The organism is Ruegeria sp. HKCCD4884, assembly GCF_013110855.1.
In the GTDB taxonomy this organism is placed as follows: domain Bacteria; phylum Pseudomonadota; class Alphaproteobacteria; order Rhodobacterales; family Rhodobacteraceae; genus Ruegeria.
In genome coordinates, this window is the sequence record NZ_WVRJ01000016.1 from 55,139 (window position 1) to 109,147 (window position 54,009).

General features: G+C 57.0%; 68 protein-coding genes (1 of these 68 running past the window's edge). 36 read left to right on the plus strand and 32 right to left on the minus strand.

The window, feature by feature from the left end:
• The first annotated feature begins 100 nt into the window (after nt 1-100).
• Nucleotides 101-871 carry a FadR/GntR family transcriptional regulator gene (locus GS636_RS19590; RefSeq protein ID WP_171671812.1) on the plus strand — a complete coding sequence of 257 codons (771 nt, stop codon included), beginning with the start codon at nt 101-103 and terminating at the stop codon, nt 869-871.
• 42 nt (nt 872-913) lie between these two features.
• On the opposite strand, the gene GS636_RS19595 is transcribed toward GS636_RS19590, so the two are convergent.
• The 7 genes from GS636_RS19595 to GS636_RS19625 all read right to left on the minus strand — a co-directional run bounded on the left by GS636_RS19595 (nt 914) and on the right by GS636_RS19625 (nt 5,615).
• Nucleotides 914-1,768, minus strand: a complete 855-nt coding sequence (locus tag GS636_RS19595) for a hypothetical protein (protein WP_171671813.1) — start codon at nt 1,766-1,768, stop codon at nt 914-916.
• 176 nt (nt 1,769-1,944) lie between these two features.
• Nucleotides 1,945-2,505: a F0F1 ATP synthase subunit B gene (locus GS636_RS19600; RefSeq protein ID WP_171671814.1), complete on the minus strand. Its 561-nt coding sequence runs from the start codon at nt 2,503-2,505 to the stop codon at nt 1,945-1,947.
• Between the two features lie 5 nt (nt 2,506-2,510).
• Nucleotides 2,511-3,062, minus strand: a complete 552-nt coding sequence (locus GS636_RS19605; protein ID WP_171096175.1) for a F0F1 ATP synthase subunit B' — start codon at nt 3,060-3,062, stop codon at nt 2,511-2,513.
• An 86-nt stretch (nt 3,063-3,148) separates the two neighbouring features.
• Entirely contained in the window at nt 3,149-3,373 is a 225-nt protein-coding gene (locus GS636_RS19610) for a F0F1 ATP synthase subunit C (protein WP_005981269.1), read from the minus strand.
• 48 nt (nt 3,374-3,421) lie between these two features.
• Nucleotides 3,422-4,180, minus strand: a complete 759-nt coding sequence (locus tag GS636_RS19615) for a F0F1 ATP synthase subunit A (protein ID WP_171096177.1) — start codon at nt 4,178-4,180, stop codon at nt 3,422-3,424.
• Between the two features lie 2 nt (nt 4,181-4,182).
• Nucleotides 4,183-4,515 (minus strand): AtpZ/AtpI family protein, encoded by a 333-nt coding sequence (locus GS636_RS19620; protein ID WP_152457046.1) that lies wholly within the window; start codon nt 4,513-4,515, stop codon nt 4,183-4,185.
• Between the two features lie 200 nt (nt 4,516-4,715).
• Entirely contained in the window at nt 4,716-5,615 is a 900-nt protein-coding gene (locus GS636_RS19625; protein ID WP_171671815.1) for a LysR substrate-binding domain-containing protein, read from the minus strand.
• Nucleotides 5,616-5,972: 357 nt separating this feature from the next.
• Between GS636_RS19625 and GS636_RS19630 the strand changes: the two genes are divergently transcribed.
• Nucleotides 5,973-6,308: a metalloregulator ArsR/SmtB family transcription factor gene (locus GS636_RS19630; protein ID WP_171188883.1), complete on the plus strand. Its 336-nt coding sequence runs from the start codon at nt 5,973-5,975 to the stop codon at nt 6,306-6,308.
• On the opposite strand, the gene GS636_RS19635 is transcribed toward GS636_RS19630, so the two are convergent.
• The 3 genes from GS636_RS19635 to GS636_RS19645 all read right to left on the minus strand — a co-directional run bounded on the left by GS636_RS19635 (nt 6,305) and on the right by GS636_RS19645 (nt 8,634).
• The gene (locus GS636_RS19635; protein ID WP_171096183.1) at nt 6,305-6,718 is read right to left on the minus strand and encodes a universal stress protein; all 414 of its coding nucleotides are present in this window, start codon (nt 6,716-6,718) and stop codon (nt 6,305-6,307) included. The two genes, GS636_RS19630 and GS636_RS19635, sit on opposite strands and share 4 nt — an antisense overlap.
• A gap of 126 nt (nt 6,719-6,844) precedes the next feature.
• Nucleotides 6,845-7,759: a DMT family transporter gene (locus GS636_RS19640; protein WP_171096185.1), complete on the minus strand. Its 915-nt coding sequence runs from the start codon at nt 7,757-7,759 to the stop codon at nt 6,845-6,847.
• Complete coding sequence (locus tag GS636_RS19645) at nt 7,756-8,634, minus strand: LysR family transcriptional regulator (protein ID WP_171671816.1); 879 nt, start codon at nt 8,632-8,634, stop codon at nt 7,756-7,758. Before GS636_RS19645 ends, GS636_RS19640 begins: the two co-directional genes overlap by 4 nt.
• 120 nt (nt 8,635-8,754) lie before the next feature.
• On the opposite strand from GS636_RS19645, the gene GS636_RS19650 reads away from it, so the two are divergent.
• Both GS636_RS19650 and GS636_RS19655 read left to right on the plus strand, forming a co-directional pair.
• Nucleotides 8,755-9,336 (plus strand): FMN-dependent NADH-azoreductase, encoded by a 582-nt coding sequence (locus tag GS636_RS19650; protein ID WP_171671817.1) that lies wholly within the window; start codon nt 8,755-8,757, stop codon nt 9,334-9,336.
• 71 nt (nt 9,337-9,407) lie between these two features.
• Nucleotides 9,408-10,145: an aspartate/glutamate racemase family protein gene (locus tag GS636_RS19655; protein WP_171671818.1), complete on the plus strand. Its 738-nt coding sequence runs from the start codon at nt 9,408-9,410 to the stop codon at nt 10,143-10,145.
• Here the strand turns inward: GS636_RS19655 and GS636_RS19660 are convergent, their stop codons facing one another.
• Nucleotides 10,146-10,676 carry a prolyl-tRNA synthetase associated domain-containing protein gene (locus tag GS636_RS19660; protein WP_171671820.1) on the minus strand — a complete coding sequence of 177 codons (531 nt, stop codon included), beginning with the start codon at nt 10,674-10,676 and terminating at the stop codon, nt 10,146-10,148.
• A 185-nt stretch (nt 10,677-10,861) separates the two neighbouring features.
• Here GS636_RS19660 and GS636_RS19665 point away from each other — a divergent pair, with 185 nt between their 5' ends.
• The gene (locus GS636_RS19665) at nt 10,862-11,383 is read left to right on the plus strand and encodes a hypothetical protein (RefSeq protein WP_171671823.1); all 522 of its coding nucleotides are present in this window, start codon (nt 10,862-10,864) and stop codon (nt 11,381-11,383) included.
• Here the strand turns inward: GS636_RS19665 and GS636_RS19670 are convergent.
• The gene (locus GS636_RS19670) at nt 11,370-12,266 is read right to left on the minus strand and encodes a sulfotransferase domain-containing protein (protein WP_171671825.1); all 897 of its coding nucleotides are present in this window, start codon (nt 12,264-12,266) and stop codon (nt 11,370-11,372) included. The genes GS636_RS19665 and GS636_RS19670 overlap by 14 nt on opposite strands.
• A gap of 252 nt (nt 12,267-12,518) precedes the next feature.
• Here GS636_RS19670 and ffh point away from each other — a divergent pair, with 252 nt between their 5' ends.
• The 11 genes from ffh (at nt 12,519) to GS636_RS19725 (ending at nt 19,336) form a co-directional block, all read left to right on the plus strand.
• Entirely contained in the window at nt 12,519-14,027 is a 1,509-nt protein-coding gene (gene ffh, locus GS636_RS19675) for a signal recognition particle protein (protein WP_171671827.1), read from the plus strand.
• Entirely contained in the window at nt 14,028-14,564 is a 537-nt protein-coding gene (locus GS636_RS19680; RefSeq protein WP_171188868.1) for a GNAT family N-acetyltransferase, read from the plus strand.
• Nucleotides 14,561-15,100: a GNAT family N-acetyltransferase gene (locus GS636_RS19685; RefSeq protein WP_171671830.1), complete on the plus strand. Its 540-nt coding sequence runs from the start codon at nt 14,561-14,563 to the stop codon at nt 15,098-15,100. Before GS636_RS19680 ends, GS636_RS19685 begins: the two co-directional genes overlap by 4 nt.
• A complete protein-coding gene (locus tag GS636_RS19690; protein WP_050605269.1) occupies nt 15,097-15,393 on the plus strand; it encodes a chorismate mutase in 297 nt (98 codons plus the stop codon). The genes GS636_RS19685 and GS636_RS19690 overlap by 4 nt, the downstream gene beginning before the upstream one ends.
• A 67-nt stretch (nt 15,394-15,460) precedes the next feature.
• Complete coding sequence (gene rpsP / locus GS636_RS19695; protein ID WP_170388164.1) at nt 15,461-15,850, plus strand: 30S ribosomal protein S16; 390 nt, start codon at nt 15,461-15,463, stop codon at nt 15,848-15,850.
• A gap of 12 nt (nt 15,851-15,862) precedes the next feature.
• A complete protein-coding gene (gene bluB, locus GS636_RS19700; RefSeq protein ID WP_171671832.1) occupies nt 15,863-16,498 on the plus strand; it encodes a 5,6-dimethylbenzimidazole synthase in 636 nt (211 codons plus the stop codon).
• A gap of 6 nt (nt 16,499-16,504) precedes the next feature.
• Nucleotides 16,505-16,654: a hypothetical protein gene (locus tag GS636_RS19705; protein ID WP_171096206.1), complete on the plus strand. Its 150-nt coding sequence runs from the start codon at nt 16,505-16,507 to the stop codon at nt 16,652-16,654.
• Nucleotides 16,647-17,150 carry a ribosome maturation factor RimM gene (gene rimM, locus GS636_RS19710; protein WP_171671835.1) on the plus strand — a complete coding sequence of 168 codons (504 nt, stop codon included), beginning with the start codon at nt 16,647-16,649 and terminating at the stop codon, nt 17,148-17,150. The genes GS636_RS19705 and rimM overlap by 8 nt, the downstream gene beginning before the upstream one ends.
• Nucleotides 17,150-17,965 (plus strand): hypothetical protein, encoded by an 816-nt coding sequence (locus GS636_RS19715; RefSeq protein ID WP_171671838.1) that lies wholly within the window; start codon nt 17,150-17,152, stop codon nt 17,963-17,965. The genes rimM and GS636_RS19715 overlap by 1 nt, the downstream gene beginning before the upstream one ends.
• Nucleotides 17,962-18,771 (plus strand): tRNA (guanosine(37)-N1)-methyltransferase TrmD, encoded by an 810-nt coding sequence (gene trmD / locus GS636_RS19720; RefSeq protein ID WP_171671840.1) that lies wholly within the window; start codon nt 17,962-17,964, stop codon nt 18,769-18,771. The genes GS636_RS19715 and trmD overlap by 4 nt, the downstream gene beginning before the upstream one ends.
• A 139-nt stretch (nt 18,772-18,910) precedes the next feature.
• A complete protein-coding gene (locus GS636_RS19725; RefSeq protein WP_171671843.1) occupies nt 18,911-19,336 on the plus strand; it encodes a hypothetical protein in 426 nt (141 codons plus the stop codon).
• Here the strand turns inward: GS636_RS19725 and GS636_RS19730 are convergent.
• Nucleotides 19,333-20,133 carry a GH25 family lysozyme gene (locus tag GS636_RS19730; protein WP_171671845.1) on the minus strand — a complete coding sequence of 267 codons (801 nt, stop codon included), beginning with the start codon at nt 20,131-20,133 and terminating at the stop codon, nt 19,333-19,335. The two genes, GS636_RS19725 and GS636_RS19730, sit on opposite strands and share 4 nt — an antisense overlap.
• A 381-nt stretch (nt 20,134-20,514) precedes the next feature.
• Here GS636_RS19730 and rplS point away from each other — a divergent pair, with 381 nt between their 5' ends.
• Complete coding sequence (rplS, locus tag GS636_RS19735) at nt 20,515-20,898, plus strand: 50S ribosomal protein L19 (RefSeq protein WP_152457026.1); 384 nt, start codon at nt 20,515-20,517, stop codon at nt 20,896-20,898.
• Between the two features lie 11 nt (nt 20,899-20,909).
• The gene (gene rpmE, locus GS636_RS19740) at nt 20,910-21,131 is read left to right on the plus strand and encodes a 50S ribosomal protein L31 (protein ID WP_170428949.1); all 222 of its coding nucleotides are present in this window, start codon (nt 20,910-20,912) and stop codon (nt 21,129-21,131) included.
• Between the two features lie 72 nt (nt 21,132-21,203).
• Here the strand turns inward: rpmE and GS636_RS19745 are convergent, their stop codons facing one another.
• Both GS636_RS19745 and GS636_RS19750 read right to left on the minus strand, forming a co-directional pair.
• The gene (locus GS636_RS19745; protein ID WP_171671847.1) at nt 21,204-21,575 is read right to left on the minus strand and encodes a VOC family protein; all 372 of its coding nucleotides are present in this window, start codon (nt 21,573-21,575) and stop codon (nt 21,204-21,206) included.
• Nucleotides 21,576-21,667: 92 nt separating this feature from the next.
• Entirely contained in the window at nt 21,668-22,555 is an 888-nt protein-coding gene (locus GS636_RS19750; protein WP_171671849.1) for an AEC family transporter, read from the minus strand.
• Between the two features lie 218 nt (nt 22,556-22,773).
• On the opposite strand from GS636_RS19750, the gene GS636_RS19755 reads away from it, so the two are divergent.
• Both GS636_RS19755 and GS636_RS19760 read left to right on the plus strand, forming a co-directional pair.
• A complete protein-coding gene (locus tag GS636_RS19755; RefSeq protein ID WP_171096222.1) occupies nt 22,774-23,583 on the plus strand; it encodes a division plane positioning ATPase MipZ in 810 nt (269 codons plus the stop codon).
• Between the two features lie 173 nt (nt 23,584-23,756).
• Nucleotides 23,757-24,038: an HlyU family transcriptional regulator gene (locus GS636_RS19760; protein WP_171096224.1), complete on the plus strand. Its 282-nt coding sequence runs from the start codon at nt 23,757-23,759 to the stop codon at nt 24,036-24,038.
• A gap of 167 nt (nt 24,039-24,205) precedes the next feature.
• On the opposite strand, the gene GS636_RS19765 is transcribed toward GS636_RS19760, so the two are convergent.
• Entirely contained in the window at nt 24,206-25,456 is a 1,251-nt protein-coding gene (locus GS636_RS19765; protein ID WP_171671852.1) for an adenylate/guanylate cyclase domain-containing protein, read from the minus strand.
• Nucleotides 25,457-25,516: 60 nt separating this feature from the next.
• Nucleotides 25,517-25,969, minus strand: coding sequence for a MarR family winged helix-turn-helix transcriptional regulator (locus GS636_RS19770; protein ID WP_171671854.1), 453 nt, complete (start codon nt 25,967-25,969; stop codon nt 25,517-25,519).
• 57 nt (nt 25,970-26,026) lie between these two features.
• Between GS636_RS19770 and hmgA the strand changes: the two genes are divergently transcribed.
• From hmgA to GS636_RS19810, 8 genes are all read left to right on the plus strand, one after another.
• The gene (gene hmgA / locus GS636_RS19775) at nt 26,027-27,382 is read left to right on the plus strand and encodes a homogentisate 1,2-dioxygenase (protein WP_171671856.1); all 1,356 of its coding nucleotides are present in this window, start codon (nt 26,027-26,029) and stop codon (nt 27,380-27,382) included.
• Complete coding sequence (locus GS636_RS19780; protein ID WP_171671859.1) at nt 27,379-28,002, plus strand: LysE family translocator; 624 nt, start codon at nt 27,379-27,381, stop codon at nt 28,000-28,002. Before hmgA ends, GS636_RS19780 begins: the two co-directional genes overlap by 4 nt.
• A gap of 21 nt (nt 28,003-28,023) precedes the next feature.
• A complete protein-coding gene (gene fahA, locus GS636_RS19785) occupies nt 28,024-29,280 on the plus strand; it encodes a fumarylacetoacetase (RefSeq protein WP_171671861.1) in 1,257 nt (418 codons plus the stop codon).
• 86 nt (nt 29,281-29,366) lie between these two features.
• Nucleotides 29,367-30,317: an MBL fold metallo-hydrolase gene (locus tag GS636_RS19790; RefSeq protein WP_171671864.1), complete on the plus strand. Its 951-nt coding sequence runs from the start codon at nt 29,367-29,369 to the stop codon at nt 30,315-30,317.
• Nucleotides 30,318-30,448: 131 nt separating this feature from the next.
• Nucleotides 30,449-32,059 (plus strand): FAD-dependent oxidoreductase, encoded by a 1,611-nt coding sequence (locus tag GS636_RS19795; RefSeq protein ID WP_171671866.1) that lies wholly within the window; start codon nt 30,449-30,451, stop codon nt 32,057-32,059.
• Between the two features lie 5 nt (nt 32,060-32,064).
• Nucleotides 32,065-32,262 carry a DUF2783 domain-containing protein gene (locus tag GS636_RS19800; protein ID WP_171105539.1) on the plus strand — a complete coding sequence of 66 codons (198 nt, stop codon included), beginning with the start codon at nt 32,065-32,067 and terminating at the stop codon, nt 32,260-32,262.
• Between the two features lie 11 nt (nt 32,263-32,273).
• Nucleotides 32,274-32,912 (plus strand): maleylacetoacetate isomerase, encoded by a 639-nt coding sequence (maiA, locus tag GS636_RS19805; protein WP_171671867.1) that lies wholly within the window; start codon nt 32,274-32,276, stop codon nt 32,910-32,912.
• A gap of 86 nt (nt 32,913-32,998) precedes the next feature.
• A complete protein-coding gene (locus tag GS636_RS19810) occupies nt 32,999-33,334 on the plus strand; it encodes a DOPA 4,5-dioxygenase family protein (RefSeq protein WP_171671868.1) in 336 nt (111 codons plus the stop codon).
• On the opposite strand, the gene GS636_RS19815 is transcribed toward GS636_RS19810, so the two are convergent.
• Complete coding sequence (locus tag GS636_RS19815; RefSeq protein ID WP_171671869.1) at nt 33,331-34,959, minus strand: acyl-CoA synthetase; 1,629 nt, start codon at nt 34,957-34,959, stop codon at nt 33,331-33,333. The two genes, GS636_RS19810 and GS636_RS19815, sit on opposite strands and share 4 nt — an antisense overlap.
• A 222-nt stretch (nt 34,960-35,181) precedes the next feature.
• Between GS636_RS19815 and GS636_RS19820 the strand changes: the two genes are divergently transcribed.
• Entirely contained in the window at nt 35,182-36,573 is a 1,392-nt protein-coding gene (locus GS636_RS19820; RefSeq protein ID WP_171671961.1) for an aspartate aminotransferase family protein, read from the plus strand.
• Nucleotides 36,574-36,766: 193 nt separating this feature from the next.
• Entirely contained in the window at nt 36,767-37,213 is a 447-nt protein-coding gene (locus GS636_RS22925; protein ID WP_371808753.1) for a DUF3124 domain-containing protein, read from the plus strand.
• A 256-nt stretch (nt 37,214-37,469) separates the two neighbouring features.
• Here the strand turns inward: GS636_RS22925 and GS636_RS19830 are convergent, their stop codons facing one another.
• The 6 genes from GS636_RS19830 to pyk form a co-directional block, all read right to left on the minus strand.
• Nucleotides 37,470-38,276, minus strand: a complete 807-nt coding sequence (locus GS636_RS19830) for a phytanoyl-CoA dioxygenase family protein (protein WP_171671872.1) — start codon at nt 38,274-38,276, stop codon at nt 37,470-37,472.
• Between the two features lie 200 nt (nt 38,277-38,476).
• Complete coding sequence (gene rplT / locus GS636_RS19835) at nt 38,477-38,842, minus strand: 50S ribosomal protein L20 (protein WP_152457001.1); 366 nt, start codon at nt 38,840-38,842, stop codon at nt 38,477-38,479.
• Between the two features lie 14 nt (nt 38,843-38,856).
• The gene (gene rpmI, locus GS636_RS19840) at nt 38,857-39,057 is read right to left on the minus strand and encodes a 50S ribosomal protein L35 (RefSeq protein ID WP_005981143.1); all 201 of its coding nucleotides are present in this window, start codon (nt 39,055-39,057) and stop codon (nt 38,857-38,859) included.
• Nucleotides 39,058-39,241: 184 nt separating this feature from the next.
• On the minus strand, nt 39,242-40,792 hold the full coding sequence (locus tag GS636_RS19845; RefSeq protein ID WP_171671875.1) for a sodium:alanine symporter family protein: 1,551 nt from the start codon (nt 40,790-40,792) through the stop codon (nt 39,242-39,244).
• Nucleotides 40,793-40,805: 13 nt separating this feature from the next.
• A complete protein-coding gene (locus GS636_RS19850) occupies nt 40,806-41,243 on the minus strand; it encodes a universal stress protein (protein ID WP_171671877.1) in 438 nt (145 codons plus the stop codon).
• 252 nt (nt 41,244-41,495) lie between these two features.
• Nucleotides 41,496-42,941 carry a pyruvate kinase gene (gene pyk, locus GS636_RS19855; RefSeq protein ID WP_171096255.1) on the minus strand — a complete coding sequence of 482 codons (1,446 nt, stop codon included), beginning with the start codon at nt 42,939-42,941 and terminating at the stop codon, nt 41,496-41,498.
• A 141-nt stretch (nt 42,942-43,082) separates the two neighbouring features.
• Here pyk and GS636_RS19860 point away from each other — a divergent pair, with 141 nt between their 5' ends.
• The 3 genes from GS636_RS19860 (at nt 43,083) to GS636_RS19870 (ending at nt 44,542) form a co-directional block, all read left to right on the plus strand.
• Nucleotides 43,083-43,820 (plus strand): N-formylglutamate amidohydrolase, encoded by a 738-nt coding sequence (locus tag GS636_RS19860; RefSeq protein ID WP_171671880.1) that lies wholly within the window; start codon nt 43,083-43,085, stop codon nt 43,818-43,820.
• A gap of 87 nt (nt 43,821-43,907) precedes the next feature.
• Nucleotides 43,908-44,147 carry a DUF6868 family protein gene (locus GS636_RS19865; RefSeq protein WP_171671882.1) on the plus strand — a complete coding sequence of 80 codons (240 nt, stop codon included), beginning with the start codon at nt 43,908-43,910 and terminating at the stop codon, nt 44,145-44,147.
• 80 nt (nt 44,148-44,227) lie between these two features.
• Entirely contained in the window at nt 44,228-44,542 is a 315-nt protein-coding gene (locus GS636_RS19870; protein ID WP_171671885.1) for a DUF1244 domain-containing protein, read from the plus strand.
• Between the two features lie 39 nt (nt 44,543-44,581).
• Here GS636_RS19870 and GS636_RS19875 read toward each other — a convergent pair whose 3' ends face one another.
• The 3 genes from GS636_RS19875 to dgcN form a co-directional block, all read right to left on the minus strand.
• Nucleotides 44,582-45,442: a D-amino-acid transaminase gene (locus GS636_RS19875; RefSeq protein WP_171671888.1), complete on the minus strand. Its 861-nt coding sequence runs from the start codon at nt 45,440-45,442 to the stop codon at nt 44,582-44,584.
• Between the two features lie 10 nt (nt 45,443-45,452).
• Entirely contained in the window at nt 45,453-46,418 is a 966-nt protein-coding gene (dgcA, locus tag GS636_RS19880) for an N-acetyl-D-Glu racemase DgcA (RefSeq protein ID WP_171671890.1), read from the minus strand.
• A gap of 73 nt (nt 46,419-46,491) precedes the next feature.
• A complete protein-coding gene (dgcN, locus tag GS636_RS19885) occupies nt 46,492-47,493 on the minus strand; it encodes an N-acetyltransferase DgcN (protein WP_171188813.1) in 1,002 nt (333 codons plus the stop codon).
• Nucleotides 47,494-47,788: 295 nt separating this feature from the next.
• On the opposite strand from dgcN, the gene GS636_RS19890 reads away from it, so the two are divergent.
• Nucleotides 47,789-48,751 carry an L-malyl-CoA/beta-methylmalyl-CoA lyase gene (locus GS636_RS19890; RefSeq protein WP_171188811.1) on the plus strand — a complete coding sequence of 321 codons (963 nt, stop codon included), beginning with the start codon at nt 47,789-47,791 and terminating at the stop codon, nt 48,749-48,751.
• A gap of 45 nt (nt 48,752-48,796) precedes the next feature.
• Here the strand turns inward: GS636_RS19890 and GS636_RS19895 are convergent, their stop codons facing one another.
• Both GS636_RS19895 and GS636_RS19900 read right to left on the minus strand, forming a co-directional pair.
• On the minus strand, nt 48,797-49,375 hold the full coding sequence (locus tag GS636_RS19895) for a PA14 domain-containing protein (RefSeq protein ID WP_171096268.1): 579 nt from the start codon (nt 49,373-49,375) through the stop codon (nt 48,797-48,799).
• A gap of 119 nt (nt 49,376-49,494) precedes the next feature.
• Complete coding sequence (locus tag GS636_RS19900) at nt 49,495-49,947, minus strand: Lrp/AsnC family transcriptional regulator (protein ID WP_171671893.1); 453 nt, start codon at nt 49,945-49,947, stop codon at nt 49,495-49,497.
• 73 nt (nt 49,948-50,020) lie between these two features.
• Between GS636_RS19900 and GS636_RS19905 the strand changes: the two genes are divergently transcribed.
• A complete protein-coding gene (locus GS636_RS19905; protein WP_171671895.1) occupies nt 50,021-50,617 on the plus strand; it encodes a LysE family translocator in 597 nt (198 codons plus the stop codon).
• Nucleotides 50,618-50,698: 81 nt separating this feature from the next.
• Nucleotides 50,699-52,213, plus strand: a complete 1,515-nt coding sequence (locus GS636_RS19910; protein WP_171671898.1) for a malonyl-CoA synthase — start codon at nt 50,699-50,701, stop codon at nt 52,211-52,213.
• A gap of 12 nt (nt 52,214-52,225) precedes the next feature.
• Here GS636_RS19910 and GS636_RS19915 read toward each other — a convergent pair whose 3' ends face one another.
• The 3 genes in view from GS636_RS19915 to GS636_RS19925 are tightly spaced (at most 2 nt apart) and all read right to left on the minus strand, a layout consistent with a single transcriptional unit that may run on beyond the window.
• Nucleotides 52,226-53,023: an iron chelate uptake ABC transporter family permease subunit gene (locus GS636_RS19915; RefSeq protein ID WP_171096276.1), complete on the minus strand. Its 798-nt coding sequence runs from the start codon at nt 53,021-53,023 to the stop codon at nt 52,226-52,228.
• Nucleotides 53,023-53,769 (minus strand): metal ABC transporter ATP-binding protein, encoded by a 747-nt coding sequence (locus GS636_RS19920; RefSeq protein ID WP_171671900.1) that lies wholly within the window; start codon nt 53,767-53,769, stop codon nt 53,023-53,025. Before GS636_RS19920 ends, GS636_RS19915 begins: the two co-directional genes overlap by 1 nt.
• A 2-nt stretch (nt 53,770-53,771) precedes the next feature.
• On the minus strand, nt 53,772-54,009 hold the end of the coding sequence (locus tag GS636_RS19925) for a transcriptional repressor (RefSeq protein WP_171096281.1). The gene runs 275 nt beyond the window's last position; only the last 238 of its 513 coding nucleotides appear in the window; the start codon falls outside the window, past its right edge; its stop codon occupies nt 53,772-53,774.

The window sequence follows — 54,009 nt, forward strand, 5'->3', positions numbered from 1 at the left end:
AGTCAATAATGCTGACCTATTATTTCAGCCGATGTGAACAGGTGTTCTTGAACCTGCCCCATGCCCGTGGTCAAATGACTTGACCAATTGCGGAACCAATATGCCCTTTCACAAAGTTGAAACCGAAAAACTCTCGCTTGCTGTCGTTCGCCAGATCGAGCTTCTGATCCTGCGCGGCATCCTGCGCCCTGGCGAACGTCTCCCCTCGGAACGTGAACTGGCCGAGCGGATGGGTGTGTCGCGCCCGTCCCTACGCGACGCAATATCTGAGCTTCAGGCGCAAGGGTTGCTGACCGCCAAGGCAGGATCTGGGATCTACGTGGCCGAGGTTCTGGGATCGGCCTTTTCCCCTGCACTGATCCGTTTGTTTGGCAGCCATGATGAAGCGGTTTTTGATTACCTGTCTTTTCGCCGCGACATGGAAGGGTTGGCAGCGGAAAGGGCTGCGCGCCAAGGATCCGAGAGCGACCTGAAAGTGGTTCAGGCGATCTTTGACAAGATGCAAGCGGCCCACGACCGGAATGCAGCGGATGACGAGGCGCAACTGGATGCTGAATTCCATATGGCCATCATCGAGGCCAGCCATAATGTCATCATGTTGCATATGATGCGCTCGATGTATGATTTGTTGGTGCAGGGTGTGTTCTACAACCGTCAGACGATGTTCCAACAGCGCGCCACGCGCGAAGCGATTTTGGACCAGCATCGGGCCATCAATGACGCGTTACAGGCACGCAATCCCTTGGCCGCGCGCACCGCAATTGAACAGCACCTTGATTTTGTCGAACGCTGCATGGCCGATCAAAGGAAGACGGATCGGAACGAAGCCATTGCACAACAACGATTGCAACATGAAACCGGGCGGGCCTAAGCGCCACCTTCATTTGCCGGTCGAATGTGGAATACGCCGCGACTAAGCGGCCCCTGTTGCAGCGGGGAGCAGGTGGCGCGGAAAGGGTTTTCCACTGCCTTCTCCCAAATGACGATCAAGGGCCACTGTTGTCAGGGCCGGGTCAATGAACAGCCTTGCGCCACGGTCCCGAAGCCGTTTGTGAAGCATCACATGTTCGCACACCCGCTGCCCCTTTTCGTCGCGGCACGAATAGCGCAAGCCCCGGAGCGCACGGGTTTTGTACAACCCGGCACCTCCAAACGCGCTGTCGACCGGTATAAGCGGAGTTTCGGTTGGAATATGGAATTGGCGCTCATAAACCGCTGACTTCAGCAACGCCCGGCGCCATTTCCGGCGCCCGAACAAAGGCCTGCGCGTGCTCTGAATGCGCTGCCAGACGTCTTCATCACACCAGCCGGGGCAGCGCAGAGCATAAATGTCGTAATATGCAGGTTTGGAATTGGCAAAGACACCTTCCCACAAAGGAGTGACCCTTTTTGCGGCGGTCAGAACCGCTTGAACGTCCAGGCACGTATTCGGACCATTCAGATCCAGCACGAGGGTCAGCTCGTTGTCATCGTCTTTTGCTTCCAGCCTGTTGAGTATGGCATTTCTAGCCACAGTGATGCGCTCAATCCGGTCAGGAAATCTAGAAACAAGCCCGTCTAGCTGAATGATGTCGACATGCCGGTTTCGTTCGGCGTAGTCGTTCAATACACGGTTCGTATCGTCCGAATTGTCGTTGGTCGCAATGATGACCGAATACCGGTGCAACTGAGCAGACAGGTTTTGAATCCTGTTGATCGTGTCGATCAGCGCCGCGCCACCATTTCTGACCACGCCTACAATATTCATCGAAACTGCGTCGCCCGACACGGTCTGTCTTTCCCTGTATTATCACGCTAGCTGCAAAGCTTCCCTGTCGACCAGTTCCCCAACGGTTGGCAGGATTCGGAGTGTGCTTCAAATCAAGCAGAACTCGCCACAAAACAAAAGACCCGAAAGCGAAACGCCCCCGGGTCAACTGTATCATTTGTCTGGCGGGTCAACCGTCAGTGCAGCTTGGTGCCTACATCTGCAATCGACGCGTCGATCAGTTTGTTGGCTTGTGCTGCAGTCATTTGCTTGGCCAGAACCGAACCCGCCGCAGCAACTGCGACCGAAACGGCCTGATCACGCACTTCTTTCACAGCAGACGCTTCAGCCGAAGCGATCTGATCCTGAGCTGCAGCCAGACGGCGTTCAATCGACTTTTCAAGGTCAACCTTCGCCTGTTCCGCTGCCAGAGCCGCGTCTTCCTTGGCCGCAGCAACAATCGCATCGGCCTGCCCCTGAACTTCGCGCTGCTTGCGCTCGTACGAGGCCAGCAAGCTACGTGCTTCTTCATGCAGGGCGCGTGCTTCGTCCAGCTCGGACTTGATGCCTTCGGCACGGTTGTCCAGCGCCCCACCGATCATGCCGGGGACCTTGAAGTAGAACAGAACCGCAATGAAGACGATAAAGCCCAGAAGGACAACAAAGTCCGTGTTGCCAAGCGAAAAGAACGGGCCTTTGGCCGCAAAGGCTGGGCTGGCCGCACCAAATATCAGGATAAGAGCAAGAGTGTTCCGCATGTCACTTATCCTTTCGTCTGCGCATCTACGGCACCGGCAATGGCATCCGCATCCGCTTCGCCGCCAAGTGCTGTGACCAGTTCGGCAGCCGTGTCCTTGGCAACCACTTGAATGCTTTCCAGCGCACCGGCTCGGATTTCGGCAATTGCCTTTTCCGATTCAGCCGCTTTTGCAGCGATTTCCGCATCCGCTTTTGCTATCGCGTCATCCAGACCAGCCTGAATTTCGGCGCGGGCTTCCGCTGCGATACGCTGTGCCTCAGAACGGGCATCGGCCAGCGCTTTGTTGTAGGCTTCTTCAGCCTCGACCGCCTTGGCCTTCAGATCTTCGGCCGCAGCCAGGTCGTTGGTAATGGTCCCCTGACGTTCAGCCAGGATTGCCGCGATGCGAGGCAGAGCCACGCGGGACAGGACCAGAAAGATGACGACCAGCGTAATGACCAGCCAGAAAATCTGGTTGGGGAACCAATCGAAGCAGAGCTGCGGCATACCGATGGCAGAGCCATAGGAGTCAACGCACGAGCCAGCTACTTCTTTCGTAATGGGTTCAGTCGCCATGATGTCCTCCGTCGGAACGTTGTCTTTACAACAGGTGGGCCGCTATGGCTTGGGCCCACCTGCGCGTAAGGATCAGGTTCCGCAGATTAGACGGCGAACATCAGCAGCAGCGAGACCAGGAATGCGAAGATCCCCAGGGCTTCTGCGAATGCGATACCGATGAACAGGGTTGCGGTCTGCGAAGCAGCCGCCGAAGGGTTGCGCAGGGCGCCGGCCAGGAAGTTGCCTGCAACGTTGCCCACCCCGATTGCGGCTGCGCCGGAACCGATTGCTGCCAGGCCTGCGCCGATGTGTGCGAGATCGCCTTCCATGATGTATCTCCTTACGAATTGGAAGTTTCGATGTTTGGGTATCGGACCTTAGTGCGAAGGATGCAGCGCATCTTTCAGGTAAACACAGGTCAGAATGGTGAAAACGTAGGCCTGAATGAAGGACACGAGGACCTCAAGACCATACATTGCAGTAATCGCCAGAACGGACACGGGCGAGATCACGGCAATCGCAGCAAAGCCTGCGAAAACCTTGATAACCGCGTGGCCCGCCATGACGTTACCGGCAAGACGAATAGAGTGGCTGACAGGACGTACGAAGTACGAGATCAGCTCGATGATCGCCAGGATCGGGCGCAGTGCCATCGGTGCGCTGGACACCCAGAACAGACCCAGGAACGCCGTTCCGTTTTTGACGAAGCCCAGAACCGTCACGGTCAGGAACACGGCCAACGCCAGCGGGATGGTCACGGCGAAATGCGATGTGGTGGTGAACGATGTCGGGATCAGGCCCAGGAAGTTCGCGCAGACGATGAACATGAACAGGGTCATGACATAAGGGAAGAACTTAACGCCTTCCTTGCCGCAGATGTCTTCCAGCATCTTGTAGATGAAGCCATAAGTCAGCTCTGCAACAGACTGCATCCGCGTGGGGACAATCGCGCGTTTGGACGTCGGCAGCACCAGCAGGGCGATTACCGCCAGGATCGCGAAGAACAGCCACAGGGTCACGTTGGTCACAGTGAACATGCCGACCGCACCGTCGCCGAACAACGGTTTCACGATGAACTGATCCATCGGGTGGAAAACCAGGCTGCTGCCTTCTGCTGCGGTGGTCTCAGTTGCCACGTTCAGTCCCTCTCGTCCTTCTCGGCAGCCGTTGCCGCCGTTTGTTTCTCTTGAACCTCTTTCGCGCTGCGGAGCATAACCTTCACGCCCGCGACAAGGCCCAGCAATGTGAACAGCACCAGAAAGATCGGGATCGTCCCGAGCAGGCTGTCCAGCCCGTATCCGATGCCAAATCCGATCCCCAGACCGGATACCATTTCGATGACCATCCTCCAGGCAAGCTCGCCCCCGGACACGTCAGCATCTGCACGAGGCTTGGGCGCTTTGGCCTTTTTCGCCGCTTCGATCTTGGCCTCCAGCTGCGCCATACGCTGCTTTTGGTCGTCATCGGTCACGGGCGTTTCCCTCATACAGTCTTGGGCATGGTGCTAAGGCGCGACGGGCGAAGAGTCAACGCTATTGAACGCCCCGATTGACGCAGGTTAAGATATTGTTTTTAATTCACTTTATTGACATCGGCATGATGCCTGAGAGTCGCAGAAACCTTCCCAAGCCTCAAAATGCATTGAATCTGCATATTCAACCAAAGAGTTGATTATTCCCGCAGGATGGGTTGGCCGCGCAGGTTCGCACTTTCATCCAGCAACCACGTTCGGAACGCCTGTACCGTTCTGCGGCGCACTGCACCTGCACCCAGAACCAGCCGGAAACTTCCCTCTCGGAATCCGATGGGAAAGCACCGGATCAAGCGACCAGCTTGCAGATCACTCAGGACGCAGTCTTCTGATCCCAGAAAAACGCCCAGCCCGCTAACGGCTGCCGTCAGAGACAGATCCGTTTCCATCCGCCAACCGTTCATGCCGGACTGTGGCATTTCAAACCCGGCCACTTCTGCCCAGCGCGGCCAGACTTCTCCGATCCGATCGCGATACAAACGATAGTTCAGCACCTGTTCGGGGCTGTCCCACCCCTCGGGCCTCAGATCCGGCGTGGCATAGGTGAAAAGTGGTTCATCACTGATCAGGTCTGACGGAATATCCAGCACACCGCGATGCGCAAACCGGATCGCCAGATCCGCATCATGTCGTTCGACATCCGCCAGCGCCCGTGAGGCCTCCAGCCTTAGCTCAACCCCTGTGAAAGCTGAATAGAAACCCGGCAGCCGGGGGATAAGGTATTTCATGGCGAACAGCGGCTCACAACTGATGGTGAGTGTGCCTTCGGGCCTTTGACGAACGATCTCAGTGGCCTCGGCGATTTCATCAAGCGCACTCATCACCCGCAACAGCAAGCCACGCCCTTCCAAGGTCAGTTCGACTCCACGGGGCAAATCCCGAAACAAAGAGACGCCAAGCCGGTCCTCTAACCCCCGCACATGGCGGCTAATGGCCGAATGGCTGACGTTCAACTCGTCGGCTGCACGGCTGAAGCTTTCGTGCCGTCCGGCCGCTTCAAATGCTTTCAGTGCGTTCAGTGGAGGTAATACACGGGCCATCCCAAATATGTGCTTTTTTGGCACATAATAAGTCAAGTAATTGATTTTGATTGGCTGCTCGAATTCACGCATTTTTTCGTAAATACAGTGACAAAGGTGCCATCATGGAAAAGACTCAAAGAAGTTTCTCTGTAGTTTCGCATCAGTTTATTAAACGTATACTGCAGAAATGTCGCCCAGCTTCGCGTTCTCGTACTAATGCGACACCTTTGCCCCCAAACGCGCGTATGGCCCGCGACATCGGCCTGACCGCAAGCGCGACAGAGCAGTTAAACCTGCGGTTCCCCACCGACGACTATCGCCATCCGATGCTGTAACGCCCTTTCCGCCCTTGCCCCAAGCGGTTATGACAGGGCAATGACTGATCCGCTCGACATTGTGTTTGCTGCCCTCGCCGACCCCACGCGCCGTGCCATTCTGGCAATGCTGCTAGAGGACGACATGGCCGTGACAGATGTCGCCGAACCTTTTGAGATGTCATTGGCCGCGATTTCCAAACATCTGGTCATCCTCACCAAGGCCGGGTTGATTTCTCAGGAAAAACGCGGACGGGTGAAATGGTGCAAGCTGGAGCCCGACGCCCTGCGCGCCGCTTCGGTTTGGATGCAGGGGTTCGGACAATTCGAACCCGTCAATCTGGACGCGTTCGAACGGTTTTTGGAAGTTGAGCTTCCGACGTCGGACGACGCTTAACGCACCACAAAAACCGACATGCTGGCATGTTTGGCCAGATAACCCGCGTGACTTGAAAAGATATAGTCGGTGATCCGCGGAGCGTGGGTTCCCACGATGATCAGATCAGCGCCCAGCTCTTCTGCGGCCCGGGTCAGGTCGCTGTCCACTTCGGCGGCGACGTCGACTGAATGGATTTTGCGAGTGGCAACCTTAGCACCGCTTTCGGCGGCGAGCGTTTCAGTAAACTTCGCAAGATCCTTGTCAATCTCGGCTTCGGTTGTTGTGGATTCACCCAAATGGGCGCCGGTGACGCTGACCAGAGTGATTTTAGCACCTTGCCATTTCGCAACTTGCGCCGCGATATCAGCAGCTTTACGGACTTCGGGCGGCAGGTGCCGGTCTATCGGCAGCATGATATGCTTAAACATAATCTCCTCCTCTCACCTAAATCTTAGTGTATTGGAGGGACCTGCCCCGAACCTTGATCTGGCTCAACAAATTCTACATTTGGAATGCATTTGAGCTTGGAAGCACCTTCTAGCGAAAGTGCAGCGCTATTCTGCGGTCCTTCGCACCGGCATTGCAAGCGGCGCTTCCTCTTTCAACAGCATCAGCAGAGCGATGACTGTCAGCGCAACACCGCCCAATATCAAGCCTGTGGGTACAGCTTTGCCCAAAGCGATTTCCCAAAGAATAACCCAACTTGGTACCAAGTAGGTATAAGCCATGACCTTCGCTGACGGCAGCCTCAAAGACGAGAACTGCACCAACACAAAGCTGGCAGCCGTTGCAAAGAAAGAAATGTAAAACAAGCCGATCCAAACGATGACCGGCAGCGCACTCCAGTCGGTTGCCCTCAGATCAGACCAACCAAACACGGTCAGAAGCAGGCATCCGGCGACCAAAGTGCCAAAGGTGAACACCACAGCGGGCTCGCCACGATTCAGTTTGCGAACCATCGGCGTATAGATTGCGTGGGCGACACATCCCCAGAAATAGATGATCTCACCACCCCCTATCTCAAAGGCACGGAACATCTGCCAATCGGCCCGAAAGATCACCCAAAGTGCCCCTACGGCGCCAATGGTTAATGCCAGCGCCATACGCGGCGTGGTGATCTGTCGTAACAAAACCCATCCCGCGACCGCTGAAACAACCGGTGTAAGGGTGAACACCGCAGCAGCGCTGACCGGTGGGGCAGTTTGCAATCCGTAGAACATCAGGACGAAATAGGTGGCAAATAACCCACCTAACACCAGGTAACGCCACGGGGCTTGCGCAGCGCTGCGCGGCAAACCAGTTGTGGCCAAAGCCGCCACGCCGATCACCACAGCGGCAATCGCAAATCGGACTGCATTCAGCGCGGCAGGCGCAATCTCGTTCGCGATCATGGATCCCAGCGAAAAGCTGCCCGCAACAAGGGCTGAAAAGGTCAGCATGGCCAGATGACCACGAGCCTGAGGGCTCATGGCTGCCAACCTTTGGCTTCTTCTTTGAGATAACTGAGGAACGCCTGCACTTTGGTGGTGCGGTGTAAATCCACGTGGGTCACGAGCCACAGGTTTCCGAACCACTCTGGAAGCGGGTCTATCACCTCGACCAGATTGTCGTGGCGGGCCGCTTCCCAGCGGGCCATGAAACCTATACCCGCCCCGGCCAGGACAGCCTCGCGCATACAGAAGTTGTTTGTACAGCGGAAGGTTATGCGACCCGCCGGAACAGTCGCACGCAGCCAACGGGTGAACGGCGCGCGGCTGCTTTCGTCGTCAGAACTGACGAAATGATGGTTGCCGAAATCCTCAATACCTGACGGTTTACCAAAGCGTTCGACATATGCGGTGCTGGCGTAAAGGCCCACTTCTTCTTGTCGAAATGGTTGTACAACGTTGTCCGGCTGGTCCGGGGCTGATCCCGCGCGGATCGCCACATGCGCCTCGCCGTATTCCAGTCGGAAAAGCCGGTCGCCGGTCAGGTAGCGCACGATAAGATCCGGGTGCATCTTTTGAAACGCTGTAAGCGTGGGCACAACCAACGGCGCAAGTGATCCAAGCGATGTCACCACCAATTCGCCTGAAACGTCATCGCCCCGGCCCTTCATCCGACCAACAAGCTGGTTGAACTGATCTTCGGTGGCCTGTGCGACGCGCAACAGATCGTCGCCCGCCTCGGTCGGTGTGTATCCGCGTGCGTGACGCTGGAACAATTTTACACCCAGCCGAGCCTCGATCGCATCAATATGGCGGATCACGGTGGCGTGGTGAACACCAAGAACCTCGGCCGCGCCGCTGACTGTCCCCATACGCGCCACCTGATATGCGGTTCTCACTTCGTCCCAATTGTCCATGGCAATAACGTCACTGTGCAATTTCCAACAATAACTGTTGATGTATCCGAGTTTTGTTCACAAACGCAATAATCATATTGGGGGCAGGACAAGATTTCCCTGACCCAAAGGACCTGAACAATGCCCAAAACTATCCTTCACATCGACTCATCGGCCCGCCGCGTAGACTCGACGACCCGCGATCTGTCCGGCCGTGTGGTCCAGCAGCTGGGTGCAGAGCGCATCATCCGCCGCGATCTGGCCACGCCCCTGCCGCTTTTGACCGAGGACTGGATCGCCGCCAACTTCACCCCGGCCGATCAGCGCGACGACGTACAGCGTGACCGACTGGCCCTGTCCGACGAACTGGTGTCCGAATTGCAAGACGCCGACACCATCGTCATTGGGCTTCCGATCTACAACTTTTCGGTTCCTGCCGCATTCAAAGCCTGGGTAGACTTGGTTGCCCGCGCAGGCTTGACCTTTGCCTATACTGAAAACGGCCCCAAGGGTTTGCTGGAAGGCAAACGCGCCATTCTGGCGCTTGCCTCGGGTGGTGTCCCCGTCGGGTCCGAGGCGGATTTTGCCACCAACTATGCCCGCCACGTACTGGGCTTTATCGGCATTCATGACGTAGAGGTTATCGCTGCGGATCAGATGGCGGTAAACCCCGAAGCTGCATTGGAAAGCGCCCGGAAGGCCGTTGCCGAACTCGCAGCCTGATTGGCTCTGGTCAAAAAGAATAGAAACGTCCAGTCTGCCGTTCATGCAAATGAGCAGGCTGGGCGTTACTTATGAAGAAAATCGGCATTCTGGGCGGTGTGGGCTGGGCTTCGACCGTCGATTATTACCGGGCCATTGCAGAAGGCGCAGGGCGCCACTTCGCGCAACTGGGTCACGGCTCTCCTTTACCAGTCCCGCCCATGACCATTGAATCCGTCACTCAGGCCAAGACACGCGCTTTGCGCGGTGTCGCCGGGGATGAAGCAAGCTGGGCGGAATTTGACAACGTGTTCCGCGATGCTCTGCTGACTTTGGAACGCGCGGGCTGCGACTTCGGAATCATAGCCTCAAATACGCCGCACGCCCGGCTGCACGCAATCCGGCAAGGCGTTTCCATGCCTATTCTCAGTATCTTTGACGCAACCGCCGACGCCACGGCAAGCACCGGCGCATCCGAGGCTCTGGTCTTGGGAACTTCTGTGACGATGCAGGCCACGAACTACGCAGATCGGTTGGCCGCCGAGGGTATCGCTGCAAATGATCGCCTGCCCGAACCTGAAATAGCCGAGATGCAGGCCATGATTGACAGCGACTTTTATGGCGGCGCGTCCGATACAGCGCGTACGAGATTACTTGCTTTTTGCAACAAACACGCAGCCAAAGGAACGGCAATTCTGCTGGCCTGTACCGAGCTGCCATTGGCGTTTCCGACCCACCTTGATGATCCGGTTTTCGAGGCGGAAGGGCACCTGTTCGTCAACCCGTCAGCCGCACATGTCACTGCCGCGCTGAAAGAGGCGCTCGGGTGATCAGGACAGCCAGGTCACCTCGCATCCGATGTGATCAAAGAAGGCCATCACGTCAGCTTGCTTGAGGGCCACCGTGCGGTCATTGACCAGCGGGTGCATGTAGATCACTTCGGCTTGTTTGGCGGCCGCGTCCATAAAGAACCGTACATTGTTTTGAACCCCGTTGATCATCGCCAGCGGACTAACCGCCCCAGGCCGAATGCCGAGATTCTGCATCAGGCGGTCTGCCGACCCGAAAGACAGGTTTCCGACACCCAATTCCGCACCCAGCGCCTTGAGATCGATTTCGCGGTTCTGCTCGAGCGTCACCAAATAGTTGCGCTTTTTCTTGTCGCGCAAATACAGGTTCTTCACCCGTAACGCATTTTCGCCGGGAACCATGAACTGATCTTCGACTGCTTTCGAATCCTCAACCGTGCGCAGCGGCACATGCGTATGCAGACGATAGGCCAAACCCCAATCATCCAACTGCGCCAGCAACGCATCGGAACTCAAAGGCAACGTGTCCTGAAAAGCGGATGAAGCGTCCATCCCGGTCTCCTTGCACTGAATTTTCCGCGCTGTGCCACAGAACGCCCCTGCCTGCAATCAGCGATCGGGAAGGCCACATATATCCATTGCCGCAGGAATTGTTTGTCGCGTGCGCGCAGTTTTTTCAAAGGCGCAAGCGCTGCGCTTTGCTTCAACAGCACCAGAAAGTGCTGTAGCGTTCCGCCATGAAAGTCACGCGCAACACCCCTGACCAACTGATCCTGTCGAACACGCCATGGTTCATCGGCATCACACTGGTCCTCTTCATACTCGCCTTTGTAGGTGCTGGCCTGTTCATGGCCAGTGAAGGTGGCGAGGGCATCTGGTTTGGCCTCTTCTTCGCTGTTTTTGGGGGCGGAATGGGCCTAGGTGCTTTCTGCGCGTTTGTTCGACGCGTTCAGGTCGTGTTGGATCGTCGTGACAACAGCATCCTGATCCGCCGCCAATCCGTATTTGGCTATGAGGCCGTCGAACATAAGCTGTCCAGCTTATCTCATGCCGAGGTCGAAAGCACAAAGTCCAGAAACGGCAAGCGCACGTCGACGATGTATCGCCCAGTGCTGATCCTGGACGAGGGAATGAGCGCTGGCCGCCATCCCATTGTCGAGGCATATGTCAGCGGGTCAGGCTCACATCGGCTGGCTGAAGCTGTGAATGGTTGGCTGCCCGCGTCCAACCAAGGCGACCAAGACGTCAGCGTGGGCTAGAGGCTAAGCCGCGTTCCAACCACAGACGTTCTTCAGGTGAAACCAGCTCGGACATGCGGTCGTCGTACCTGGTCATATCTTCAGGCGTCAATTTGCCTTCCCACTTGTTGCTGGTGCCCGAAGAAAAGAACTGTGCAAAGTCGTGAAACCCACTGGTGAACCCGGGCGTTTGCTCCAGACGCTGCGCATTGTTCTTCATCGACCCGAAACTACCCGCCTCGGCGATGTCATTGACCAGCTGCGGGCTAATCTCGGTGTCCATGATGTTGGCCAGGCGCGAGACTTGTCCGCGTAGATCGCGGCTAAGCTCTGCGTAGTGCAGGAAATGAATATTGGGCAATTCACGGAAGGTCCAAAAGGATCGGAAGTGATGGATAAATGATCCAAGTGTCAGATCGTCGGTGCCTTTTGATGAAGCCGGTCGATCCAGAAACATGGAAAAGGCTTCTGAAAGATCATCGGGAAAGAGGTAATCCAACCAATCGGCCTTCATATTCTCGACATGACTACGCATTGACAAATGCACATCGACGGGATGGCGGTGCACAACAAGATACTGCGCATCAGGCGAAAAGGTAACTCCATCCAGCGGCGTATGTGTCTTTATGCAGCGCCGATGGCTTTGCGCGTTCAGCGTTTTTGCCTGCTCCTCCCTGTCGCGAAAGCCGCAATCCAGCCATGGTGAAATCTTGTTGTCGTATACGCCGGGATCAGCGGTTTGCGTGATCAACATTCGCACCAAGGTCTGCGTCCACGTCGTGCCGCATTTAGGTGGCGTGCACACAAAGATATCGTCCGGCCGTATCTCGAAACCAGACCAGATATCGGTGTTGGTCACCTCGCCAACATAATCCGTTGTCTTTTGCGGAAGATCGTCCTTCATCGCCCCCTCCCCAAGCTTGTTTTGATCAAAGTACCCTACACCAGCAGGCTTCACATAGCTTATCTTGACTCACCCGGCCCCAAGGCGTAAACGACCGCCAATCATCCGGAAGCCTTTCGATCTTCCGGTCCCTTGAGTCGTTCAGGGATCGCCCCCCACCAGCGAGTTTCGCCCGTGGGGGCGTTTGTGCATTTAACCGGCGCATCCTATGTAGGGCACGCCATCAGATAACCGGCTAAGGAGGCCGAAGGCATGTTTGAAAATCTATCCGAACGCCTCTCTGGCGTCTTTGACCGGCTGACCAAACAGGGCGCTCTGTCCGAAGAAGACGTCAAGACCGCCCTGCGCGAGGTCCGGGTTGCGCTGCTTGAGGCCGACGTCTCGCTGCCAGTAGCCCGCGCTTTCGTCAAAAAGGTTCAGGAACATGCGACAGGTCAGGCTGTTACTAAGTCGATTACCCCCGGCCAGCAGGTCGTCAAGATCGTGCATGACGCGCTGGTCGATACCCTGCGCGGCGAAGAAGACCCCGGCAAGCTGAAGATCGACAACCCGCCTGCCCCGATCCTGATGGTGGGTCTGCAGGGCTCGGGTAAGACGACCACCACCGGTAAGCTGGCGAAACGCCTGAAAGAGAAAGAGGGCAAGAAGGTCCTGATGGCCTCGCTCGACGTTTATCGTCCGGCGGCGATGGATCAGCTGGCGGTTCTGGGCACACAGGTCGGCGTCGATACCCTTCCGATCGTGCCGGGCCAGAAGCCCGTCGATATCGCCAAACGTGCCAAACAACAGGCGACGCTCGGCGGCTATGACGTCTATATGCTCGACACCGCAGGCCGTCTGCATATCGACGAAGTCCTGATGGACGAGGTCGAGCAGGTCCGTAACGTGGTCGACCCGCGCGAAACCCTGCTGGTCGTCGACGGCCTGACCGGTCAGGTCGCCGTTGAAGTGGCCGAGGAATTCGACGCCAAGGTCGGCATCTCCGGCGTGGTCCTGACGCGGATGGACGGCGACGGGCGCGGTGGTGCGGCGCTGTCGATGCGCGCGGTCACCGGCAAGCCCATTCGCTTTGTCGGTCTGGGCGAAAAGATGGACGCGCTCGAAACCTTCGAGCCGGACCGGATCGCCGGTCGTATTCTGGGCATGGGCGACATTGTTGCCTTGGTCGAAAAGGCCCAGGAAACGATGGAGATGGAACAGACCGAGCGCATGATGAAGCGCATGGTCAAAGGTCAGTTCAACATGAACGACCTGAAAATGCAGCTGGAACAGATGATCCAGATGGGCGGTATGCAGGGCATGATGGGCATGATGCCCGGCATGGGCAAAATGGCCAAACAGATGGACCAGGCAGGACTGGACGACAAAATCCTGCGTCAGCAGATCGCCATGATCCAGTCGATGACCAAACGCGAACGCGCCAACCCTCAGCTATTGCAGGCGAGCCGTAAAAAGCGGATCGCGGCAGGCTCGGGCATGGAGGTCAGCGACCTGAACAAGCTGCTCAAGATGCACCGACAGATGTCGGACATGATGAAAAAGATGGGCAAGATGGGCAAAGGCAAGATGCTGAAACAGGCCATGAAAGGCATGTTCGGCAAAGGCGGCCCCTCGCCCGAGGAAATGGCTGCAGGCATGGACCCCAAGGCGTTGGAACAAGCGGCTAAGGCGATGGGCGGCAAGATGCCCGGCGGCCTGCCCGGATTAGGCGGCGGCATGGGCCTGCCTCAGGGCCTCAGCGGGTTCGGCAAGAAAAAGTAAATGAGCACCGCGCCCACCATAACCACAACGCGCCTTACACTGCGCCATCACCGGCTCGAAGACTTCGAGCCGATGGCAGCGCTTTTTGCGACGGAGTGGGCGAAATATATGGATGGGCCGTACTCGGCGCAGGACCTGTGGTCAATGCTGGGCTCGGACGTAGCCAGTTGGCAGTTTCTCGGATTTGGTGCATGGGCCGTCGACTTGACGGAAACCGGTGAGTTCATTGGCCAGGTCGGGATCAACAAACCCCCGAAATTCCCCGAGACGGAAATCGGCTGGTGCATCTTCCCCGACTATGAGGGCAAGGGTTTTGCATTCGAAGCGGCATGCGCCGCGCGCGACTGGGCTTTTCAAAACGCCGGTTTGGCAACACTGGTCAGCTATATTGATGCGCCCAACACGCGTTCAATCGCCTTGGCACAGAGGCTCGGCGCAATTGAGGATCAAAACGCAGCGCGCCCGTCTCCCGAGGATGTCGTTTATCGCCACCCGCACCCAGATGAACTACAAGGCGGGATGGAGGCATACGCATGACCTCGTTCACCATCCCTACCATCGAGACCGAGCGTCTGATCTTGCGCGCGCCACATCTGGGCGATCTACCTGCGATGACAGCATTCTTCGCGACTGAGCGCAGCCATATGGTCGGCGGACCCAAGGATGAGCTTGGCAGCTGGGACTCGCTCGTGAAACGCCTTGGACATTGGGCTCTGAAGGGCTTTGGCCTGTGGCACCTGACCGAAATGTCCAGCGGCGCGTTTGTTGGATGGGCCGGTATGATCGATGCCCCCGGCTGGGCCGAGCCCGAGCTGGGCTGGACCCTTATGGCCGAGGCCGAAGGCAAAGGGCTGGGATTTGAGGCGGCGCAAGCGGCACGCCACTATGCAGCGCGGCAACAGGGGCTGAACGGCGTGATCTCGTACATCGCCCATGCCAACGACCGCTCGCGCGCTTTGGCAGAACGCCTTGGAGCCACGCTGGAGCTTGAAAATGCCGAGCTACTGGGCAAGCACGCTCAAATCTGGCGCCACCCGCAGATTGACCTGACCACCGAAAGGACCGGCCAATGACCAACCCCGTGACACAGGCTGCCACGCTGTTGAAAGAGCATCGCGAAAGCATCGATCGGCTGGATGCGATCCTTGTCTATACGCTGGGCGAGCGGTTCAAGCACACGCAAGCCGTTGGCAAGCTCAAGGCCGAACACGACCTTCCCCCGTCCGATCCATCGCGCGAAGCGGCGCAGATCGCACGGCTAGAAGACCTGGCGAAAGAGGCCGATCTGGACCCCGATTTCGCCAAGGCTTTCCTGAATTTCATCATTCAGGAAGTCATCCGACACCATAAGAAACACCAGAACTAACCGGCATCTACGCCGGCTCAACAAAAGACACGCCTCCGGCGTGATGCCATTCAAAGGAGATACCACCATGGCAATGAAAATTCGTCTCGCCCGCGGCGGCTCGAAAAAGCGTCCCTTCTATCGCATCGTGGCTGCTGACAGCCGCATGCCCCGTGACGGCCGTTTCATCGAGAAACTGGGCACCTACAACCCGCTGCTGCCGAAAGACAGCGAAGAGCGCGTGAAAATGAACATGGAGCGCATCCAGTACTGGCTGGATCAGGGCGCTCAGCCCACCGACCGTATCGCGCGTATGCTGGAAGCTGCGGGCACCCGTGAAAAAGCCGAGCGCAACAACCCCAACAAGGGCACCCCGGGCAAGAAAGCTCAGGAACGCGCGGAAGAGAAGGCTGCAAAGGCTGCTGAAGCTGCCGAAGCGGCGGCTGCACCGGCTGAAGAAGCGGCTGCAGAAGAATAAGCAGGCAAGCGCGTGCGGGATCAGACTTTCACCGACGATTTTCGCACGCAGTTTGACCTGTTGTTGCGGCTCCGGCGTGATGTGCGCCGGTTCCGCACCGACACCGTGGACGAGGCAGTGCTGGCGCGCTGCCTCGACGCATTTCAACTGGCCCCTTCGGTGGGGCTCAGCGAACCTTGGCGCGTGATCCGCGTCGAAAGCGAAGCAGCCCGCGCTGCCGCGCTGAAGAATTTCCAAACTGCCAACGATGATGCGCTGGCGGGGTATTCCGGTGACAAGGCGCAGCTTTACAGCCGCCTGAAACTGTCCGGGATGCAAGAGGCCCCCGTGCAACTGGCCGTATTCTGCGACGACAGCACCGACAAAGGCATGGGGCTGGGTGCGGGCACAATGCCCGAGATGCGGCGTTACTCTGTTGTTTCGGCAATCACACTGTTCTGGCTAGCCTTGCGGGCCGAGGGGTTGGGACTGGGTTGGGTGTCGATCCTGGATCCCGACCAAATGATACGCGATCTGAGCGTGCCAGAAGACTGGCGACTGATCGGATACTTCTGCGTTGGATGGCCTGAACAGGTATCAGACACACCGGAACTGGAACAGGTAGGCTGGGAAAACCGAGCCCAATCCCTGGCGATCGAAACACGGTAAGGTCCCATGTTCGGATTGATTCGACTTCCCATTTTGCTGCTGATCGCCTTTATTGTCGGCGTGTTCTTCGAACGCAACAATCAACGCGAAGCCTGCGAAGGCCTTGGCGAATGGAGAAACGGGATTTGTTTGACAACAGGCGCGTCCAATGAGTGATCTGATCTGCGTCGGCAGCGTTGCGGGGTCGTACGGCGTGCGCGGCGAAGTGCGTCTGAAAAGCTTTTGCGCCGTGCCCGAAGATATCGAACACTACTCTCCACTAACGGATGAGACCGGCGACCAGCGTTATCCGATTGTTCTGACCCGCACCATCAAAAATGGATTTGCGGCACGTCTGGGAGGGGTCGAAACCAAGGAAGAGGCCGACGCGCTGAACGGTCTGCGCCTGTTTGCGCGGCGCGACCAGTTGCCTTCGCTTCCCGATGATGAGTTTTATCACACCGACCTGATCGGACTGGATGTCTATGACACCGGTGGCACGCTGCTGGGCAAAGTCAAATCCGTACAGAACCACGGCGCCGCAGATTTGCTGGAACTGCATGGGCCGGGTCTGAAATCCACCGTTCTGCTGCCTTTTACGCTGCAAGTGGTGCCAACGGTGGATCTTGAGCAAGGCCGTATTGTGGCTGACCCGCCCGAAGGTCTGATCTAATGCGGCGCATATTGCTGCATCTGGGCCTGCACAAGACAGGCATGACCGCAGCACAGTCGTTTCTGCATGAAAACCGTGAATTGGTCTGGCCCCGCTTTGCATTGGTTCTACCCTACAAAACCCGCAAGTCCGGGCTGAGCGAGGCCGCTACTCGCCATTCAATCTATCGGCTGGACGCGACGCTGGCCGGGTTTGGTGGACAAATTCAAACCTTTTTGGACGGTTTGGATTTTGGCGAACGCCGGGGCCTGATCCTGAGCGAAGAGAACTTTCTGGGCCTGCGCCCCAGCAGAAACCGGGAGGAAGGTTATGGGGCCGCACCCGAACTGGCCGAGACGCTGGTCAGTGTGCTGCGCCGACGACTTCTGGGAGACGAGGTCGATATCACTGTCTACCTGTCTCTGCGCCAGCGCGAGGCGTGGCTGCGCAGCCTGTGGGCTCATGATCTGCACCAAACTCGGATCGTGCAGGATCTGGACGGTTTCTGCTCTGATTTGGCGCATCTGCCCACGTTGCAAGAAACTGCAGACACGATCAGGGATCGGCTACCGACCATCACCGTCGAGACTGCGTTTTTGGAACAGGTGCAGAACCATCCCCTCGGAGCAGGTGCGCCGTTTGCCAATTTCCTGGATCTGCCGCCCGAGAAAGCTGCGCTGCTTCGAGGTCCTGCACGCGTAAGCCCCAGCTTTTCTGACGAGGTGTTGCAGGAAATGCTGTCTTTGAACCGTTCATCACTGGACGAAGCCGCTTTGATCACCCAGAAGAAGGCTTTGATCCAAACTGCCCAGACCGAACTGGCCCGCCAGACATGACAGACAAACCCAGCAAATCCCACGGCCGAAAAGCGATCCGGCCGACTTTGAAACCGCGTGAACTGATGACTCCGACGCCGGATTTGCACGGGGTCTGGAAAGCAAAGATCATCACGCTGTTTCCGACAGCCTTTCCCGGAGTGCTGGGCGAAAGCCTGACTGGCAAGGCTTTGCAGGAAGGCTTGTGGCAGCTCGAGACGGTCGACCTGCGGCAGTTCGGCGTTGGCAAGCACCGCAACGTCGATGACACGCCAGCCGGTGGCGGTGCTGGCATGGTGCTGCGCGCGGATGTTCTTGGTGAAGCTATTGAACATACGATGGCGGGTGTTCATGGCAATTGGCCTCTTATCTACCTTAGTCCGCGCGGGCGACGCATGGACCAGCGCATGATGCAGAACCTCGCTCGATGCGATGGCATGACCTTGTTGTGCGGCCGCTTCGAAGGTGTGGACGAGCGGGTATTGGAGCACTACGGGGTACAGGAAGTATCGCTGGGTGACTTTGTAATGACCGGCGGGGAAATCGCGGCGCAAGCTCTGATCGACGCGACCGTTCGTCTGATCCCCGGCGTTCTGGGCAATCAGGCTTCTACCGAGGAAGAAAGCTTTTCCTCGGGCCTGCTGGAACACCCGCAATACACACGCCCCGCAGACTGGAAAGGGCGCCCAATCCCTGAGGTTTTGATGTCAGGTCACCATGGCCGCATTGCGGAATGGCGTCACAGAATGGCAGAAGATATCACCCGCGATCGACGTCCCGACATCTGGGCAGAGTATGTAAAATCCAAGCCCGGAAAACCGGACTAAAGGACAGGGATGTGGCGGGGATGCCGCATAAAATTTCTTTGTCCGTTTGCCATTTGAAGTTGAGAACGCCTCAATCTATTCAATTTCTGGGCCCATAGGATTCGTGGGCGATAAAGATTGAAGTGAGACTGACTACATTATGAAAAAGCTATTGCTTGGCGCGTTGTTGGCCGCTTCGGCCTGCACAACAAAGCCACTCGGAATGTCTGTTCCCACACAAGCTGGCCACAATCTGCACTCAGCGCGGGTTGCGGTCGATTCCTGCTCACAAGAAGCAGATGAGGGTGGGAACGCCGCAGTCATCGGGGGGTATGCGACTAACATTCTCCTTTGGGGAATCATTATCGGACCAGCCGTAACCGCCCCGATGCAAGACGGGCTGCGCGTACAGGGTGAGATCGATCAGGTGGACCGCTGCCTGCGCGAACGTGGTTTTGAACGCCGCGAGCTTAGCGCGGGTGAGTCCTTTTGGCTGCGCAACGCCTATGGCGAAGAACGCGAGCGACGGCTGGATCATCTGGTCAGCGGCGGTACGATTGAAACCTACGGAACGCCGAAGGTCTAAGGCTTGGCCTTCCATCTGGCCCAGTTTTCTGGCGTGCCGTTAAAGGCGTTGATGTCCACCCTGCCCTGAACACCTGGCACTAACCCGGTGCCAGTGTACTGCCAGAAACGCCAAACAGTGCGCGGGTAAACCTCACGCGGGTGGCCGGCAACCGAACGCAGCCAGAACTCGGTCTTTGGCAGGCGGGCGATGTCGGTATCTTCAAAGAAATCCACAGTCGTATAGACAATGGGACGACGACCATAGTGCCGTTCCAAAATATCCAGGAACCGTTGCGCCTCGGCGCGAACGGTTTTGCCGTCGGGCCGCAAGGTGCAGGTCTTCGAATGCGGCGTCCATTCCATGTCCAACACATGCGGTAAGTCCGCGCCTTTGGGAACGTTGCGGATGAACCAACGGGCCTGTTCACGGGCCGAACGACAGAAATAGTAGTAGTGGTAAGCTCCCCAAGGCACACCGGCGGCTTGTGCGCCGCGCCGGTGGTCATCGAACATCGGATCGGCCACATCTCCACCTTCGGTTGCTTTCATGAACACAAAGCTCACACCCGAAGCTTTGGCCCTGCGCCAATCTATTGCCCCCTGCCAACGCGAAACGTCCAGACCATGGATAGGATACAGGCCGGGATGACGGCCCTCCCAATCATGCGGATCAGCGTCACCAAAATCGGGGTAAATCACCGACGGCGCTGTCCGGTCCACGCCCGGCACAGGCTCGACGGACTGAGGCTTCGGTCCACCGCGCCCGCATGACACAAGCAAAGCAGCCGAAACTGCCAGCACAAATGCAATTCGCATCCTTGAAGTCCTGTCTTAAATTCTGCTCTTTCAATTTGTCTCAGAATGCCTGATCTGAGAGGCAAGGCAACGCTGCAGTTTGCGACTGGCGGAATCCCACCAGTATTGCCCGGCAATTCGATGCGATTTGCTCTTGATCCCTGCGTACAATCCCCTTAAACGACCGCAATCCGGTGCCGCAATCTGCGACTCCGGTGTTTTGGGTTGCATCATGGCGTAACGCCCAGCTTTCTTCGGCAGGGATGTGTCAGATGGAACCGGACTTAAGGAACAGTCGATCTGACCTCTGGCGGGCTGCGTGCAGGACCCGATGAAGACCAAGAGCTCTCAGGCCGTGCCCAAACTTCGTGGACCAACCACGAGCAGATAGGAGTACCTGCGATGGACCTGATCGCACAGCTTGAGGCGGAACAGATTGCCGCCCTGGGGAAAGACATCCCCGACTTCAAAGCCGGTGACACCATCCGTGTCGGCTATAAGGTGACCGAAGGGTCGCGCACCCGTGTGCAGAACTACGAAGGCGTCTGCATCGCGCGCAACAACGGCAATGGCATTGCCGGTTCGTTCACCGTTCGCAAAATTTCGTTTGGCGAAGGCGTGGAACGTGTGTTCCCGCTGTACTCGACCAACATTGACAGCATCACCGTTGTCCGCCGTGGCCGCGTCCGTCGCGCCAAACTGTACTATCTGCGCACCCGTCGCGGTAAATCCGCACGTATCGCAGAAGTCACCAACTACAAGCCCAAGGCTGGCGCCGAGGCGTAAGGAGCGGAAAGATGAAAAAAGACATCCATCCCGATTATCACGTCATCAACGTCAAAATGACCGATGGCACCGTGGTTCAGATGAAATCCACCTGGGGCGCAGAAGGCGACCAGCTGGCTTTGGAAATCGACCCCTCTTCGCACCCGGCATGGACCGGTGGCTCGTCGCGCCTGATGGACGCTGGCGGCCGCGTGTCGAAGTTCAAAAAGAAATACGAAGGTCTGGGCTTCTAAGCTTGACCGAAATGAAATGCGAAAGGCCGCCCCATCGGGCGGCCTTTTTTCTTGCCTGGGCTTAATCCGGCTTCAACCGAAGACATAAAAACAAAGCTTGTTGCCGTCAGGGTCCCGCACATATGCAGCATAAAACCGGTCCGGCACGCGTTGCCCGGGCTCGCCTTCGTCTGTCGCGCCAAGGCTGATCGCTTTGTCATACATTGCGGAAACGGCCTCCTTTGTATCGGCAGCGAAAGACACCATGTTGCCATTTCCTGACGCACAGTCATTGCCATCATACGGCTCGCACACGGCCAGCATCGGGGCCCCCGGATTATTGCCGATAAAGGCAATGCGACCAGCATCGATCAAAACCTGCGCGCCATTGTCTTCGAACAGCGAAGTATAGAATGTTTTGGCGGCGTCCATGTTGGAAACGCCGATGGTTACATATCCGATCATAAGTGGAGCCCTTTTGAATACTGTATGATTTACCGGGCATAGTCGGTCAGGCGTCAAAGGGTTACAAGTCACGAAAATGGCATTGCCGAGTGTCAGATCCAGTAGGACAGTGCCACCGGAAGCACCAGTATTGTCGCCAATGTCGAGACCAGAATGAAGCCTGCCACATCTGGCCCGTATTCCGGTACATGCTGATCGATGAAGAGATAGGTCGCCACAGACGACGGCATCAGGCAGCACAGAATCAAAGCGCCCCGTTCCGGTCCCGTAAACCCGAACAGCCAGATCAAAGCGCTGGCGATGACAACGGCCATCACTAGGTGCATCAGCGTTAATGTAATCGCCCGTCCCAGGCTTTTGACCTGCAATGTCGCCAAGGTGTGACCCAATGTCAGCAACATCAGCGGAATCGACAGTCCTCCCAGAATATCAAAAGATTTTGCAATCGGCTGCGGCAAACTGGTTCCTGTCGCCATCAGGATCAGCGAAAGCGCTACGGCATAGATAATCGGTGAAGAAGCCAGTTTCCGGGGCGAGAACTCTCCGGCCGGAATCCACATCCCAACGGTAAAGATGCTGATCAGCACAACCACCACAAACGCCATCGTATAGGCCATACCTGCATCACCCAGTGCCAGCAGGGTGATTGGCAGACCGATATTGCCAACGTTTCCGTGCATCAACGGCGTCAGAAACGCCCTGACCGGCAGGCGCAGGGCCTTTAGGACGACGAAACCCAACACACCGAACCCTGCCACCGCCAAAGCGGCAGCGGTCATCATATCCAGAAAAGTGCTTACAGCCAAATTGGTCGTCGAAAGGTGCGAAATAATCAGCGTAGGATAACCCACCTTTGAGACGATCCCACCGATCACCTTGTTGTCGAAGGGAGCGTGAATCAGCGCAAGGCCATAGCCAATCCCGGCGCAGATCAGGACCGGCAAAACCACGTTCAAAACGTTCAGGAACAGGTGTTCCAAACTGCATTCTCCCTGCTCAACATGCAAGCTGACTGTGAATCAGGTCCGGCACATTGGCAAGCGCGCGCCCGTAACCCGCGCACCGCGCAGGGTTTTCCAAAATAGGGTCTGATATTGCCCGAAACCGCCGCTTGAGGTTCTTTCCTTCCAACGCGACACAACATATAGTGGGTGCCAACAACGTGTAGCGAAGCACGGCGGGACTTGGGAATACAAGCATGGCACATATCATTGTGGTCGGGAACGAAAAGGGTGGCGCAGGCAAATCGACCGTGTCGATGCATGTGGCAACCGCGCTGGCCCGATTGGGGCACAAGGTCAGCACGCTGGATCTGGACCTGCGCCAGCGCAGTCTGGGACGCTATTTCGAGAACCGGAACAACTTCCTCAAAAGCTCGGACCTGACCCTGCCCAGCCCACGTCATCACGACCTGCCCGAGATCGATGCCGCCACGCTGAAACCTGGCGAGAACATCTATGACCACCGCCTGTCCGCCGCTGTATCGCAGCTGGAAAGCGACAGCGACTTCATCCTGATCGACTGCCCGGGCTCTCACACCCGGCTCAGCCAGGTGGCGCACTCGTTGGCCGACACGCTGATCACGCCGCTGAACGACAGTTTCATCGACTTCGACCTGTTGGCGCGGATCGACTCGAAGGGGGAAAAGATCCTCGGCCCATCGGTCTATTCCGAAATGGTCTGGAACGCGCGTCAGTTACGGGCCCAAGCTGGGCTGAAACCCATCGACTGGGTCGTGGTCCGCAACCGGGTCGGCACGCAGCGTATGGTCAACAAGGAAAAGATGCAGCGCGCGATCGAGATGCTGTCTCAGCGCATCGGCTTTCGCGTCGCTTCGGGCTTTTCCGAACGGGTTATCTTCCGCGAACTGTTCCCCCGTGGCCTGACCCTGCTGGATCTCAAGGATATCGGCGTAAAGCAGTTGAACATCTCGAACATCGCCGCCCGTCAGGAACTGCGCGACATGATGAAAGAGCTGAGCTTGCCGGGCGTGGAGATCGATTTCTGATCCAAGGCCCTGTCGGACGCTGTGTAAACAAATCCAGCAGTTGGATTCCAGCACTGAGTGGCAGCCAGGATGCAATAGAATCGAGGATCCGGTGAACCAACCGTTCAGCGCACTTCAACCCCGCCCCTAGCCGCGTTAGTCTCTGATCCAAACAAGCTGAAAGGAGCTGGTCCGTGTCACTCTTCTCAAAACTCTTTGGTGGCGGCGAAAAGTCGGGTCCTGAGCCGGTCGCATACAAAGGGTTCGAAATCTTCCCAGACCTGATTGCCGAGGGTGGCAAGTATCGCCTTTCGGCCCGAATCGAAAAGACCATCGACGGAGAGCGTAAAACGCAAGCGGTGATCCGGGCAGATGTCTTTGAAAGCCGGGATCAGGCCGAGAGCTTCAGCATCACAAAGGCGAAGCAGGTGATTGACGAGCAGGGCGAACGCATATTCGATGCTGGAAACCGATAGCTTTTTTGCCCGAGATGCGATCGACGATTACCATGTGACCTGCGCTTTCCGAACGACACACCCTCGGCCTTGTTCATGCAGCCAATAGCGACAATGCAGGGTACGACCGCAGAAGGAAGGAACCAAGACGTTCTGCAAGGTCCATCAACTTAGGAACAGGCTCAGTTTCAATCGGTTACGGATTGCCCACTGGGACTGTACACCGTAAACAACTCTTTCGGTTCGTTCACTCCGCGCAGCATGTAACGACCCACTGACACAAGCTCTTGCACGCAGGGTTGTGCGGCGCGGGCGACGTCGTCCGAGATCAGGATCCTCTGTCCCAGTGACCGGTGCATCCCCGCAATACGGGCGGCCTGATTGACGGCTGGTCCGATGACTGTGAAATCCAAACGCGTCTCAGAACCGATATTCCCATAGAGAATTTCGCCTGAATGCAGAGCCAGCGTGTAGTTGGCCACTGGCAGGCCTTGTTCCTGTCGTTGAGCGTTCAACGCATCCATACGCGACTGCAAAAGGGGAACCGCGCTCAGCGCGGCGCGGGCGTCTTCGTCGATTTCGCCGACATCGAACATGGCCATCAGACCATCGCCCATGAATTTCAGGATATTACCGCCCCTGTCATGCACCACGCCCACTGCCACGGCCAGATAGTCGTTTAGCATGTCAATGATCTCATGCCCCGGCAGATCCTCTGACAGGGTGGTGAAGCCTTCGAGGTCGAAATTCCAAATTACCGCATCGATCTGCTGCAAAGACCCGCGCTGAATTTCACCTGACAAAACCCGACGACCGGCATCGCGGCCAAGGTAAACACGCATCAGATCTTTGGTCAGGTTCTGGTTCTTGGCGGACTTAAGCGCCAGACCCAAATGCGGCAGAACGGTGTGGATTTGGTTCAGATCGCCGTCGTCAAAACCGGTTGGCGCGTCACTGGTCCAGGACATCAGAACGCCATCGCTGACCTTCTTTGCGCCATTGGGGCGCAACTGCTTAGCCCCTTCATAAGACAAGCCCGTGGCATAATAATCGGTTGCCCCGATTTCCCGCAGGTCGTTCAACAGCGGAAAGCGACTGGGTTCATTATGTTCGACCAGTTTGACCCGGATTTCATCCAGATCCTCATGCAACAGGGCATACAGCGGACTTTGCTGCCAAACCTCGCTGGGTTCATCGGTATTTTCAAACCGTTCGAATTCACCGCCTGTGCCGTTGTACCAACTGTAACCCATACCGCCGTAAACTGGGTGCAAAGTGGACTGGGCTGCGTGAAAGCGCATCAACGGGATGCCCATATCGACCAGCCGGGTGCAAAAGCCTTCCAGCAATTCTTCCTGCCCGGCCCCTTCAAGCCCCTTATTGACCAACCAATCGATCAGCTTGTGTGTGGGTACCGACGAAGAGTCTAACGAGGTCATATTTGTGTCCGTATCAAGCATGCATCCCATCTGGGGATCATGCCCATCAATTGCCAGTGGTCAGTCCAAACCAGCCAATCTTCGCAGCATTTTACGCAACAGCGCGGCTTCCTCCGCATCAAACAGGCCCGACAGTTTCGCATCATAGTCTGCGGCGACGCCATGCAAGTCACGATACACGGTTTGCCCAGCCGGTGTTAGTGTCAGCCATTCTGCACGCCGGTCCGCTTCATCGCGTGTGCGTTTCAAGTAACGACGCTGTTCCAGCTTGGCGACCGCGCGGCTGATCTTGGTCTTGTGCATTCTGGCACGTTCGCAAATCTCTTTCGCGGTCATCTCGCCAAATAGCCCGAGATGAAACAGCACCCGCCATTCGGTTCTGAGCATCCCATAACGGCCTTTGTAGACGCTCTGAAACTCCAACGAGGCATGCTCGGCCGCCTGGTTCAGAAGGAAAGGCAGAAAATTCTGCAGATCAAACTCATCATTTTTTTTGGATTCTACGTGTGTCATGCTTGTTAGTTACAAAATCAACTATTACCCGACAAGCAGCAAACGGAGGAAAGCATCATGAATCGTCCGAGTGATCCGCATATGCTGACGCAGGCTGCAACGCCGGTCGGCACACATGCTGGCTATATGCCCGGCTTTGGAAACGACTTTGAGACCGAGGCCCTGCCCGACGCGCTGCCACAAGGGATGAACAGCCCACAGCGGTGCAACTATGGCCTTTACGGAGAGCAGCTGAGCGGCACCGCCTTCACTGCGAGCCCGCCCGAACGCACTTGGTGTTATCGCATTCGCCCGTCGGTGAAGCATTCACATCGTTACGAAAAAATCGACCTCCCCTATTGGAAATCGGCACCGTGCATCGACCCCGATGTGATCAGCCTGGGTCAGTATCGCTGGGATCCCGTCCCACATTCTGATGAAGGTCTGAACTGGATGACCGGGATGCGGACCATGACCACGGCGGGGGATGTGAACACGCAAGTGGGCATGGCCAGCCACATCTATCTGGTCACCGAATCCATGGTGGATGACTACTTCTTCTCGGCCGATTCCGAGCTGTTGGTTGTTCCGCAGGAAGGACGCCTGCGTTTTGCGACCGAGCTGGGAATCATCGATCTGGAACCCAAAGAGATCGCAATTATTCCGCGTGGTCTGCTGTACCGGGTCGAGGTTTTGGAAGGCCCCGCGCGCGGTTTTGTCTGCGAAAACTACGGGCAAAAGTTTGAACTGCCGGGCCGTGGTCCGATTGGCGCAAACTGCATGGCCAACCCGCGCGACTTCAAAGCGCCCGTAGCTGCGTTTGAAGATCGCGAAACCCCGTCGACCGTGACGATCAAATGGTGCGGCCAGTTCCACACCACCAAGATCGGGCACAGTCCGCTCGATGTGGTTGCGTGGCACGGCAACTATGCGCCCTACAAATATGACTTGCGCAATTATTGCCCGGTCGGCGCGATCCTGTTCGACCATCCTGACCCGTCAATCTTTACGGTTCTGACGGCACCGTCTGGCCAGCCTGGCACGGCCAATATCGACTTTGTTCTTTTCCGCGAACGCTGGATGGTGATGGAGGACACGTTCCGCCCGCCGTGGTACCACAAAAACATCATGTCCGAGCTCATGGGCAACATTTACGGCCAGTATGATGCAAAACCACAGGGCTTCGTGCCCGGTGGCACAAGCCTGCACAACATGATGATCCCGCACGGCCCCGACAGGGAAGCCTTTGACAAGGCTTCATATTCCAACCTGGGACCGGACAAGCTGGACAAGACAATGTCGTTCATGTTCGAAACCCGCTTCCCGCAGCATCTGACACCGTTTGCCGCCACCGAAGCGCCTTTGCAGGATGATTATGTCGACTGCTGGACATCGCTGGAGAAGAAGTTCGACGGAACACCGGGTAAGAAATGAGCTTGGATATCTGGTTCACCTATATGGCAACGGTCCTGCTGCTGATGAGCACACCGGGACCCAGCCAGTTGTTGATGTTGTCAAACTCAGCCACCAACGGGCTTCGGCGCGGGCTATTCACCGCTGCCGGAGATCTGACGGCGAACTTTCTGCAGATGTTGGCGGCGGGGCTGGGCCTGGCCGCGCTGATTGCCACATCCGCCACCGCGCTGACAGTCATCAAATGGCTGGGTGTGGCTTATCTGGTTTACCTTGGGGTCAAACAGATCCTCAAAGCGCGCGTGTCTGATGCGCAAACCGCTCCCAAGGCAAGTCGCAAATCGCTTTGGATGCAGGGGTTTATTACCTCTGCCGCGAATCCCAAAGCCGTGGTCTTTTTTGCAGCCCTGTTCCCGTTGTTCATTGACGGAGCACTGCCTTTCTGGCCGCAATTCGCCATTCTTTCGGCCACCTATCTGGTCATGGACGGGATGTTCCTGACCGCATATGGCGGCAGCGCAAGCTGGCTGGCCCGCCGTTTGCAAGGTCCGGCAAAGCTGTGGCTTGACCGTATTGGCGGCAGCTTCATGATCCTGGCTGCTATCTTGTTGGGGCTGAAATCCCTTCGCCCCTCAACTTAACCAACAAAACAGGGACATCGTATGCCTCTAATGACATCCTGGGTGACGTCGGCCAATGACGCGACACATCCGTTCCCACTGAACAACCTGCCTTATGGCGTCTTCTCGACCGTGGGCGACGATCCGCGCTGCGGTGTGGCCATTGGGGACATGATCCTCGACGTCACCGCCGCCGAAGCCGAAGGGTTGATCATCCTAAGCGATGAGCCCCTGTTCGACATGCCGTTCTGGAACCCGTTGATGGAAGAAGGCCCCGCTGTCTGGGCCGCCCTGCGGGAACGTCTGATCAGCCTTCTGACCGAGGGCTCGGACGAGCAAAGCAAGGTTGAACCATTGCTTGTCAAACAAGACGACGCCGAGATGCACCTGCCTTTCGCGGTCAGTGAATACACCGATTTCTACGCAGGCCGGAACCACGCCTTCAACGTGGGCACGATGTTCCGGGGGCCGGAAAACGCATTGCCGCCAAACTGGCTGCATATTCCCATTGGGTACAACGGGCGCGCGTCTTCGGTCGTGGTATCGGGCACGGATATTCGCCGCCCGTGGGGGCAGCTAAAAGCGCCAGACCAAGATATACCCGCCTTCCTGCCCAGCCGCCGTTTTGACATCGAGCTTGAGATGGGCGCGATTGTCGGCACCCCTTCGGATGGCCCAATCTCGGTGCAAGAGGCGGACGACAATATCTTTGGCTACGTCCTGCTGAACGACTGGTCTGCGCGCGACATCCAGGCTTGGGAATACCAGCCACTCGGTCCGTTTCAGGCCAAAGCCACCGCAACTTCAATCAGCCCCTGGATTGTCACCAAGGCAGCGCTGGAGCCTTTCCGCTGTGACACGCCGGCCCGTGAGTTCGAGTTGCTGGATCACCTGAAAGACTGCGGCCCGATGCTCTATGATATCGACCTGTCGATCACCATGGCACCTGCTGGGCAGCCTGCTACGACAATTGCGCAGACCAACTACAACCAGATGTACTATTCCGCCGCGCAGCAACTGGCCCACCACACGACGTCCGGCTGTCCGATGAATGCAGGTGATTTGCTGGGGTCGGGCACCATTTCCGGACCAACCAAACCCGAACGCGGTTCGTTGCTGGAACTCAGCTGGGGCGGCAAGGAACCTCTGACGCTGGACAGCGGTGAAACCCGCAGCTTCATCGAGGACGGCGACACACTCACCCTGACCGGCGCGGCCAAAGGCGACGGCTATACAATCGGCTTCGGTGACTGTGTTGGCACCGTTCTGCCTGCCCTTACTTCCCCTTTCGAACGATGACGCACTGACTTCATCTTTTTCCAAATACTCCCGCCGGAGGCTTCCAAACGCAGCCTTCCGCGCAAGCGCAAAAGGACAATACCAAGATGGCCAAAGCATTCGCGTCCCAGGGGGACATGTCGGAGAAAAAGATCAGCTTCACCGAAGTGGGCGAAGGGCTCTATGCCTTTACGGCCGAAGGCGACCCGAACTCGGGCGTCATCATCGGCGATGACAGCGTGATGATTGTCGAGGCGCAGGCGACACCGCGTCTGGCCAACAAGGTGATCGAGTGCGTTCGATCAGTTACAGACAAGCCGATCACGCATGTGGCACTGACCCACTACCACGCCGTTCGCGTTCTGGGCGCAAGCGCGTTTGGCGCTCAGCAAATACTGATGTCAGACATGGCCCGCGCCATGGTCGTAGAACGCGGGCAGGAGGATTGGGACAGCGAGTTCCATCGGTTTCCTCGCCTGTTCGAAGGGCACGAAAGCATCCCCGGCCTGACCTGGCCCACCACCACGTTCAGCGACACGATGACCGTCTATCTGGGCAATCGTCGCGTGGATCTGATGCATCTGGGCCGTGCGCACACTGCCGGTGATATCGTAATTCATGTGCCAGATCAGAACGTGATGTTTACCGGTGACATCGTCGAATACCATTCGGCCTGCTATTGTGGTGACGGGCACTTCAACGACTGGGGTGACACGCTGGATGCGATCAAATGGTTCGATGTCGATGCCATCGCTCCGGGTCGGGGTGACGCGCTGGTTGGCAAAGAAATGGTAAACGCCGCAATCGAGAACACCCGCGATTTCGTCAGCAGCACCTACCGCCCGGCCGCCAAGGTGGCTGCACGCGGCGGCAGCCTGAAGGAAGCCTGGGACGCCGTGCGCGCCGAATGCGATCCCAAATTCGCTGACTACGCAATCTACGAACACTGCCTGCCGTTCAACGTGGCGCGCGCCTATGACGAGGCACGCGGCATCGACACGCCGCGTATTTGGACCGCCCAGCGCGACCTTGAGATGTGGGAAGCCCTGCAAGGATGATAAAACGACCCGGTTTGATCCAGATCGTTTTTCGCGGCGGGATTCGATGAAACCATAAGCCAAGGCCTCCGGCGCCTGTCGCCGGGGGACAGGATATGCAGCACTTTGGTGCATCTGCTTGGGGGGAGCCCATGAACAAGATCTTTGAAACGCCGCTTTATGGCTATGAACGCAGCCCTGATCAGGACAGTCCCACGCCCGTCAGGCGCAAGGTCATCGTGATTGGTGCCGGTCCGGTTGGTTTGGCCGCCGCCATCGATCTGGCCCAACAAGGGATCGAAGTTGTGGTTCTGGACGAGAACGACAAGGTCAGTTTCGGCAGCCGCGCTATTTGTTTTTCTCAGCGCACTTTGGAAATTGCCGACCGTCTGGGATGTGGACACCGCTTGGTCGACAAAGGCGTGTTGTGGGATCGCGGCAAGGTCTTTTTCGATGATCGCCAGGTCTATGACTTCAACCTGCAACCGGATGAAGGATATGCCAATCCGGCTTTCATCAACCTGCAGCAATACCATTTCGAAGATTACTTCGTTCAACGGGTTCGCGAGCTTCAGGCAGAAGGCGCACCGATTGAAATTCGTGGGCGCAACAAGGTCGAGGCCATTGGCACGCACGAGGATCACGTTCGGATGGAGGTCGAAACCCCCGAAGGCCCCTACACGCTTGAGGCTGAATGGCTGATCGCCTGTGACGGAGCCACCTCCCCCACCCGCCGGATGCTAGGTATCGACTTCGAAGGGCGCGTGTTCGAAGACAACTTCCTGATCGCAGATGTGATCATGGATGCAGATTTCCCCTCGGAACGCTGGTTCTGGTTCGACCCACCGTTCAATCGCGGTCAATCTGCACTGCTCCATAAACAGCCTGACAACGTCTGGCGCATCGACCTGCAATTGGGCTGGGACATCGACAAGGAACGTGAAAAGCGCCCCGAGAATGTCATCCCACGCCTCAAGGCGATGCTGGGCGAAGACGTCGAGTTCCAGCTGGAATGGGTCTCGATCTATACCTTCCAGTGTCGCCGCATGGAAAGCTTCCGCAAGGGGCGTGTTCTGTTTGCGGGCGACAGTGCGCATCAGGTCAGCCCCTTTGGCGCACGCGGGGCAAACTCGGGTTTGCAAGATACCGACAATCTGTGCTGGAAACTGAAGCTGGTGCTCGAGGGCAAAGCCCCTGAAAGCCTGTTGGACACCTACAACGCGGAACGCGTGCAGGGGGCCGACGAAAATATCCAGAAATCCAGCCGGTCGACCGATTTCATCACGCCAAAATCCGAAATGTCGCGGCTTCTGCGCGATGCGGTTCTGGATCTAAGCGAGAAGTATGAATTTGCCCGACCGCTGGTGAACTCGGGCCGGTTAAGCCAGCCCTGTACCTATGACGGGTCTTCGTTGAACTCGGCCGATGCGCTGAACGGCCCAGCCTGCACACGCCCGGGGTCGGCCTGCCCGGATGCCCCACTGGGCGATGAATTCCTGCTGCCCAAGCTGGCGGGCAAATTTACCTTGCTGACCATTGATGCCGATGCCCCAGACGCTCTGGAAGAGGATGGGATTGAGGTCACTCGGCTGGCGTTGTCGGTCAAAGACGACCTGACGCTGGCTCTCAAACGTCGTTACTTGGGTAATGCAACCAGCGCTGTGTATCTGATCCGCCCGGATCAGCACGTAGCCGCTCGGCGGGACAGCTTTGAAGAAAACAGTTTCCGTCATGCGATCCGCAGAGCTTGCGGTAAGGAGTAAGCGCAATGTCAGACTTGATCCTAACCCCCAATTTCGACAACGCCGACGACTTTTACGCCACCCTTTTGGCGGCGCATGAAGGGCTTGAAAAAGCCGACAGCGACGCGCTGAACGCCCGACTGGTGTTGGTACTTGCCAATCACATCGGCGACGGAACGGTGTTGTCCGACGCCATTCGTGCAGCCGCTTTGACCGAAAACTGACGGGTTTTAACGTGAACAAACCCGTTCTCTTCGACTATTGGCGATCCTCAGCCAGCTATCGTGTGCGGATCGCCCTGAATTTAGCCGCTATCGACTATGACGCGGTTGTTGTCGATCTGGTAAGCGGCGAACACAAAAGCGCTGAGCATTTGGCACGAAATCCGCAAGGGTATGTGCCGGTACTGGAGGTCGACGGGCACCGCCTGACACAGTCTTTGGCCATCCTCGACTATCTGGACCGAACGCGCCAACTTAATTTACTACCCGACGACGCGGTCGAGCGCGCGCGTGTACAGGCACTTGCATATGCGATTGCGGTGGATATTCACCCGGTCTGCAACCTGTCTGTCGCACGTCATGCGACGTCGTTAAGCAAAGAAGCAACCGACATGCCCGGAGATTGGATGCGGTACTTCATCCGGCCCGGCTTGCAAGCTTTTGAGAGCATGTTGGGCACCTTTGAACAGACACCATATTGTGTCGGTTCGGAGCCCGGCCTCGCCGACATCTGCTTGATCCCCCAACTCTACAACGCACGCCGCTGGCAGGTGGACCTGTCGGACATGCCACGTGTTCGGGGGGTTGAAGCCGCCTGTGCTAGTCATCCGGCCTTTGTTGCAGCGCACCCCGACGCGCATGCACCCCAATAACCCTGCACAGGCCCTGTGTGCCTGTGCGCCTAGGCGTTTGCCCCGTTTGACCTTAGCTTTGACAAATCAAAGAAATGAGGTCCCCCATGCCCGAGATCACCGGCTACCACGCCCATGTCTATTTCGATGCCGACACGCAGGATACGGCGCAACAGGTCTGTGAAGAGGCCGCTCGGCTGTTCCCGGTTCAGATGGGGCGTATGCATGCCCGTAACGTCGGTCCTCATCCGCGCTGGAGTTGCCAGTTGGGCTTTGACGCCGATGCTTTTGATCAGGTCATGCCATGGCTGATGCTGAACCGGCAGGGCCTGACCGTGTTCACCCACCCCGAAACCGGCAATCATCTGGAAGATCACCGTGATCGGGCAATCTGGATGGGTGAGATGCTGGATCTGAACCTTTCGATCTTCGACAAGCTTTAGTCCAGCGACCGCGCCTGATCCCGCAGGACAAATTTTTGCACCTTGCCCGTAGATGTCTTCGGCAGGGTGCCAAACACGACGGTCTTAGGTGCTTTGAAATGGGCCATGTTGTCCCGACAGAAGGCAATCAGCTCTGCTTCGGTCGCGGTTGCTTCGGGTTTCAGCTCGACAAAGGCACAAGGCGTTTCGCCCCATTTTTCGTCTGGACGCGCGACCACAGCCGCCTCCATCACTGCCGGGTGTTTATAAAGGATACCCTCGACCTCAACGGACGAGATATTCTCGCCACCTGAAATGATGATGTCCTTGGATCGATCCTTGAGCGCGATATATCCATCGGGATGCATGACGCCCAGATCGCCGGATGCAAACCAGCCGCCTTTAAAGGCCCCGTCCGTGGCGTCCGGGTTCTTGAGATACCCTTTCATCACCACGTTGCCCTGCATGAAAATCTCACCCATGGTTTCGCCATCAGAAGGCACGGGTTCCATCGTTTCGGGATCGGCCACCATAAGGCCAGACAACGCCGTGTACCGCACACCCTGCCGTACTTTCAGAGCAGCGCGATCTTCTGGCCCTTTCTCATTCCACTCGTCTTTCCAGGCACACACGACCGAGGGCCCGTACGTCTCGGTCAGGCCGTAGACATGGGTGACCTCGACGCCCATCGCCTCCATCGCTTCGATCACTGCCGCAGGCGGCGGGGCACCTGCGGTCATTACCTTGATCTGGTGATCAAAGTCTTTCAGCCCGTCCGGTGCATGGGCCAGCATGTTCAAAACGATGGGCGCACCGCAGAAATGGGTGACTTTCTCATCTCGGAACGCCGCATAGATCGGCTCGGCCCGCACGGCACGCAGACAGACAGACACACCCGCATTCGCCGCCATGGCCCAAGGGAAACACCAGCCATTGCAGTGAAACATCGGCAGTGTCCACAAGTAGACGGAATGTTTGGGCATATCCCAATCCAGCAAGTCCGACTGCGCGTTCAGGGTTGCGCCCCGGTGATGATAAACAACCCCTTTCGGGTTGCCTGTTGTACCAGAGGTATAGTTCAGCGTGATTGCGTCCCACTCATCGTTTGGCAAGGACCAATTGAATTCCGGGTCACCTTCGCTCAGCAAAGCATCATATGTCAGACTGCCCAGTGTCTCACCGCCCTCAAAGCTCGGGTCTTCGATATCGATAATCAAAATGTCACGCTCGACCTGCTTCAGCGCCTCTTTCACAACACCTGAAAACTCCGGGTCAACCAGCAGCACCTTGGCTTCGGCGTGATTTAGAATGAAAGCGACGATTGGTGCATCCAGGCGCGTATTGATGGCGTTCAAAACAGCGCCTGCCATCGGCACGCCAAAATGAGCCTCATACATCTCGGGAATATTCGCTGCGATGATTGAAACGGTATCGCCCTTGCCGATGCCACGCGCACGCAACGCACCCGCCAATCGTCGGCACCGGGCATAGGTTTCAGCCCAGCAATACCGGCGGTCCCCATACACCACCGAGGGGTAATCCGGATAGACCTGCGCCGTTCGCTCAAGGAACGTCAGCGGCGACAAAGGCGTGTAGTTGGCCCGGCTTTTGTCCAAATGACGCTCGTAGATGTTTGTGGCTGTCATCCGCTGATCCTCCCAAATCAAAGTCCGCGCGACTTGAGCATAATCTTGGTGCTCTGACAAATCCGTAGTAATACGATAGGCCCAACTTCTGGCAATATGGGATGGCGCGATCTGGCCCTACTTACAACGGGCCTTTCGCGGTGATCTGAAGCATCTTAAACACAGGCGGGGGTATGGCCTGACCAATAGCCCCTCAAGCGCATCTCAGTGAAAGGACTTGTCATGGACGGCACGTTCAACGAAAACGATCTTTCCCGCGTGGTCGAGGCCGACCGCGCTCATATCTGGCACCACCTGATTCAGCATAAACCCTTTGAAACCAATGACCCGCGCATCATTGTCGAAGGCAAAGGCATGCGCGTCTGGGACCAGAAGGGCAAGGAACACCTGGATGCTGTTTCTGGTGGAGTGTGGACCGTGAACGTTGGCTATGGCCGCGAATCGATCTGCAAGGCCGTCTATGATCAGTTGATGAAACTGTGTTATTTCGCCAACTCGGCAGGCTCGATCCCCGGCGCAATCTTTGCCGAACAGCTGATCGACAAGATGCCGGGAATGAGCCGGGTTTACTACACCAACTCCGGTTCTGAAGCGAACGAGAAAGCCTTCAAGATGGTCCGTCAGATCGCGCATAAGCGCTACGGCGGCAAGAAGACCAAGATTCTGTACCGCGACCGCGACTATCACGGCTCGACTTTGGCAACCATGTCGGCCGGCGGTCAGGATGAACGGACTGCGCAATACGGACCTTTCGCGCCTGACTTCGTACGCGTGCCGCACTGCATGGAATACCGCAAGCACGAACTGGACGGCGCACCGGAAGAGAATTTCGGCGAATGGGCGGCGGATCAGATCGAAAAGGTCATCCTGCGCGAAGGCCCCGACACAGTTGGTGCCCTGTGCCTTGAACCGGTAACAGCTGGCGGCGGCGTAATCGAAGCGCCCGAAGGGTATTGGCAGCGCGTGCAGGAGATCTGCAAGAAATACGACGTGCTGCTGCATATCGACGAGGTTGTCTGCGGTGTTGGCCGGACCGGCGCATGGTTCGGATACCAGCAATACGGCATCAAGCCAGACTTCGTGACCATGGCCAAAGGCGTGGCCTCGGGCTATGCGGCGATTGCCTGCATGGTCACCACTGAAGAAGTCTTTGACATGTTCAAGGACGACGCGTCGGATCCGCTGAACTATTTCCGTGACATCTCGACCTTTGGCGGCTGCACGGCCGGTCCGGCGGCAGCGATTGAGAACATGCGCATCATCGAAGATGAGAACCTGCTGGGCAACTGCACCGACATGGGCGACCGCATGATGGGCAACCTGCAGGCGCTGATGGAAAAGCACAAAGTCATTGGTGACGTACGCGGCAAGGGCCTGTTCCTGGGCGCTGAATTGGTCGCGGATCGTGGATCGAAAGAGCCGGTGGACGAGAAGCTGGCTCAGGCCGTTGTCGCCGATTGTATGGCGCAGGGCGTCATCATCGGGGCCACCAACCGCTCGATCCCCAGCCGCAACAACACCCTGTGCTTCTCGCCCGCGCTGATCGCCACGGCAGATGACATTGACCAGATCACCGATGCGGTCGATGGCGCGCTGGGGCGTGTTTTCGGGTAAGCTGACCGAATATTAAAAAAAGAAAAACCGGCACATCGAGTGTCGGTTTTTTTTGTGAATGGTCGAAGTGCGGACAAAGCGGTCATTTTCTTGCGCCGAATCTTGTCATCCGTATGCTCATATTCACGACTGAACAAACGGAGCATTCTCCTAAATGAAGTTTTTCCCCCGCAGATATTTCTGGTCATTCTCAATGGCTTTGGTTTCGTTGACGACTGTACCAAGCCCTTCATTCGCACAAGTTTCGGAGAGTGTAACATCTCAAGTCATCTATGTTCCCTCCTACTCGCGAGTTTTCACGCAGGAGGGGCGCAGCGAACCGCTCGCGTCTACCCTCGTTGTGCACAACATTAGTCTTCAATCAGAGATCAAAGTTGAGCGCGTCGAATATTACGACAGAGCGGGGCAGCTTCTGGAAACCCTCATAAATGAGCCCGTTCAACTGATGCCATTTGGGTCAATGAATGCGCTTGTACCTATTGGTAGCGTCGGAGACGGCATTGGCGCGAATTTCGTAGTCACATGGTCGGCAGAAGTTCCGGTGTCACCCCCTATCGTAGAAGCAATCATGGTCGGTGGAAGCGGCACTCAAGGGATCTCGTTTACAAGCCGAGGTCAGGTGTTGTCACAAGAACCGTAACACCGACCACTACTTTGCTTCTATGTGACCAGCTCGACTATTAAGCTGATACCTAAGCAACAGTGACTGGTTCTTTGCCACTGCGACTGGAGCTAAGTTTGGGCTCAGAGCTGACATTCTCTACGTTCAAAAAAGGCCGCTCCAATCGGGACGGCCTTGAACTCGCAATCTCTCGAAAGAGGATCAGGCAGTCAGAGCGGCCAGCGTTTGGGCCACTCTCTGCTTTGCATTTTGCCCAAAGCGGTTCGTCAATGCCTCAGGCTGTTCCTGCTATTTCAACATGACGCTGTTGCAGCTCGATTTGCCTCTGCACCGCCACAGGATCAAGATCGCTTTCAGCGGGAGTGTCGATGCCAAAATGGCCGAAATTGTCTTCGCCGCGTACCAGCATTGCCGTATCGAGATCATGTTTGGTCTGACGTACATGCGCCGCAAGATACTGGATATTCAGCCCAATTCGGCGATCCTTGCTTTTGTTTGGCATCGAGGCATGTAGCGTCCAACCATGGTGAAAACTCGCCTCGCCCGGACGCAGCGGACAAAGCTTGGCTTGGCTCTCATCAACTCCAAGAACAGTCTGCCCCTGCAAAAGAACGTTATCGTCGTCTTCCGTTGTTTCATGGCTCATCACACCGTTCGCATGACTTCCCGGGAGCATTCGCATGCAACCGCTTTCCTCGTCCGCTGGCGACAAGGCGAGCCAAGCGGATACCTGGTCGTCATGACTCAGGCCCCAATACGTCAGATCCTGATGCCAACTGACATGCGAGGTCGAGCCAGGTTCTTTGATGATATAGGTAACATTGTACAAAAGAATGTCGGGCCCGATCAGCGCTTCGATGAGATCGAGCATAAGGGGGTGCGTAGCAAGCTTGTACGGCGAAGTTAGAATTGTGTGCGCTTTGGACTTATAATGCATGGACGCGCTCAGCTGGCGCTCGGCCCATTCCATTGCGGCCCGGTGTTCTTGCGCTTCGACTTCAGTCAGGATCGGAACACCACCTACATAACCGTCCCGAATGTAAGCGTTCGCCCAAGTTCTTACCCTTTGGTCGATTCCCATAGTCGCCTCCCACGAAATGACTAAGCAATCGTTAGTGGAAAAACATGACCTGCCAAGCCTGTTTCGGCTTCGGTTTGCGTCGGCGCCAATGAAAATTGAAACATACCGTACCGAATGCGTGCTTGGGGCATTCGAACCCATGATGCAAAAAGACCGCCCCAAAAGGGACGGCCTTTCATTCACTGTCTCTTTTCAGAGGATCAGGCGGTCAGAGCGGCCTGAGCTTTGGCGACGATCGCGCCGAACGCTTCCGGTTCGTGCACGGCCAGGTCGGCCAGAACTTTGCGGTCCACTTCGATACCGGCCAGGTTCAGGCCGTTGATGAAGCGGGAATATGTCAGAGCTTCGTCATGCGAACGGACAGCAGCGTTGATACGCTGGATCCACAGCGCGCGGAAGTTGCGCTTGCGGTTCTTACGGTCGCGGGTTGCATACTGGTTGGCCTTGTCGACAGCCTGACGGGCAACCTTGAAGGTGCTCTTGCGGCGGCCATAGTAACCTTTGGCAGCCTTGATGACCTTCTTGTGACGGGCGTGAGTTACGGTTCCACCTTTAACGCGGGACATCTCTTAATCTCCTCTTAGCGGTCGTAGGGCATGTAGCCCTTGACGATCTTGGCGTCGGGGGCGGACAGGGTGGTGGTGCCACGGGCGTCGCGGATGAACTTCTTGGTCCGCTTGATCATGCCGTGCCGCTTGCCGGCCTGGCCTGCCATGACCTTACCGGTTGCAGTCACCTTGAAGCGCTTTTTGGCGCTCGACTTGGTCTTCATCTTAGGCATTTCCGTCTCCTTTTTCGGGTTCGGTTCAAAACGCGACTCGGCATGCCATCTCGGCCGGTCACGCGATCAGAAGCGCCATTTACGCAAGTTCCGTCATACTGGCAAGGGGGATTCGACCAGAATCTGCGCTTTGTGCGCGGTTGGCCTGACACCGGGGCGACGGTTGCCGCCCCGGTGGTTTGTGTTAATGGCCGAACTTGCGGATTTCACCGCTTTTCAGCCGTTCTGCATAAGATGCCAGTTCCTGACGCACCACTTTCATCAGGAAGTAGAGCGCAAAGACGTTCACCACAGCCATCGCAAAGATCGCCGCATCCGAGAAGTCGATGACAGGGCCCAGATTGGCCGCCGCACCGATGACAACGAAGATGCAGAAGATGATCTTGAACACCAGCTCTTTGGTGTGACCTTCGCCGAACAGGTAAGTCCAGGCTTTGAGGCCGTAATAGGACCAGCTGATCATGGTCGAGAAGGCAAACAGAACCACGGCAATCGCCAGGATGAAGGGGAACCAGCTGAACGCGCTGCCGAAGGCGGCGGAGGTCAGGCTGACGCCGGAGTTGCCATCAACGGTGGCAATGGCGTTACCCGCCTCGTTCAGCATGTAGTTGCCCGTCGCCGGATCGACGATCAGCTGCTGCGTGATAATGATTACCAGCGCTGTCATGGTACAAATCACAACGGTGTCGATGAACGGTTCAAGCAACGATACAAAGCCTTCGGTGATCGGTTCCTTGGTCCGAACAGCCGAGTGTGCAATGGCGGCCGAGCCCACACCCGCTTCGTTCGAAAACGCCGCTCGGCGGAAGCCCTGGATCAGCGCACCGACCATGCCGCCCGCAACACCGAGACCCGTGAAGGCACCCGCGAAGATCTGGCCAAAGGCCCAGCCGATCTGATCAGCGTGCATAATGATGATGACCAGTGCTGCCAGCACATACATCACGCCCATGAACGGTACGACCTTTTCAGTCACACGCGCGATCGACTTCAGACCACCTACGATTACCGCAAAGACAATGGCCGCAAAGACCAGACCAGTGATCCAACCGGGGTAATCCCCGACGATTCCTGCGATCTGCTGGTGCGCCTGATTGGCCTGGAACATGTTGCCCCCGCCCAGCGCACCAAGGATACAGAAGATCGAGAAAAGAACCGCGAGGATCTTACCGCCAGGCAATCCAAGCTCTGCAAAGCCCTTGGACATATAATACATCGGGCCGCCCGAGACGGTGCCATCGTCATATTCATTGCGGTATTTCACGCCCAGTGTACATTCGGTGAATTTTGAAGCCATGCCCAACAGGCCCGCGACGATCATCCAGAACGTGGCTCCCGGCCCACCGATCCCGATGGCAACCGCCACACCGGCAATGTTACCAAGACCAACAGTACCAGACAGCGCCGTGGCCAGAGCCTGAAAGTGGCTGACCTCACCGGCATCATTCGGGTCGGAATAGTCGCCTTTGACAAGGCTGATCGAGTGCCCGAAGAAGCGGAACTGCACGAAAGCGAAATACAGCGTGAAAACCGTGGCCGCGACGACCAGCCAACCGACGATCCAAGGAAATCCGGTTCCCGGAAACGGTGCGAAGATAAAGCTGACAAAGGGCCCGGTTGCATCGGCAAAGGCCTGATTGATCTTGTCATCCAGACCCGGAGCCTCTTGCGCCGAAGCCGCGGTGGCCATGCAAGCGGCAATCGCCGCAAGATACAGGTGTTGTAGCGTTTTCATTTTCCTGCCCACCTCAATTTACTACTGTGACCGGTACGTCGGCATGCATCACAAGGTTTTGTGTTGAGCTGCCGAAGATACGTTTCTTGATCCCATCCGCCGAAGCCCGACCCACAACGATTTGTGAGCCGCCGTTTTCGACCGTGATGGCATTAAGAGTTTCCGCCACATCGCCATGTCGAACGACGCCTTGTGCTTCGAAACCAGCTGCCTTGAGGGCATCAACGGCGGGCGTCACAATACGTGACGACGCCAAAGCGACCTCTTCCTCACGCCGTTTGTGGCGCAGGGCGTTTTCTTCCGGTGTTTGGAATGTGTATGGGGACCATTCTATCACATAGGCGACCAGCAATTCGCATGTTCCGATCAGCTTTGCCAGATCTTTGGCAAAGGCAATCGCGCGTTCGCCGGTCTCTGTCCCGTCGAGTCCTATGACAATCTTTGTTGTCATCTTGTTCCTCCATTATTGTTGTTCATTCCGGGGCCCGTGCCCCCGGCAGGGCAGCCGGAACTTGGAACGTTGGCTAAGACTGCCCTTAGGTCATTTATCTGGAAATTCTACCCACGAATGAAGCCCATTGTGTCAAATTCGCCCGTACGGGTCAAATTTCGCTTATAAATCAAGTTTTTCGCGTACAAAAAAAGGAAACGGCCGCTTTGCCAGCGGCCGCTAATTGAATTCCGGGACTATCCGGGGAAAAGCCTATTCAGGATCGGTGCTGTAGATCAGTCGCTCATCGCAGGGGGCCACGCGCAGGATGTTGGTGGTACCCGGAACATTGAAAGGTACGCCCGCCGTGACCACAATCTGATCCGCCTCGGACGCAAATCCCCCAGCACGTGCAGCGCGGGCCGCGTTGACCACTGCACCCTTGAAGCGTTGCAGTTCAGGCGTCATCACGCAGTTACAGCCCCAGCTCAGACACAACCGACGCGCCGTGCCGCGTTGCGAGGTCATGGCAATGATCGGCACCCCTGGACGTTCGCGCGCAGTCAGAGAGGCCGTTGTGCCGCTTTGGGTGAAACAACAGATGGCCTTGATGTCGGTCTTTTCTGCGATCTCACGGGCTGCTGCGACGATGCCATCGGCAACAGTGGTGCCCTTGGCAGTGCGCGAGGCGGAGATGATCTGGGTATAAGTCGGGTCGGCCTCAACCTCGATGGCGACCTTGTTCATGGTCTGCACAGCCTCAACCGGATAGGCTCCAGCGGCCGATTCCGCGCTGAGCATGATGGCGTCCGTGCCTTCATAGATCGCCGTCGCCACATCCGATACCTCGGCGCGGGTGGGCATCGGGCTTTCGATCATGCTTTCCAACATCTGGGTCGCCACAATGACCGGTTTGGCAGCACCACGGCACCTACGGACCAGACGTTTCTGGATTGGCGGCACAGCAGAGACCGGCAGTTCCACGCCCAAATCACCCCGCGCCACCATGATCCCATCTGACGCATCGAGAATATCGTCAAACGCCTCAACCGCAGCGGGCTTTTCAATCTTTGACAGGATCGCAGCACGACCGTCAGCCAAAGACCGGGCCTCGAACACATCCTTGGCACGCTGTACGAAGCTCAGCGCCAGCCAGTCGACACCCAGCTGACAGACAAACTCCAGATCGTCGCGGTCCTTGGCCGACAACGCCGCCAGCGGCAGCACAACATCCGGGACATTCACACCCTTGCGGTTCGAGATGGTGCCGCCAACCTCGACCGTGCAGTTGGCGAAATCCTGACCGCAGTCCTGAACCGTCAGGCGGATCTTGCCATCATTCACCAACAGGCGCGCACCCGGCTCAAGCGCCGCAAAAATCTCGGGGTGCGGCAGGCATACTCTGTTTATGTCTCCGGCGGCGGGATCAAGATCAAGGCGGAAGGCCGCGCCTTCCTCCAACTCTTCCGCCTCATTGGCAAAGACGCCAACGCGCAGCTTTGGCCCCTGAAGGTCAGCCAGAATGGCAATCGGGCTGTCCAGATCCTTTTCGACCTGCCGAATAATCTTGTGCCGCTCGCGAATCTCATCGTGGCTGCCGTGGCTCATGTTCAGTCGAAACACATCGGCCCCGGCCTCGTGCAAAGCACGAATGGTGTCATAGTCACTCGACGCCGGTCCCAGCGTCGCCACGATTTTTACATTTCTCAGGCGTCGCATTGGTCTTGATCTCCTTACGTCGTCTTACTTGCTGGTTAGGGTACAGCAAAATGTTACCGCAAACATCGGCTGAGTGCTTATTGCGCAATTCCCTTTTCAAAGCAACTGCCCTACACCTGCGACAAACTAGATGACAGGCTCATGACATACACCCCATTTTTCGTCCATGGCGCGGATCGCCCGTCGCGCTGGTTGATTACATGTGATCACGCAACCAATACCGTTCCCCCCGAAGTAAACGGCGGCGACCTTGGCTTGCCGCGTGAAGATATGGAACGTCACATTGCCTATGATGTCGGGGCATATGAAGTCTCCAAACATCTGGGTGAGATTTTGGATGCACCAGTGATTGCCGCCAATTTCTCGCGTCTTGTAATCGACCCCAACCGTGGCGAGGACGACCCGACCCTGTTGATGAAGCTCTATGACGGTTCGATCATCCCCGGCAATCGCCACGCGGACGCCGCCGAGCGCGTACAGCGGCTGAACATGTGCTATCGCCCCTATCACGAGGCGTTGGCGCAGATGGCCGCCCTGCCCCATGCAGTGGTCGTTTCAATGCACTCCTTCACCCGCCAGCTTCGCGGACGTGATCCTCGCCCCTGGCACATCGGCGTCTTGCACACTCCGGACGAACGTTTTTCACGCCCCCTGATCGAACGTCTTCAGGCCGAAGATGATCTGTGTGTTGGCGTCAACGAACCTTACACTGGCGTGTTGCCGGGTGACGCGATTGACAAGCATTGCACCGCTTTTGGCCGCCCTAACGCTTTGATCGAGCTGCGCAATGACCTGATCGGCGACCACGAGGGGCAGCGAGAATGGGCCGAACGTTTGGCAGTTGTCTTGCAAGACGCACTGGATTCCAGTGACCTTTGAAGACGCAGGTCGCCGTTTGCGATCCGTACTTCACGCTGTTGTGAGCGCACCGCTTGATCCCCATATAGTAGGGGAAAGGGGATCGTCGTGACACATGAGTTTCTGATAACGTTTTTCGGCTGGATGGCCACCCTCAATATCGCGGTTCTTCTGTTCACCACTGTCATGGTCCTGCTGTTGCAGGATTGGATTGCGGGCATTCATGGCAAGCTGTTCCAAATGGAGCAGCCAGACGTGAAACGTGCGTATTTCAGATATCTTGCCAATTACAAGATTCTAACCCTTGTCTTTTGCATTGTGCCCTGGCTGGCTTTGAAACTGATGTAGGCGGGCCAGCCGGCTTATTGTAACAAGGCTGCGGGGTTGTTAGGTCAAGCACAGCACACAAAGCCACCCGGAGCAGCCTTATGGACAAGCAAACCGAAATCGAACTTCAGGCCGCCGCGTTTCGTCGGCTGCAAAAACACCTGATGGAAGACCGCACCGACGTTCAGAACATCGACATGATGAATCTGGCCGGATTCTGCCGCAATTGCCTGTCGCGCTGGTACCAGGAAGCCGCCAATGAAAAAGGCATCGAGATGGGCAAGGACGAGGCCCGCGAGGTGTTTTACGGCATGACCATGGACGAATGGAAAGCCAACTATCAGACCGATGCCGGCCCCGAGAAACAGGCTGCCTTCAAAGTTGCTTTCGAAGAAAATGTAACGAAAAAGGGCTGAGCCCAAATAAAAAGCCCGCCAAATCGGCGGGCCTTTTCTTTAGATCGCTGCCTTGCGGCTTTCGTCCAGATAAATTTCGCGCAGCCGTTTGGCAATCGGCCCCGGTGTGCCGTCGCCCAGCGCGACCCCGTCGATCTCGACCACCGGCATCACAAAAGCACTGGCCGAGGTGGTGAAGGCTTCATCCGCTTCTTTGGCCTCGTCGACGGTGAACAGGCGCTCTTCAATTTCCATCTGCGCTTCGGCTGCCATGCGTAATACAGCCTTACGCGTGATTCCGTGCAAGATGTCGTTGGACAGCGGGCGGGTGACGATCTTGCCGCTCTTGACGAAATAGGCGTTGTTGCTGGTGCCTTCGGTCACATATCCGTCTTCGACCATCCACGCATCGTCGCAGCCTGCTTTTTTGGCCATCATCTTGCCCATCGACGGATAGAGCAGCTGAACGGTTTTGATATCGCGGCGGCCCCAGCGGATATCTTCAATCGAGATGATTTTGGCGCCTTTCTGTGCAGCCGGACTATCGGCCAGCCCTGGCTTGTTCTGCGTAAACAGAACAAGGCTGGGTTTGGTATCTGCGGATGGGAAAACAAAATCCCGGTCGCCATCACTGCCGCGTGAGACCTGCAGATAAACCAGACCTTCTTCGATGCTGTTCACCTCAACCAGCTTGCGGTGAATCTCAAGCAACTCGTCCTTGGTGCAGGGTTCGGCCATCTCCAACTCGTCCAGCGATCGTTTCAGGCGAACCGCATGACCTTCGAAGTCGATCAGCTTGCCATCCAAAACGCTGGTGACTTCGTAAACCGCGTCTGCAAACAGGAAGCCACGGTCAAAGATGGATACCTTGGCTTCGGTCTCGGGCAGGTATTCGCCATTCACGTATACGGTTCGGGTCATGTTTGTCTCCTCAGCCCCAGAGCGCGGACACCGGCAGGTGCACTCCGGCGTCGTCAAAAATCAGCGGGGTGTCGCGGTCTTCGGCCAACAAAAGCGGCCCGTCAAGGTCTGTCACCATCGCACCCTGCGCCAGAAGTGTCGCAGGAGCCATGGCAAGTGAACTGCCAACCATGCAACCCACCATGATGTCATAGCCTTCGGCAATTGCCGCCTTGCGCAATTCCAGCGCCTCGGTCAGACCGCCGGTTTTGTCGAGCTTGATGTTGATGACATCATATTTGCCCTTCAACTTGGGCAGGCTGGCGCGATCATGGCAGGATTCGTCCGCGCAAACCGGCACAGGACGATCCATCCCAATCAACGCATCGTCGTCCCCCGCAGGCAAAGGTTGCTCAACCAGCGCCACGCCCAAACGTACCAGATGCGGAGCGAGGTCTGCGTAAACCTCGGCAGACCACCCTTCGTTCGCGTCCACAATAATCTTGGATTCAGGCGCACCAGCACGCACAGCCTCAAGCCGGGGCATATCATCAGGCGTGCCCAGTTTGATCTTCAACAGAGGACGATGTGCATTCTCAGCCGCCTGTTTCTGCATCGCCTCCGGCGTGTCCAGCGACAATGTGTAGGCCGTGATCTCGGGGCCGGGTACCGGCAGGCCAGCCAGATCCCAAGCACGCTTGCCAGCGCGTTTGCATTCCAGATCCCACAACGCGCAATCCACGGCGTTCCGGGCAGCACCCGCAGGCAGCAGGTCCATCAGCGACTGTCGGCTAAAGTCCACAGGCAGACCGGCAATCTCGGCCTCAACCGACTCGAGCGTTTCATCATATCGCGCGTAAGGAACGCACTCGCCCCAGCCCTGATGCGTCCCATCCGAAACCCGAACCGTCAGCACTTTTGCTTCGGTTCGCGACCCGCGCGAGATGGTAAAAACCTGCGCCAGCCGAAACACATCGCGAGAGACCTCTATCTGCACGCAACCGCTCCTTCATCTTTTTCCAAATACTCCCGCCGGAGGCGGAAAACCCGCCACCAGCACGTGTCTCAGATCATATCGCAGCCAGCGCGTCCACCAACTTGCCGGATCCAAAGCGGAACGGGTCGGTTGCAGGCAGGCCCATGTCGGCTTCGATTTTGGCCAGATAAGCCGTCGCATCCTCTTCAGACATATGCTGCGTGTTCACCGAAACGCCGACAACCTGACAATCCGGATTCGCAACTTTGGCCAGCGCCAGCGCGGTGTCACGCAGGGCTTCCAACGATGGCTGCTGATAAGTCGGCAGACCACGCATATGTTCACGGGTGGGTTCGTGGCTCAGGATCAGCGCGTCCGGCTGACCCCCATGGATCAGTGCCATCGTCACGCCGGAATAAGACACGTGGAACAGCGAACCCTGCCCTTCGATCAGGTCCCAATGGTCTTCATCATTGTCGGGCGTCAGCCATTCGATCGAACCCGCCATGAAGTCCGCAATCACCGCGTCAAGCGGAACTCCATCGCCAGTGATCAGGATGCCGGTCTGGCCGGTCGCCCGGAACGTTGACTTCATACCACGCTTGCGCATTTCCGCGTCCATCGCCATCGCAGTGTACATCTTGCCGACCGAACAATCGGTGCCCACAGCCAGACAACGCTTGCCCTTGCGCTTGATTCCGTTGGCAATTGGGTAATCCACCTCAGGCACACGCACGTCGTGCAGCTTTTGACCGGTTGCTTCGGCGACGGCCACCAGATCGGGTTCGTCGCGCAGAAGGTTGTGCAGGCCCGAGGCCAGGTCGAATCCTTCCTCCAGCGCCATAACCAGGACCTTTTTCCAGTCCTGGCTGATGACACCGCCACGATTGGCCACGCCGATAACCAAAGTCTTTGCACCGGCTTCTTTTGCCTCGGTCAGGGTCATATCCGTCAGACCCAGGTCAGCCTTGCACCCTTCCATGCGGTATTGGCCGACGGCGTTTTCGGGACGCCAATCTTTGATGCCCACAGCCACTTTGGCCGCCAATTGGTCGGGCGCATCGCCCAAAAACAGCAGGTACGGTGTCTCGATCATTGCGGTCACTCCTTTGATTCCGACCTAAGCTAGAGAAGCGGCAAAACGAGCGTTTCGCGTTTTTGTCCGCCCAGAATGGTCGGCGCGCGATTATCGTGCGCAGATTTGCCAAGAAGCGCAAAAATCTTCGAATTTTTCAAAGTGACTAAACTTTAATCACCTTCTTCAACTTGCTCCATTGCTGCATTCTGCAACCGCATTGCCGCAGGTGCACAAACGCTCTTGCGCCGCCATGCGCAATTTAATACCTCATTGAGCAGGAAAATCGCAATTTCATTACTCACACGAGGTCCAGATGAGTTTTCGCATCCAACCTGCCGCACCGGCGCGTCCAAACCGTTGTCAGCTTTTTGGCCCCGGGTCGAACACCAAGCTGTTCCCCAAAATGGCCGCTTCGGCTGCGGATGTGATCAACCTTGACCTCGAGGATTCGGTTGCGCCTTCGGACAAGGATGTTGCACGCACCAATGTCATTGAAGCGCTGAATACCGTTGATTGGGGCAACAAATACATGTCCGTCCGGATCAACGGGTTGGACACGCCCTACTGGTACCGCGATGTTGTCGACGTTCTTGAGCAGGCAGGCGACCGTTTGGACCAGATCATGATCCCCAAAGTCGGATGCGCGGCGGATGTCTATGCGGTGGACGCGCTGGTCACTGCCATCGAACGCGCCAAGGGCCGCACAAAACCAATCAGCTTTGAGGTCATCATCGAATCTTCTGCCGGCATCGCGCATGTCGAAGAAATCGCGGCCTCATCCCCCCGCCTTCAGGCCATGAGCCTTGGGGCAGCGGATTTCGCAGCCTCGATGGGAATGCAGACCACCGGCATCGGCGGCACGCAGGAAAACTACTATATGCTGCGCGATGGTGAAAAACACTGGTCTGATCCGTGGCACTGGGCGCAAGCCGCCATCGTTGCTGCTTGCCGAACTCATGGCGTGTTGCCGGTGGATGGGCCGTTCGGTGATTTCAGCGACGACGAAGGCTATATCGCGCAGGCCAAACGGTCGGCAACTTTGGGTATGGTCGGTAAATGGGCGATCCATCCCAAGCAAATCGCATTGGCCAATCAGGTCTTTACCCCATCGGACGAAGCCGTTTCCGAGGCGCGCGAAATTCTTGCGGCCATGGAGCAGGCCAAGGCAAATGGCGAAGGCGCGACTGTTTATAAAGGGCGTTTGGTCGACATCGCCTCAATCAAGCAGGCCGAAGTCATTGTGGCTCAGGCTGAACTGATTGCGGCAGGCAGCTAAGTTAAAAAAGGGCGCTCAATCGAGCGCCCTTTTTTTGCGGATACTTCAACGACCAAATACTTCATTGGGTGTCCACGTAAAGCGTTCACCCTTTTTTCCTGACTTCATCATCAAGCAAGAGGTTCCCAATTTCTGGAAGTAAACGATCTTCAACGGATACCAACCCGCTTTGGGCACTTCTACTTCGGTGCGCTGATTGGCTTCACAGCCTTGAATGCCGGATACACGGCCAATCTGTTGGCCTCCTACATAGGCCTCGATCCCGTCGTTGGACCACGTTTCCAGCTCGTAAACCCCCGGCGAGTTGAACCGCATATAGCCCGTCACCTCGGCGGCAACATTGTAAGCTTGGTCGAACGTCATAACGTCTTCGCCCTTGCTTGTGTCCCTGTAATCCAACCCCCGCAGTGGTTGTCCGGGCTTTGCTTTAGACAATAGGCTTTTCGCCTGACTCAAATCCCGGATCTTCTTGTGCTGGTTGCCCGTACCAAAGTACTTTACGTTCAACCCTGCCTTCGGGCTGGGTTGCGGACTGGCGGGTTGTAGTTTCAGCGGTGCAGACCAAGCGGCCCCGGCAACCACCGACACAGCAATTGCGGCTGCCAATGTTTGAACAAGTTTCATCGTTATCTCCCTGTTTGCGTGCCGTTTTGGCTAGGCTTATCCCCTGGCAACGTCATTACAGTGACACTAGGCCCTGAATTTTTACCCTGCAAGAGAGTGAAGCTTCACAATTTCAGACGTTACGCGCGCAAGTCCTTGGGCGATCCCATAACCACATACGACGTGATCGACGTAACATGGGGCAGTGTTCCCAACACCTCGGTATGAAAAGTCTTGTAGGACGGCAGGTCGGCGCATTCGACCCGAAGTAAGTATTCGATAGTGCCAGTGATGTTGTGGCATTCGACAACCTCGGGGGCTTGTTGCAGCGCGCGTTCAAACCCCTCTTGCGCGGCCTTTGTGTGCTCACCCAAGCCAACACCGATATAGGCAACAAAGCCTACCCCCATAGCGGTTGGGTCCAGAACCGCGCGATAGCCAGTGATAACCCCGGCCTTTTCAAGCTCTTGCACGCGGCGCAGACAGGCCGAGGGCGACAGACCGACCCGTTCGGCCAATTCCAGGTTACTGATCCGCCCATCACGTGTTAATTCACGCAATATCTGGCGGTTTATTTGATCATTCTTCATCATAAGTTGCGAACTTACCGAAAAGACGCACGAAAAAGCAATTTCATTCTTTCAGACCCCGGCAATACTGCGCGCCATGACCTATGACATCCTGATGGCCCTGATCGTCTTCGCCTTCGTGACCTCGATCACCCCGGGGCCAAACAACCTGATGCTGATGGCATCAGGCGCGAATTTTGGTTTTCGACGCTCGATCCCGCATATGTTGGGCATTGGCCTGGGGTTCACGGTCATGGTGCTGCTGGTGGGTGCAGGGTTGGTACAGGTGTTCTACAGGTACCCGATCAGCCACACAGCGTTGAAAATCGTTTCCGTCGTTTATCTGCTGTATCTGGCTTGGAAGATTGCACATGCCGCACCAGCGAAAGGAGCCGAGGCGTCGGGTGTCCCCATGACCTTCCTGCAAGCGGCCGCCTTTCAATGGGTGAATCCCAAGGCGTGGGCCATGGCCCTGACGGCCACGACGGCATATGCCCCCAATCAAACGCTGTACGCGATCCTGCTGGTGGCCCTTGTTTTTGGGGCCGTCAATCTGCCCTCGGTCAGCACCTGGACGGTCCTTGGGCAGCAGATGGCGCGCGTGCTGACAAATCCGCGCAGGCTGGTGGCCTTCAACTGGACTATGGCCGCGCTGCTTATTGCCTCGCTTTACCCTGTGCTTTGGCCGCATTGAGTTATGATGACAAGCAGTGGTTCTTGGGCTATCCCGCATAGCATCTGACACGCTATGCGGCATACAAGAAAGGTACCCCTGATGGCCAACCCACTTTACAATGGTTTGTTCGGCGTTCACGCAGGAAAAGACACAACTTTTTTGTATTTACCTGATGATAAAACCCTCAGCTATCAGGCGTTTTTGAATGCCGCGGCTCAGATCGCGCATGTATCGGCAAAACTGGGTCTGAAACCCGGGGATCGCGTGGCCGCACAGATCGAAAAATCGCCCGAGGCGTTGGCGCTTTTTGCCGCCTGCGCACAGGCTGGCCTTGTGTTCCTGCCCCTCAACACCGCCTATACCGTCGATGAACTCACGTATTTCATAGAAAACAGCGGCGCGTCTCTTGTCGTTTGTGATCACTCCGCTCTCGAAAAGCTAAAACCGGTAGCGGCCCGGCTTGATGCGCAGGTTGAAACCCTGAACGCCGATGGCTCGGGCTCTTTGACGGAACAGGCAAAAGGTATGCCTGTGCATTTCGAGACCGTTGACCGGGACGGAGAGGATTTGGCGGCCTTCCTCTATACATCCGGAACTACGGGGCGGTCGAAGGGCGCGATGCTATCGCAGAACAACTTACTGTCCAACGCGCAGACATTGGTCGAAGAATGGCGCTTTACTTCTAACGACGTGCTGCTGCACGCCTTACCGATCTTTCACACCCATGGGCTGTTTGTGGCGACTAACGTCATGCTGGCAGTCGGGGGCAGCATGATCTGGCTGCCCAAATTCGATCTGGACCAGATCATCGACTGGATGCCGCGCGCCACGTCAATGATGGGCGTTCCAACTTTCTACACCCGCCTTCTGGGCGACGCGCGTTTCACCAAGGACCTGTCGGCCCATATGCGGTTGTTCGTGTCCGGCTCGGCCCCTTTGCTGGCCGACACCCATGTGCAGTTCGAGGATCGTACCGGCCACCGTATCCTGGAACGCTATGGCATGACCGAAACCAATATGAACACGTCAAACCCCTATGACGGCGAGCGGCGCGCAGGAACCGTTGGCTTCCCGTTGCCCGGGGTCGAACTCAAGGTCTGCGACACCGATGGCAACACCCTTCCGCAAGGAGAAATCGGTGTCCTAGAGGTACGCGGCCCCAACGTCTTCAAGGGCTATTGGCAGATGCCCGAGAAGACCGCTGCGGAGCTACGCGCGGATGGGTTCTTCATCACCGGCGATCTGGGGCGCATAGATGAGGACGGATATGTCCATATCGTCGGGCGCAACAAAGACCTGATCATCTCGGGCGGGTATAACATTTACCCCAAAGAGATCGAGTTGGTTCTGGATGACCAGCCCGGCGTTTTGGAAAGCGCGGTGATTGGTGTCCCGCACCCCGATTTCGGCGAAACCGTCCTGGGTGTGATCGTGGCCGAGCCCGGAGAAAGCCCCGATTTGGACCAGATACAAACCTCAGTGTGTGAAAGCCTGGCGCGGTTCAAACATCCGCGCAAATTGATCGTGATGGATGAACTTCCCCGCAATACCATGGGCAAAGTTCAGAAAAACATCTTACGCGATCAGTACAAGGACATGTTCTCAAACGCCTAAGGCCGAGCGTCTTTACACCCTGCCTTGGGATTTCCATCCAAGGATGCTGAGGCAGGCAAACAGAACTGCCGCCACACAGACAATCGATGGTCCCGCAGGGGTGTCAAAAACATAAGCCGCTCTCAGCCCAGCAACGGCTGAAAACGCGCCGATCCCGGCGGCAATCAGGGCCATGGACTCGGGTGAACGCGCCAAGTTGCGGGCCGCGGCGGCCGGAATGATCAGCATGGCCGCAATCAGCAGAACGCCCACAACCTTGATCGCCACCGCCACGGTGACAGCCAGGGACAGTGTCAGGATCAACTGCTCTCGCTTAGGATCAAAGCCACTGGCATAAGCCAGTTCTTCGTTCAGAGTGGCCGTCAACAACTGCGACCAGCGCCACGTGATCAGCGCGACAACCAACGCCGCACCGCCCCAGATCACGATGAGGTCCGAGCGCGATACGGCCAGAATATCCCCGAACAGATACGCCATCAAATCGATGCGTACACCGGACAGGAACGACACAGCCACCAAGCCAAACGCCAGGGCAGAATGCGCCAGAACTCCCAACAGTGTGTCCATCGCGTAGCCGCGACCGGCCAGCAACGTCACAGTCAGTGCCATGATCAACGCAACAGCTAGTGCGCCGGTGAAGATCGACATCTGAAAGGTCAGCGACAACGCCACGCCCAGAATCGCGGCATGCGCCGTTGCATCCCCAAAATACGCCATGCGCCGCCACACGACGAAACACCCAAGAGGGGCTGCCGCAAAGGCCACGCCGACACCGGCGAGCGTCGCGCGAGTCATGAAATCATCAAGCATTATTCTGCCGCTTCTTTGGGTGGGTGGTCATGATCATGATCGTGATTGTGGTCATGCTCGTGCCGGTACAGCGCCAGCGCACCACCGGTGCCCGTGCCAAACAGGGCCCTGTATTCCGGTGCCGACGCCACAACCGCCGGAGAGCCTTCGCAACAGACATGTCCATTGAGGCAAATCACTCTGTCCGAGGCGCTCATGACCACGTGCAATTCGTGGCTGATCATCAGGATGGCACATCCGGTTTCACGGCGCACCGACTCAATCTGTTGATAGAAGCTGGCTGACCCACGTTGATCCAGCCCCTGGGTCGCCTCGTCCAGCAACAGAATATCAGGCCGGTTGATCAACGCCCGCGCCAACAGAACCCTTTGGAATTGTCCACCGGACAATTGCGACATCTGGCGGCGCAACAGGTCCGGCACACCGGCAGTTTCCAGCGCTGCAACACACTGCTTGCGCGACACACGATCGGTCAGGCGCATAAACCGTTCAACTGAAATAGGCAGCGTCGGGTCGACATGCAGTTTCTGAGGTACATACCCAATCTTCAGACCTGGCTTCAGGGACACTTGCCCAGAAGACGGACGCGTCGCACCGATAATGGCCCGCAGCAAGCTGGTTTTTCCCGAACCATTGGGACCGACGATGGTGACGATTTCACCCGGTTCGACGGCCATGTCCACACGACTCAGCACGGTATGCGCCCCATAGCGCACGCTGAGGTTTTCAACGGTGATCAAGGCCATCTTTATGCCTTTTCGGTGCAGTCGGGGCAGAGACCCTCGGCTTCTACAACCGTACGTTCAATCTCGAAACCCGCCGCGCGTGCGGCAGCGCCCAGAACACCTTTGGCGGGGGCTGATTGCGCTTCGGCAACGGCATCACACTTTCTACAGATCATGAACGCCGGGGAATGCGACTGCCCCGGATGCGAGCACGCCACAAACGCATTCAACCGCTCGATCTTGTGGACAAATCCGTTCTGC

Bases quoted from the DNA above. Each gene is read 5' to 3' on its own strand.
- GS636_RS19590 (WP_171671812.1), top strand. From the start codon at position 101: ATGCCCTTTCACAAAGTTGAAACCGAAAAACTCTCGCTTGCTGTCGTT.
- GS636_RS19600 (WP_171671814.1), bottom strand. From the start codon at position 2,505: ATGCGGAACACTCTTGCTCTTATCCTGATATTTGGTGCGGCCAGCCCA.
- GS636_RS19605 (WP_171096175.1), bottom strand. From the start codon at position 3,062: ATGGCGACTGAACCCATTACGAAAGAAGTAGCTGGCTCGTGCGTTGAC.
- GS636_RS19610 (WP_005981269.1), bottom strand. From the start codon at position 3,373: ATGGAAGGCGATCTCGCACACATCGGCGCAGGCCTGGCAGCAATCGGT.
- GS636_RS19625 (WP_171671815.1), bottom strand. From the start codon at position 5,615: ATGGCCCGTGTATTACCTCCACTGAACGCACTGAAAGCATTTGAAGCG.
- GS636_RS19630 (WP_171188883.1), top strand. From the start codon at position 5,973: ATGACTGATCCGCTCGACATTGTGTTTGCTGCCCTCGCCGACCCCACG.
- GS636_RS19635 (WP_171096183.1), bottom strand. From the start codon at position 6,718: ATGTTTAAGCATATCATGCTGCCGATAGACCGGCACCTGCCGCCCGAA.
- GS636_RS19640 (WP_171096185.1), bottom strand. From the start codon at position 7,759: ATGAGCCCTCAGGCTCGTGGTCATCTGGCCATGCTGACCTTTTCAGCC.
- GS636_RS19645 (WP_171671816.1), bottom strand. From the start codon at position 8,634: ATGGACAATTGGGACGAAGTGAGAACCGCATATCAGGTGGCGCGTATG.
- GS636_RS19650 (WP_171671817.1), top strand. From the start codon at position 8,755: ATGCCCAAAACTATCCTTCACATCGACTCATCGGCCCGCCGCGTAGAC.
- GS636_RS19655 (WP_171671818.1), top strand. From the start codon at position 9,408: ATGAAGAAAATCGGCATTCTGGGCGGTGTGGGCTGGGCTTCGACCGTC.
- GS636_RS19660 (WP_171671820.1), bottom strand. From the start codon at position 10,676: ATGGACGCTTCATCCGCTTTTCAGGACACGTTGCCTTTGAGTTCCGAT.
- GS636_RS19665 (WP_171671823.1), top strand. From the start codon at position 10,862: ATGAAAGTCACGCGCAACACCCCTGACCAACTGATCCTGTCGAACACG.
- GS636_RS19670 (WP_171671825.1), bottom strand. From the start codon at position 12,266: ATGAAGGACGATCTTCCGCAAAAGACAACGGATTATGTTGGCGAGGTG.
- ffh (WP_171671827.1), top strand. From the start codon at position 12,519: ATGTTTGAAAATCTATCCGAACGCCTCTCTGGCGTCTTTGACCGGCTG.
- GS636_RS19680 (WP_171188868.1), top strand. From the start codon at position 14,028: ATGAGCACCGCGCCCACCATAACCACAACGCGCCTTACACTGCGCCAT.
- GS636_RS19685 (WP_171671830.1), top strand. From the start codon at position 14,561: ATGACCTCGTTCACCATCCCTACCATCGAGACCGAGCGTCTGATCTTG.
- GS636_RS19690 (WP_050605269.1), top strand. From the start codon at position 15,097: ATGACCAACCCCGTGACACAGGCTGCCACGCTGTTGAAAGAGCATCGC.
- rpsP (WP_170388164.1), top strand. From the start codon at position 15,461: ATGGCAATGAAAATTCGTCTCGCCCGCGGCGGCTCGAAAAAGCGTCCC.
- GS636_RS19705 (WP_171096206.1), top strand. From the start codon at position 16,505: ATGTTCGGATTGATTCGACTTCCCATTTTGCTGCTGATCGCCTTTATT.
- rimM (WP_171671835.1), top strand. From the start codon at position 16,647: ATGAGTGATCTGATCTGCGTCGGCAGCGTTGCGGGGTCGTACGGCGTG.
- GS636_RS19715 (WP_171671838.1), top strand. From the start codon at position 17,150: ATGCGGCGCATATTGCTGCATCTGGGCCTGCACAAGACAGGCATGACC.
- trmD (WP_171671840.1), top strand. From the start codon at position 17,962: ATGACAGACAAACCCAGCAAATCCCACGGCCGAAAAGCGATCCGGCCG.
- GS636_RS19725 (WP_171671843.1), top strand. From the start codon at position 18,911: ATGAAAAAGCTATTGCTTGGCGCGTTGTTGGCCGCTTCGGCCTGCACA.
- GS636_RS19730 (WP_171671845.1), bottom strand. From the start codon at position 20,133: ATGCGAATTGCATTTGTGCTGGCAGTTTCGGCTGCTTTGCTTGTGTCA.
- rplS (WP_152457026.1), top strand. From the start codon at position 20,515: ATGGACCTGATCGCACAGCTTGAGGCGGAACAGATTGCCGCCCTGGGG.
- rpmE (WP_170428949.1), top strand. From the start codon at position 20,910: ATGAAAAAAGACATCCATCCCGATTATCACGTCATCAACGTCAAAATG.
- GS636_RS19745 (WP_171671847.1), bottom strand. From the start codon at position 21,575: ATGATCGGATATGTAACCATCGGCGTTTCCAACATGGACGCCGCCAAA.
- GS636_RS19755 (WP_171096222.1), top strand. From the start codon at position 22,774: ATGGCACATATCATTGTGGTCGGGAACGAAAAGGGTGGCGCAGGCAAA.
- GS636_RS19765 (WP_171671852.1), bottom strand. From the start codon at position 25,456: ATGACCTCGTTAGACTCTTCGTCGGTACCCACACACAAGCTGATCGAT.
- GS636_RS19770 (WP_171671854.1), bottom strand. From the start codon at position 25,969: ATGACACACGTAGAATCCAAAAAAAATGATGAGTTTGATCTGCAGAAT.
- hmgA (WP_171671856.1), top strand. From the start codon at position 26,027: ATGAATCGTCCGAGTGATCCGCATATGCTGACGCAGGCTGCAACGCCG.
- GS636_RS19780 (WP_171671859.1), top strand. From the start codon at position 27,379: ATGAGCTTGGATATCTGGTTCACCTATATGGCAACGGTCCTGCTGCTG.
- fahA (WP_171671861.1), top strand. From the start codon at position 28,024: ATGCCTCTAATGACATCCTGGGTGACGTCGGCCAATGACGCGACACAT.
- GS636_RS19790 (WP_171671864.1), top strand. From the start codon at position 29,367: ATGGCCAAAGCATTCGCGTCCCAGGGGGACATGTCGGAGAAAAAGATC.
- GS636_RS19795 (WP_171671866.1), top strand. From the start codon at position 30,449: ATGAACAAGATCTTTGAAACGCCGCTTTATGGCTATGAACGCAGCCCT.
- GS636_RS19800 (WP_171105539.1), top strand. From the start codon at position 32,065: ATGTCAGACTTGATCCTAACCCCCAATTTCGACAACGCCGACGACTTT.
- GS636_RS19810 (WP_171671868.1), top strand. From the start codon at position 32,999: ATGCCCGAGATCACCGGCTACCACGCCCATGTCTATTTCGATGCCGAC.
- GS636_RS19815 (WP_171671869.1), bottom strand. From the start codon at position 34,959: ATGACAGCCACAAACATCTACGAGCGTCATTTGGACAAAAGCCGGGCC.
- GS636_RS19820 (WP_171671961.1), top strand. From the start codon at position 35,182: ATGGACGGCACGTTCAACGAAAACGATCTTTCCCGCGTGGTCGAGGCC.
- GS636_RS22925 (WP_371808753.1), top strand. From the start codon at position 36,767: ATGGCTTTGGTTTCGTTGACGACTGTACCAAGCCCTTCATTCGCACAA.
- GS636_RS19830 (WP_171671872.1), bottom strand. From the start codon at position 38,276: ATGGGAATCGACCAAAGGGTAAGAACTTGGGCGAACGCTTACATTCGG.
- rplT (WP_152457001.1), bottom strand. From the start codon at position 38,842: ATGTCCCGCGTTAAAGGTGGAACCGTAACTCACGCCCGTCACAAGAAG.
- rpmI (WP_005981143.1), bottom strand. From the start codon at position 39,057: ATGCCTAAGATGAAGACCAAGTCGAGCGCCAAAAAGCGCTTCAAGGTG.
- GS636_RS19845 (WP_171671875.1), bottom strand. From the start codon at position 40,792: ATGAAAACGCTACAACACCTGTATCTTGCGGCGATTGCCGCTTGCATG.
- GS636_RS19850 (WP_171671877.1), bottom strand. From the start codon at position 41,243: ATGACAACAAAGATTGTCATAGGACTCGACGGGACAGAGACCGGCGAA.
- pyk (WP_171096255.1), bottom strand. From the start codon at position 42,941: ATGCGACGCCTGAGAAATGTAAAAATCGTGGCGACGCTGGGACCGGCG.
- GS636_RS19860 (WP_171671880.1), top strand. From the start codon at position 43,083: ATGACATACACCCCATTTTTCGTCCATGGCGCGGATCGCCCGTCGCGC.
- GS636_RS19870 (WP_171671885.1), top strand. From the start codon at position 44,228: ATGGACAAGCAAACCGAAATCGAACTTCAGGCCGCCGCGTTTCGTCGG.
- GS636_RS19875 (WP_171671888.1), bottom strand. From the start codon at position 45,442: ATGACCCGAACCGTATACGTGAATGGCGAATACCTGCCCGAGACCGAA.
- dgcN (WP_171188813.1), bottom strand. From the start codon at position 47,493: ATGATCGAGACACCGTACCTGCTGTTTTTGGGCGATGCGCCCGACCAA.
- GS636_RS19890 (WP_171188811.1), top strand. From the start codon at position 47,789: ATGAGTTTTCGCATCCAACCTGCCGCACCGGCGCGTCCAAACCGTTGT.
- GS636_RS19895 (WP_171096268.1), bottom strand. From the start codon at position 49,375: ATGAAACTTGTTCAAACATTGGCAGCCGCAATTGCTGTGTCGGTGGTT.
- GS636_RS19900 (WP_171671893.1), bottom strand. From the start codon at position 49,947: ATGATGAAGAATGATCAAATAAACCGCCAGATATTGCGTGAATTAACA.
- GS636_RS19905 (WP_171671895.1), top strand. From the start codon at position 50,021: ATGACCTATGACATCCTGATGGCCCTGATCGTCTTCGCCTTCGTGACC.
- GS636_RS19910 (WP_171671898.1), top strand. From the start codon at position 50,699: ATGGCCAACCCACTTTACAATGGTTTGTTCGGCGTTCACGCAGGAAAA.
- GS636_RS19915 (WP_171096276.1), bottom strand. From the start codon at position 53,023: ATGCTTGATGATTTCATGACTCGCGCGACGCTCGCCGGTGTCGGCGTG.
- GS636_RS19920 (WP_171671900.1), bottom strand. From the start codon at position 53,769: ATGGCCTTGATCACCGTTGAAAACCTCAGCGTGCGCTATGGGGCGCAT.